The 57,671-nt window shown below is 32.2% G+C and carries 51 protein-coding genes (2 of these 51 cut by a window edge); 16 read left to right on the plus strand and 35 right to left on the minus strand.

Annotated features, from left to right (window positions below; translation table 11 throughout):
• On the minus strand, positions 1-1,319 hold the 5' portion of the coding sequence (putP, locus tag ACF91D_RS01700) for a sodium/proline symporter PutP (RefSeq protein WP_069792271.1). The gene continues 238 nt to the left of window position 1, outside the view; 1,319 of the gene's 1,557 nt are visible here — the first part of the coding sequence; its start codon is at positions 1,317-1,319; its stop codon lies off the left edge, out of view.
• Positions 1,320-1,821: 502 nt separating this feature from the next.
• Between putP and ACF91D_RS01705 the strand changes: the two genes are divergently transcribed.
• Positions 1,822-3,774 carry a fructose-bisphosphatase class III gene (locus tag ACF91D_RS01705; protein ID WP_069792270.1) on the plus strand — a complete coding sequence of 651 codons (1,953 nt, stop codon included), beginning with the start codon at positions 1,822-1,824 and terminating at the stop codon, positions 3,772-3,774.
• A gap of 156 nt (positions 3,775-3,930) precedes the next feature.
• Here ACF91D_RS01705 and ACF91D_RS01710 read toward each other — a convergent pair whose 3' ends face one another.
• Entirely contained in the window at positions 3,931-5,730 is a 1,800-nt protein-coding gene (locus ACF91D_RS01710; protein ID WP_039069535.1) for a cation:proton antiporter, read from the minus strand.
• A 308-nt stretch (positions 5,731-6,038) separates the two neighbouring features.
• Here ACF91D_RS01710 and ACF91D_RS01715 point away from each other — a divergent pair, with 308 nt between their 5' ends.
• Positions 6,039-7,088 carry a YkvI family membrane protein gene (locus ACF91D_RS01715; RefSeq protein ID WP_069792269.1) on the plus strand — a complete coding sequence of 350 codons (1,050 nt, stop codon included), beginning with the start codon at positions 6,039-6,041 and terminating at the stop codon, positions 7,086-7,088.
• Between the two features lie 244 nt (positions 7,089-7,332).
• Positions 7,333-8,748: an anion permease gene (locus ACF91D_RS01720; RefSeq protein ID WP_039069533.1), complete on the plus strand. Its 1,416-nt coding sequence runs from the start codon at positions 7,333-7,335 to the stop codon at positions 8,746-8,748.
• Positions 8,749-9,088: 340 nt separating this feature from the next.
• On the opposite strand, the gene mhqD is transcribed toward ACF91D_RS01720, so the two are convergent.
• The 4 genes from mhqD to ACF91D_RS01740 all read right to left on the minus strand — a co-directional run bounded on the left by mhqD (position 9,089) and on the right by ACF91D_RS01740 (position 12,148).
• Positions 9,089-9,679 (minus strand): methylhydroquinone degradation carboxylesterase MhqD, encoded by a 591-nt coding sequence (gene mhqD / locus ACF91D_RS01725; RefSeq protein ID WP_069792268.1) that lies wholly within the window; start codon positions 9,677-9,679, stop codon positions 9,089-9,091.
• Positions 9,680-9,709: 30 nt separating this feature from the next.
• Complete coding sequence (locus tag ACF91D_RS01730; RefSeq protein ID WP_069792267.1) at positions 9,710-10,609, minus strand: VOC family protein; 900 nt, start codon at positions 10,607-10,609, stop codon at positions 9,710-9,712.
• 81 nt (positions 10,610-10,690) lie between these two features.
• A complete protein-coding gene (gene mhqE / locus ACF91D_RS01735; RefSeq protein ID WP_069792266.1) occupies positions 10,691-11,647 on the minus strand; it encodes a ring-cleaving dioxygenase MhqE in 957 nt (318 codons plus the stop codon).
• Between the two features lie 69 nt (positions 11,648-11,716).
• Positions 11,717-12,148 (minus strand): MarR family winged helix-turn-helix transcriptional regulator, encoded by a 432-nt coding sequence (locus ACF91D_RS01740; protein ID WP_039069529.1) that lies wholly within the window; start codon positions 12,146-12,148, stop codon positions 11,717-11,719.
• A gap of 220 nt (positions 12,149-12,368) precedes the next feature.
• Between ACF91D_RS01740 and aldA the strand changes: the two genes are divergently transcribed.
• Positions 12,369-13,820 (plus strand): aldehyde dehydrogenase, encoded by a 1,452-nt coding sequence (gene aldA / locus ACF91D_RS01745; protein WP_039069528.1) that lies wholly within the window; start codon positions 12,369-12,371, stop codon positions 13,818-13,820.
• 122 nt (positions 13,821-13,942) lie between these two features.
• On the opposite strand, the gene ACF91D_RS01750 is transcribed toward aldA, so the two are convergent.
• Entirely contained in the window at positions 13,943-14,917 is a 975-nt protein-coding gene (locus ACF91D_RS01750; RefSeq protein ID WP_069792265.1) for a metal ABC transporter solute-binding protein, Zn/Mn family, read from the minus strand.
• Between the two features lie 173 nt (positions 14,918-15,090).
• On the opposite strand from ACF91D_RS01750, the gene ACF91D_RS01755 reads away from it, so the two are divergent.
• On the plus strand, positions 15,091-15,369 hold the full coding sequence (locus ACF91D_RS01755; RefSeq protein ID WP_039069526.1) for a GNAT family N-acetyltransferase: 279 nt from the start codon (positions 15,091-15,093) through the stop codon (positions 15,367-15,369).
• Positions 15,370-15,553: 184 nt separating this feature from the next.
• Here ACF91D_RS01755 and ACF91D_RS01760 read toward each other — a convergent pair whose 3' ends face one another.
• The 3 genes from ACF91D_RS01760 to ACF91D_RS01770 form a co-directional block, all read right to left on the minus strand.
• Positions 15,554-17,323, minus strand: coding sequence for an ABC transporter ATP-binding protein (locus ACF91D_RS01760; protein ID WP_327620762.1), 1,770 nt, complete (start codon positions 17,321-17,323; stop codon positions 15,554-15,556).
• On the minus strand, positions 17,316-19,097 hold the full coding sequence (locus tag ACF91D_RS01765) for an ABC transporter ATP-binding protein (RefSeq protein WP_069792263.1): 1,782 nt from the start codon (positions 19,095-19,097) through the stop codon (positions 17,316-17,318). Before ACF91D_RS01765 ends, ACF91D_RS01760 begins: the two co-directional genes overlap by 8 nt.
• A gap of 221 nt (positions 19,098-19,318) precedes the next feature.
• Entirely contained in the window at positions 19,319-19,864 is a 546-nt protein-coding gene (locus ACF91D_RS01770; RefSeq protein ID WP_039069523.1) for a tubby C-terminal domain-like protein, read from the minus strand.
• Positions 19,865-20,041: 177 nt separating this feature from the next.
• Between ACF91D_RS01770 and ACF91D_RS01775 the strand changes: the two genes are divergently transcribed.
• Positions 20,042-20,851, plus strand: a complete 810-nt coding sequence (locus tag ACF91D_RS01775) for a VOC family protein (RefSeq protein WP_069792262.1) — start codon at positions 20,042-20,044, stop codon at positions 20,849-20,851.
• A 107-nt stretch (positions 20,852-20,958) separates the two neighbouring features.
• On the opposite strand, the gene ACF91D_RS01780 is transcribed toward ACF91D_RS01775, so the two are convergent.
• From ACF91D_RS01780 to ACF91D_RS01810, 7 genes are all read right to left on the minus strand, one after another.
• Positions 20,959-21,618 carry an NAD(P)H-dependent oxidoreductase gene (locus ACF91D_RS01780; protein ID WP_069792261.1) on the minus strand — a complete coding sequence of 220 codons (660 nt, stop codon included), beginning with the start codon at positions 21,616-21,618 and terminating at the stop codon, positions 20,959-20,961.
• A gap of 116 nt (positions 21,619-21,734) precedes the next feature.
• Positions 21,735-22,541, minus strand: coding sequence for a Cof-type HAD-IIB family hydrolase (locus ACF91D_RS01785; protein ID WP_039069520.1), 807 nt, complete (start codon positions 22,539-22,541; stop codon positions 21,735-21,737).
• Between the two features lie 301 nt (positions 22,542-22,842).
• Entirely contained in the window at positions 22,843-23,367 is a 525-nt protein-coding gene (locus tag ACF91D_RS01790) for an NAD(P)H-dependent oxidoreductase (protein WP_069792260.1), read from the minus strand.
• Between the two features lie 77 nt (positions 23,368-23,444).
• Positions 23,445-23,630, minus strand: coding sequence for a helix-turn-helix transcriptional regulator (locus ACF91D_RS01795; RefSeq protein WP_039069518.1), 186 nt, complete (start codon positions 23,628-23,630; stop codon positions 23,445-23,447).
• A 14-nt stretch (positions 23,631-23,644) separates the two neighbouring features.
• Entirely contained in the window at positions 23,645-23,971 is a 327-nt protein-coding gene (locus tag ACF91D_RS01800; protein ID WP_069792259.1) for a hypothetical protein, read from the minus strand.
• A gap of 451 nt (positions 23,972-24,422) precedes the next feature.
• Positions 24,423-25,958, minus strand: coding sequence for a sodium:solute symporter family protein (locus ACF91D_RS01805; RefSeq protein WP_119585042.1), 1,536 nt, complete (start codon positions 25,956-25,958; stop codon positions 24,423-24,425).
• Between the two features lie 25 nt (positions 25,959-25,983).
• Positions 25,984-26,865 (minus strand): N-acetylneuraminate lyase, encoded by an 882-nt coding sequence (locus ACF91D_RS01810; RefSeq protein WP_039069514.1) that lies wholly within the window; start codon positions 26,863-26,865, stop codon positions 25,984-25,986.
• A 256-nt stretch (positions 26,866-27,121) separates the two neighbouring features.
• Between ACF91D_RS01810 and ACF91D_RS01815 the strand changes: the two genes are divergently transcribed.
• Entirely contained in the window at positions 27,122-27,997 is an 876-nt protein-coding gene (locus tag ACF91D_RS01815) for an ROK family protein (protein ID WP_039069513.1), read from the plus strand.
• A gap of 185 nt (positions 27,998-28,182) precedes the next feature.
• On the opposite strand, the gene ACF91D_RS01820 is transcribed toward ACF91D_RS01815, so the two are convergent.
• The gene (locus ACF91D_RS01820; protein ID WP_039069512.1) at positions 28,183-28,980 is read right to left on the minus strand and encodes a MurR/RpiR family transcriptional regulator; all 798 of its coding nucleotides are present in this window, start codon (positions 28,978-28,980) and stop codon (positions 28,183-28,185) included.
• 165 nt (positions 28,981-29,145) lie between these two features.
• On the opposite strand from ACF91D_RS01820, the gene ACF91D_RS01825 reads away from it, so the two are divergent.
• A complete protein-coding gene (locus tag ACF91D_RS01825; protein WP_039069511.1) occupies positions 29,146-29,814 on the plus strand; it encodes an N-acetylmannosamine-6-phosphate 2-epimerase in 669 nt (222 codons plus the stop codon).
• Positions 29,815-29,916: 102 nt separating this feature from the next.
• On the opposite strand, the gene srtA is transcribed toward ACF91D_RS01825, so the two are convergent.
• On the minus strand, positions 29,917-30,516 hold the full coding sequence (gene srtA, locus ACF91D_RS01830; RefSeq protein ID WP_039069510.1) for a class A sortase SrtA: 600 nt from the start codon (positions 30,514-30,516) through the stop codon (positions 29,917-29,919).
• 192 nt (positions 30,517-30,708) lie between these two features.
• Between srtA and ACF91D_RS01835 the strand changes: the two genes are divergently transcribed.
• Both ACF91D_RS01835 and ACF91D_RS01840 read left to right on the plus strand, forming a co-directional pair.
• Positions 30,709-31,209, plus strand: a complete 501-nt coding sequence (locus ACF91D_RS01835) for a GNAT family N-acetyltransferase (protein WP_039069509.1) — start codon at positions 30,709-30,711, stop codon at positions 31,207-31,209.
• Between the two features lie 275 nt (positions 31,210-31,484).
• A complete protein-coding gene (locus tag ACF91D_RS01840) occupies positions 31,485-32,654 on the plus strand; it encodes an ArgE/DapE family deacylase (protein ID WP_069792256.1) in 1,170 nt (389 codons plus the stop codon).
• A 140-nt stretch (positions 32,655-32,794) separates the two neighbouring features.
• On the opposite strand, the gene ACF91D_RS01845 is transcribed toward ACF91D_RS01840, so the two are convergent.
• Entirely contained in the window at positions 32,795-33,472 is a 678-nt protein-coding gene (locus tag ACF91D_RS01845) for a haloacid dehalogenase type II (RefSeq protein ID WP_039069507.1), read from the minus strand.
• Between the two features lie 270 nt (positions 33,473-33,742).
• On the opposite strand from ACF91D_RS01845, the gene ACF91D_RS01850 reads away from it, so the two are divergent.
• Positions 33,743-34,006: a hypothetical protein gene (locus ACF91D_RS01850; RefSeq protein ID WP_039069506.1), complete on the plus strand. Its 264-nt coding sequence runs from the start codon at positions 33,743-33,745 to the stop codon at positions 34,004-34,006.
• A gap of 741 nt (positions 34,007-34,747) precedes the next feature.
• Positions 34,748-36,823, plus strand: a complete 2,076-nt coding sequence (locus tag ACF91D_RS01855) for a helix-turn-helix domain-containing protein (RefSeq protein ID WP_069792255.1) — start codon at positions 34,748-34,750, stop codon at positions 36,821-36,823.
• A 137-nt stretch (positions 36,824-36,960) separates the two neighbouring features.
• Here the strand turns inward: ACF91D_RS01855 and ACF91D_RS01860 are convergent, their stop codons facing one another.
• The 7 genes from ACF91D_RS01860 to ACF91D_RS01890 all read right to left on the minus strand — a co-directional run bounded on the left by ACF91D_RS01860 (position 36,961) and on the right by ACF91D_RS01890 (position 45,624).
• Positions 36,961-38,418, minus strand: a complete 1,458-nt coding sequence (locus ACF91D_RS01860) for an ABC transporter ATP-binding protein (RefSeq protein WP_327620763.1) — start codon at positions 38,416-38,418, stop codon at positions 36,961-36,963.
• A gap of 9 nt (positions 38,419-38,427) precedes the next feature.
• Positions 38,428-39,147, minus strand: coding sequence for an energy-coupling factor transporter transmembrane component T (locus ACF91D_RS01865; RefSeq protein ID WP_327620764.1), 720 nt, complete (start codon positions 39,145-39,147; stop codon positions 38,428-38,430).
• A gap of 1 nt (position 39,148) precedes the next feature.
• On the minus strand, positions 39,149-39,733 hold the full coding sequence (locus ACF91D_RS01870; protein ID WP_039069266.1) for an MptD family putative ECF transporter S component: 585 nt from the start codon (positions 39,731-39,733) through the stop codon (positions 39,149-39,151).
• Between the two features lie 520 nt (positions 39,734-40,253).
• Complete coding sequence (locus ACF91D_RS01875; protein ID WP_327620765.1) at positions 40,254-41,978, minus strand: glycosyltransferase; 1,725 nt, start codon at positions 41,976-41,978, stop codon at positions 40,254-40,256.
• A 145-nt stretch (positions 41,979-42,123) separates the two neighbouring features.
• On the minus strand, positions 42,124-43,812 hold the full coding sequence (tarL, locus tag ACF91D_RS01880) for a teichoic acid ribitol-phosphate polymerase TarL (protein ID WP_208181968.1): 1,689 nt from the start codon (positions 43,810-43,812) through the stop codon (positions 42,124-42,126).
• 74 nt (positions 43,813-43,886) lie between these two features.
• Positions 43,887-44,915: an alcohol dehydrogenase catalytic domain-containing protein gene (locus ACF91D_RS01885; protein WP_039069269.1), complete on the minus strand. Its 1,029-nt coding sequence runs from the start codon at positions 44,913-44,915 to the stop codon at positions 43,887-43,889.
• On the minus strand, positions 44,908-45,624 hold the full coding sequence (locus ACF91D_RS01890; protein WP_039069270.1) for a D-ribitol-5-phosphate cytidylyltransferase: 717 nt from the start codon (positions 45,622-45,624) through the stop codon (positions 44,908-44,910). The genes ACF91D_RS01885 and ACF91D_RS01890 overlap by 8 nt, the downstream gene beginning before the upstream one ends.
• A gap of 450 nt (positions 45,625-46,074) precedes the next feature.
• Here ACF91D_RS01890 and ACF91D_RS01895 point away from each other — a divergent pair, with 450 nt between their 5' ends.
• A complete protein-coding gene (locus ACF91D_RS01895; RefSeq protein ID WP_101050014.1) occupies positions 46,075-47,412 on the plus strand; it encodes an aspartate aminotransferase family protein in 1,338 nt (445 codons plus the stop codon).
• A 111-nt stretch (positions 47,413-47,523) separates the two neighbouring features.
• Here the strand turns inward: ACF91D_RS01895 and ACF91D_RS01900 are convergent, their stop codons facing one another.
• From ACF91D_RS01900 to pgsB, 5 genes are read right to left on the minus strand one after another with little or no spacing between them, the layout of a single operon-like run.
• Positions 47,524-49,116, minus strand: coding sequence for a gamma-glutamyltransferase (locus ACF91D_RS01900; protein ID WP_039069272.1), 1,593 nt, complete (start codon positions 49,114-49,116; stop codon positions 47,524-47,526).
• A 2-nt stretch (positions 49,117-49,118) separates the two neighbouring features.
• Positions 49,119-49,277, minus strand: coding sequence for a hypothetical protein (locus tag ACF91D_RS01905; protein WP_172643904.1), 159 nt, complete (start codon positions 49,275-49,277; stop codon positions 49,119-49,121).
• Positions 49,267-50,337: a CapA family protein gene (locus tag ACF91D_RS01910; protein WP_039069273.1), complete on the minus strand. Its 1,071-nt coding sequence runs from the start codon at positions 50,335-50,337 to the stop codon at positions 49,267-49,269. Before ACF91D_RS01910 ends, ACF91D_RS01905 begins: the two co-directional genes overlap by 11 nt.
• Positions 50,338-50,351: 14 nt before the next feature.
• Positions 50,352-50,804: a poly-gamma-glutamate biosynthesis protein PgsC gene (gene pgsC, locus ACF91D_RS01915; protein WP_039069274.1), complete on the minus strand. Its 453-nt coding sequence runs from the start codon at positions 50,802-50,804 to the stop codon at positions 50,352-50,354.
• A 1-nt stretch (position 50,805) separates the two neighbouring features.
• Positions 50,806-51,963 (minus strand): poly-gamma-glutamate synthase PgsB, encoded by a 1,158-nt coding sequence (pgsB, locus tag ACF91D_RS01920; RefSeq protein WP_039069276.1) that lies wholly within the window; start codon positions 51,961-51,963, stop codon positions 50,806-50,808.
• Between the two features lie 418 nt (positions 51,964-52,381).
• Here pgsB and ACF91D_RS01925 point away from each other — a divergent pair, with 418 nt between their 5' ends.
• Positions 52,382-52,699, plus strand: coding sequence for a hypothetical protein (locus ACF91D_RS01925; RefSeq protein WP_069793127.1), 318 nt, complete (start codon positions 52,382-52,384; stop codon positions 52,697-52,699).
• A 179-nt stretch (positions 52,700-52,878) separates the two neighbouring features.
• Positions 52,879-54,036, plus strand: a complete 1,158-nt coding sequence (locus ACF91D_RS01930; RefSeq protein WP_101050018.1) for an ArgE/DapE family deacylase — start codon at positions 52,879-52,881, stop codon at positions 54,034-54,036.
• 129 nt (positions 54,037-54,165) lie between these two features.
• On the opposite strand, the gene ACF91D_RS01935 is transcribed toward ACF91D_RS01930, so the two are convergent.
• Positions 54,166-55,047, minus strand: coding sequence for an AraC family transcriptional regulator (locus ACF91D_RS01935; protein ID WP_039069279.1), 882 nt, complete (start codon positions 55,045-55,047; stop codon positions 54,166-54,168).
• A gap of 103 nt (positions 55,048-55,150) precedes the next feature.
• Between ACF91D_RS01935 and ACF91D_RS01940 the strand changes: the two genes are divergently transcribed.
• On the plus strand, positions 55,151-56,059 hold the full coding sequence (locus ACF91D_RS01940) for a DMT family transporter (RefSeq protein ID WP_039069280.1): 909 nt from the start codon (positions 55,151-55,153) through the stop codon (positions 56,057-56,059).
• A gap of 181 nt (positions 56,060-56,240) precedes the next feature.
• Here the strand turns inward: ACF91D_RS01940 and ACF91D_RS01945 are convergent, their stop codons facing one another.
• Both ACF91D_RS01945 and ACF91D_RS01950 read right to left on the minus strand, forming a co-directional pair.
• The gene (locus ACF91D_RS01945) at positions 56,241-57,215 is read right to left on the minus strand and encodes an alpha/beta hydrolase fold domain-containing protein (RefSeq protein WP_107549595.1); all 975 of its coding nucleotides are present in this window, start codon (positions 57,213-57,215) and stop codon (positions 56,241-56,243) included.
• 119 nt (positions 57,216-57,334) lie between these two features.
• Positions 57,335-57,671: the 3' portion of a GNAT family N-acetyltransferase gene (locus ACF91D_RS01950; RefSeq protein WP_039069282.1), read on the minus strand. Its footprint extends 182 nt past the window's final position; only the last 337 of its 519 coding nucleotides appear in the window; its start codon lies off the right edge, out of view — the gene reads right to left on this strand; the stop codon is at positions 57,335-57,337.

Consider the following 57,671-nt stretch of genomic DNA (forward strand, 5'->3'; position numbering starts at 1 on the left):
GCACCAGTACGACTTAAACCCTTCCAATATAATGACAAGAGCACTAGTGGTCCAAACGCAGCACCAAAACCTGCCCAAGCGTTACCTACAAGATTTAATATCGTATCATTAGGCGACCATGCAATGCATATAGATATAATTGCGACGATTACGACTGATAGACGCCCAACCAATACAAATTCTTTTTGATGTTCTTTAGCGGCTTCTTCACCACGAAATAGTTTATAGAAATCTTCAGTTAATGAACTAGACGTTACTAACAATTGTGAAGAAATTGTGCTCATAATAGCTGCTAAAATTGCAGCGAGTAAAAATCCGCCAACGAGTGGATGGAACAATATTTGTCCCATTAAAATAAATAATGTTTCAGGATCTTTTAATTCAACACCACCGCTATTTACAAAAGTGATACCTACCAGCCCAACACCCACTGCACCAAGTAAGCTAATCGCCATCCAACTTATACCAAAACGTCTTGCTGTCGGTAATTGTTTGATAGATTTGATAGACATAAAACGAACAATTATATGTGGTTGACCAAAATAACCTAACCCCCAAGCAAAGAAAGAAATAATACCTATAAACGTTGTTCCTTTAAATAAGTCTAAATTTGTAGGTTTTAATTCTGCTGCTTGCGATATGGTATCAAGACCACTTAATTGCAACATAGCCACTATCGGGACCATAACCATAGCAATAATCATAACAACCCCTTGGAAAAAATCTGTTAATGATACTGCTAAATAACCTCCGAAGAACGTATATACAATCACTATAACCGCTACTAATAACATACCGAAGTGATAATTTAATCCAAAGGCACTTTCAAATAAAACCCCACCTGAAACCATTCCAGAGTGAGTGTAAAGCGTAAAGAATACAACGATTATACCACCAGCGATAATTTTAATAAGATTTGATTTATCATCTACGCGATTTTTAAAGAAATCTGGTAATGTAATTGCGTCTCCAGCCTTTTCTGTATATACACGCAGTCGAGGTGCCACAACTATATAGTTTATGTATGCTCCAATGGTTAAACCAATGGCTAGCCATGCTGCAGATAATCCAGTCGAATATACTTCTCCAGGTAATCCCATAATCATCCAACCACTCATGTCAGATGCTCCTGCAGACAATGCCGTTACATATGGACCAATATTTCTTCCGCCTAACATATATTCACTTACGTTACTCGTAGATTGTTTAAATCCATAGTATCCTATGCCTAACAAAATAATAAAGTAAACGCTCAACATAATATACGTTTGCCAATTCGGATCTACTTGACTCGATAATGATGTCCCCAATATAAACATGTAACGAACTCCTCCCCTTATAATTTTGTTACATGCATATATTATACAAAAATAATCAGCAAATTAAACAATAAATCACAATTTTTTTGTTGATTTCTATACATAACGACCCAATATAACGCTATAATTACTGTTATTACAATATTTTAACACCTTCAAATTATAATTGCATTTTTACATTTATATGATAAAAATACCTATAGTAACATTCGTAAAAATGTATGTTTATCACAATATTTATATAAATACCGAAAATAATATATTTGAGTAACATAACAGATTTTTAATTCAGATTTTGCTATTTATAGTTCATAATAAAGCACTTTTTGACAATAGATTATACAATTAATCCATATCTTCGAATTTAATTAAAATTCATAATATAATAAGTAGTAGACATAAATTTGTATTTTAATGCTACAATAAGAGACATATAATGGAAGCGTTTTATTGATTTATATTTTATACTTTAGAAATTTATTCAACTGGAGTGACATAAATAATGCATAATTCAACAGACAAGAGTGTAAAAGAAAGATTTTTAGATTTACTTTCTGAACAATTTGATACTAAAGAAGCGCTCGCAACTGAAATCATCAATTTAGAATCTATTTTGGAACTTCCAAAAGGGACAGAGCACTTTGTTAGTGATTTACATGGAGAATTTCATGCTTTCCAACACGTTTTACGAAACGGTTCAGGGAATGTCCGTTCAAAGATTAATGATATTTTCCAAGACACGTTAACACGAAAAGAAATTAATGAGTTTTCTGCTTTGGTTTATTATCCTGAAGAAAAGTTACAGCTCATCAAAAATAGTTTTAGTTCAAAATCAGAATTAAATGAATGGTATATCACGACTATTAATCGTCTCATTAAACTAATTACTTATGCTTCATCAAAATATACACGTACAAAACTACGTAAATCTTTACCAGAAAATTATGTTTTTATTGTGGAAGAGTTATTGTATAAAAGTAATAAATATAATAATAAACACTCATACTATGAAACGTTAATTAAACAAATTATAGAGTTAGAACAATCAGATGATTTAATTATTGGGCTTTCTTTTACTGTGCAACATCTCGTGGTAAATCACTTACATGTCGTGGGCGACATCTATGACCGTGGGCCTGAGCCAGATAAAATTATGGAAACACTCATAGACTACCCTTCTGTAGATATTCAATGGGGTAATCACGATGTACTATGGATTGGAGCCTATGCAGGATCTAAGGTTTGTCTTGCAAACTTATTGCGAATTTGTGCACGTTATGACAATTTGGATATTATTGAGGATGCATATGGCATCAATTTACGTCCTTTATTAACCCTTGCAGACAAATATTATGATGGTTCAAATCCAGCTTTTCGTCCTAAAAATGCTGAAGGATTATCTGAGTTAGAGTTAGAACAAATCACTAAACTTCATCAAGCCATCGCTATCATCCAATTCAAATTAGAAGCACCGATTATCAAACGTCGCCCTACTTTTGAGATGGAAGAACGTCTAGTATTAGAAAAAATTGACTATGATAAAAACGAAGCAACACTTTATGGAAAAACATATCCATTAGAGCACACTTGTTTCCAAACAGTTGATCCTAATGACCCTAATAAATTAACTGATGAAGAAACAGATGTAATCGATAAATTATTATTATCGGTTCAACAATCTGAAAAATTAAAACGGCACATGACTTTCCTTATGCAAAAAGGTAAACTTTATTTACCTTACAATGGTAACTTGCTTATCCATGGTTGTATCCCTGTCGATGAACAAGGTGAAATGGAATCAATGGTTATTGATGGCGTGGAATGTTACGGCAGAGATTTATTAGACCATTTTGAAGAATATGTGCGGATAGCTTTTGACCATAAAGACATTCAAGATGATTTAGCTACAGATTTAGTTTGGTATTTATGGACTGGTAAATACTCTTCTCTATTTGGCAAACGTGCAATGACTACATTCGAACGCTATTTCATTAAAGATAAAACGGCACATAAAGAAACTAAAAATCCTTATTATTATTTGCGCGAAGATGTAGATATGTGTAAAAAAATGTTAAAAGACTTCGGTTTAGATCCTGAACAAGGTCATATCATCAACGGCCATACACCAGTGAAAGAAATTGATGGTGAAAACCCAATTAAAGCTGATGGTAAGATGATTGTTATTGATGGCGGTTTTTCAAAAGCTTACCAATCAACAACAGGTATTGCAGGGTATACCTTACTTTATAATTCATTTGGTATGCAGCTCGTGGCTCATCAACACTTTAATTCTAAAAATCATGTATTACTTAACGGTGCTGACGAACTCTCAATTCGTCGAGTCGTAGATAAAGAGTTACAACGTAAAAAAATTCGTGACACAAACACAGGTCATGAAATTCAAGCTCAGATTGATATCTTAAAAGAATTAATGCATGACCGTTTTGTAAACTAGATACACACACATAAAGACAAATATTTCAAAATAATCCGAGGCATTAATTATGCCTCGGATTTTCTATGAATATAGGTAACAGCTATGAAAAATAAAAAAACTGTCGACAAAGACACATGCTTTGTCGACAATTCAGAAAGAAAACTAGGTTCATTTTTATATATTTTGATGTAAGTAAGCATCTTTTAAATATCCAATTACCCCTTCTTCAGCTTCAGAGATAAACTGATTACTACGCTTAAATGTTACTACATTATTATTATCTATATGATAGAGTACCATGTCATTTTTAGTTAATTGATTTTTTTGTTTCGCTGGGATTTCTAAAATATTGTGTTCACTTATAAAGCGATTAAACCAACGTGATGTGAAATTCCAATCAAAAAGAATATGATTTCTAATAGGACCATCCACGTTACTCCGCTCATGTTCATCGCTAAATGACACTGGCATCATATCCACATGTTTCAAACCAAATTCTGGCACTAACTCATTAAAAGCTAAACTGTTGAATATGAAGGATTGTGTCATCAGTAAACATTTATTATACCTTGTCATATCCGCATATATTCGATCATTACTTGATAATAAGTTGCCATCAAAAACTTCAAATCCCAATTCTTTTGAACGTTGTGTTGTATTACTAAATAGATTAAATGTCATAACTGGTATATTATGACTTCTTAATTTTGCTCCAAGATGAAAAGAAAACTCACTTTCTCCTACTATAATAATACCAGGAGGTTCGGTACTAGATATATGCATAATTTTACTTAACGGTAAAAAGCTAAAGCCATATATTACAACAGTAATAAATACTAAGCCAAAAGTCACTGGCGTTATATATTCTGCCATCGGTGTACCTTTTTCAATAAATAAGCCACCGAAAAATTGTGCTACAGTTAGAACCACAATACCTCTCGGAGCCATCATTGACACCATTGCTCTCTCACGTTTGGATATCTCAGTGTTCACTGTAGACAATAAGATAGAAATTGGTCTTACTAAGACAATCATTATTGCACAGAAAACAAATAGTTTCCAAGACATGACACTTTTTAATACTTCTAAGGTTAATGAAGAAGTAATTAATATAAAGACAGTGGAAATCATTATAGATGATGTATTTTCAATAAAATGATCGGATTCCTTGAAAATTAAATCGTGTCTCTTCATACGAGCCATCATAAGACCAAATATTGTGACTGCTAACAAGCCAGATTCCGGTAAAATCTCATCACATATTGAAAAAATTAATAAAATAAAGATTAATTGTATCGGTGGCATTAAATTTTGCGGTATAAGATCTTTTTTAATTAACCACATAAATAGGTAAGATGCACCAAACCCAATAGCAATTGCAATGAATAAGCTTATAATGAACCTAGCTATTAATTGCAAATCAAATCCTTGTTCTATAATTTGAAAAATATAAAATGCACCTAAAGCAAGCATCGGTCCAATAGGGTCAAGGATAATACTTTCCCATCTTAATATTGAATCTACACGCTTTTTAACTTTAGCTTGTTTTAATAAAGGTTGAATAACAGTCGGCCCTGTGATTAAAAATAACCCGCCTAACACTAACGAAATAGATAGTGAAAAACCAATTATATAATGTAGCGTGACTGCTCCAAGTATCCAAGCAATGATTGCACCTATTGTGATAATACGTATAACCGCTTTAGAAATTCCTTTAATTTCACGAAAATCCAAATTACTACTGCCCTCAAATAGGATAATTGCCACTGCTAATGAAACTAAGGGACTGAATACTGCTTCTCCCAAGCTTTCTTGCGGATTGATTAAACCAAATACTGGACCTACAAGCAATCCGACGATAGCCATAACTACGATAGATGGCCATTTTATTCTATTTGCAAACCATTGGCTAAAAACACCCAATGCCAAAAATATAACAATGAGTAATGTTAAAGGTAAATTTAATAATGACACATGACTCACACTCTCCCGATTCTTTATATTTATTACCCAGTATTTTTATGTAAATTAGCTACTAAATTAAAGCATAAAATAAAGCAATAAGAAGATATATTATCAAAAATTTTATATTAACGCACTAAAAAAGTTTCTCTTTTATTAATTGCTTTAGTTCACTTCCAAAAGTTCACTCTATATACACAATTGTATTCACTATATAAACTTTAGTGTTTAATTTTACTTTATTTTCATATAAAATGATTCATTGTGATACTTTTCTTCAAAATTTTACAATCTAAAATAATGAAAGGATTTCAACTTTTATGACAAACTTGAAAGAAATTATTATTGTAGCTTTTGCATTCGTTGGTGTCGTTGTTGGCGCAGGATTTGCAACTGGTCAAGAAATTTTTCAATTTTTTACAAGTAATGGGAATTTTAGTGTTTATGGTGTGTTTATTACTGGATTAATCATTACAGTTGGCGGTGTCTTTGTACTACATACTGGTTATCGCTTGCGCTCCCATAACCATACTGAACCCATTAAACATTATTTACCGCGTCCTATCGCAACAATATTTGATATTATTTTGACATTATTTTTATTTGCGCTTGCTATGATAATGACAGCTGGTGGGGCATCAACAATTAACGAAAGTACAGGAATGCCCTATGTATTTAGTTCATTGATTTTAGTTCTCGTTATCTTACTAACACTATTTTTAAAATTTGATCGGCTCATTACAGTTTTAGGTATAGTTACGCCATTTTTAGTAATTATTGTTACAATCATTGCTGTTTATTACTTTTCTACAGGACAGTTAAACTTTAATGCCGCGCATCATTACGCGAACAGTGAAGGACGCTCAGATCGATGGTGGTGGTTCGATGCAATTAATTACGGTAGCCTGCAAATTGCCGCCGCTTTTAGCTTTTTATCAGTTATGGGTGGCCGCTTAAAATTTGAGAAATCAACAATTTGGGGAGGTATATTAGGTGGTATTACTATTACCTTCTTACTTTTGATGCTCAACTTAGGTATGATTACTGAATTTACGCAAATTACTGGTGTTGCGCTACCTTCATTATTGTTAGCAAAACAAATTTCTCCAATTATTGGGATTTTTATGTCGGTTGTAATGGTATTGGTTATTTATAATACAGTCGTTGGGCTTATGTACGCTTTCGCATCAAGATTCACTACGCCTTATAGTAAATCTTATTATCGACTTATCATTGTGATGATAACCATTACATTTGCAACAACCTTCATTGGATTTATTGAATTAATAGGTAAAGTATTCCCAGTTATGGGTGTATTTGGTTTTATTCTATTAATCCCAATTTTGGTTAAAGGAATATTACGAAAATAGACACATTTAATTTTGTATGGGGATTTTAAGCTCAATACCATGCTTTAAAACCTTATTTTCTATATTTTAAAAAATTCATCTATTTAAACACCAACTTTACAATATGTATTGTCATAATTATAATTATTATGACAAATTTATAAGAAATTAATAGGATATCAAAATATATGGACACTATAACTTATATTTTCTATTCCTATATTACTTTTTTTATCACAATCATACGTAAAGGAAGATGATTCTAATGCACGAAGGCATTAATTATAAAAAATTTATTTTTCCTATCGCTGCAGGTATCATCATCTGGCTATTTACACCGCTTAGACCAGATGGTTTAGATTCTGCTGCTTGGCACATGTTTGCTATATTTGTAGCCACAATCATTGGTTGTATTACTCAGCCGCTACCGATAGGTGCAATCGCTATGATAGGTTTTACGTTAACTGTGTTAACTAACACGGTTAAAATTGATACTGCTGTAGCTGGATTTGGTAATAGCAGTATTTGGTTAATTGCAATGGCCTTTTTCATTTCTAGAGGTTTTGTGAAAACTGGTTTGGGGCGACGTATTGCATTACAATTTGTTAAACTATTCGGTAAAAAAACGCTTGGTTTAGGGTATTCACTTATCGGTGTAGATTTAATCCTTGCACCTGCCACGCCGAGTAATACTGCTAGAGCAGGTGGTATTATGTTCCCTATTATCAATGCGCTATCCCGTTCATTTGGTTCAAAACCAGAAGACGGTACGCAACGTAAAATGGGTGCTTTTCTTATCTTCACAGAATTTCACGGTAATTTAATTACTGCAGCTATGTTTTTAACTGCTATGGCTGGTAACCCACTTGCACAATCACTTGCAAAACATCAAGGTGTCGACATCACTTGGATGCACTGGTTTTTAGCAGCATTAGTCCCGGGTATTATTTCATTAATACTAGTGCCCCTTATAATTTATAAAATGTATCCACCAGAAATTAAAGAAACACCAAATGCCAAATCATGGGCTGAAAATGAACTCACTGATATGGGCATCATGGCTAAAAGTGAAAAATTCATGATTGCAATCTTCATCATTGCACTTGGACTTTGGGTTCTAGGTAGTACTTTAAATATTAATGCTACTTTAACTGCTTTTATTGCACTATCTCTATTGCTCATTACAGGTGTGCTTACTTGGAATGATATTCTTAAAGAAACTGGTGCTTGGAATACTTTAGTCTGGTTCTCAATCCTAGTAATGATGGCAAATCAACTTAATGAACTCGGCTTTATTCCTTGGTTAAGTGAATCGATATCAGGTAGTTTAGGCGGCTTAAATTGGCCAATCGTTTTAATTATTTTGATACTCTTTTACTTCTATTCACACTATCTATTTGCAAGTTCAACCGCACATGTTAGTGCAATGTACTCAGCCCTACTTGGTGTAGCTATTGCTACGGGCGCACCACCATTATATAGTGCATTAATGTTAGGTTTCTTCGGGAATTTAATGGCTTCTACTACACACTATAGTAGTGGTCCGGCACCAATCCTGTATTCAGCTGGCTACGTTTCGCAAAATCGTTGGTGGACTATGAATGCAATACTCGCCTTCTTCTATTTTGTAATATGGTTAGGCGTTGGATCACTATGGATGAAACTTATTGGCCTTATGTAACAGCTAATCCCCAAGTCATGTTTAGTTATTGTAAACATGACTTGGGGATTTTCAGTTAATTTATTTATTCATCCATATATCTGTCATTATATCAGCAAAAGTTGATTAAAATGTATAACACTATTTTGCCGTTCTAATCCACTCACTATTCCGTTTTATATACCCATGACAATAAGCATTCGACTATTATCCATTTATTAATTCCTTCTTTTTATTCTATTAACTATTCATCAGATATAATAAATAATTTTATAATTCCTAACTCAAATTGAACTCATACAAAATAAGCCACCGAACATCATACTTTACTAATGTATGATGTCGATGGCTTATTATTTTATTAATCTAATAATGATTGTCCTGCTGCTACACCAGCTTGTGTTAGTTCATGACTATTAACCCAAACTTGCTCTACTCGAGCGCCACGACTTTCAAAGATATTAATTACATTTTCACTCGCTTCGACAGGAACAATTGGATCATGCTGCCCCATTGAAAGCAATACATTCATATCACTTAAATCTTTATTATCAACAAGGTCTACTGGATATAATGGCGCATATAATAAAGCTTTTTTAAAAGATGTGTCTGGATGTAAAATCATGCTGATTGCAATATTCGATCCATTTGAAAATCCAACAGGTACTGCTTTTGACAAGTCAAAACTATAACGTTCAGCCGCTTCTTTTAAAAATGAGATTAATCTATCAGTACGGTATTTTAAATCTTCTAAATCGTATTTTCCTTCTCCAAGTCTTTTGAAGAAACGATTCATTCCATTCTCAGAAATTTCACCTCTGAGACTGAGGACATTGTATTTAGGATTAAGTGCTTGAGCTAATGGTAATAAATCATTTTCGTCTCCGCCAGTACCATGTAATAAAATGAATGTCGGCGCGTTAGCTTCACCTTCTCTAAAAATATGTTCCATAAATTTCCATCTCCTTTTTAATTACTAATGTTAAACGCGTATCTGTGGTAATAAACGTAATAATTCATCTCTTCTATCTTCGTATTGTGGTGGTAGCACTAACTGATGACCTAACTGATCAAACGGTTCGTCTATCGTAAACCCAGGGCCTTCTGTTGCAAATTCAAAGATAATACCACCGTGTTCTTTCATGTAAATTGCATTAAAATAGCTACGGTCTTTAACTTCTGTTACGTGATAACCTTTGTTACTCATATATGCTTGCCAATCAAGATGTGCTTGGTTTGTTGGAACTGACCATGCAATGTGATGAACGACGCCAACGCCCCAACGAACGTTTGTGTCAGCAATTTGTTTTTTTACTATAACATGATGACGCCACTCACCTTGTGTTTCAATATGAATATATCCTTCATCTTCGCTCGTTTTAACCAGACCCATATCAGTTGTTAAAGTTTTTACTGTTTCTTGCGGGTTTAAAGATAACAGCGTGACGCCATGAAAACCAATAATGGATTGTTGGTCACTTTGAACTTTATCATCTTCCACCAATGCTAAAGGCAAACCGTGTATATCTTCAAACTCTAACGTTTTAGATTCAAATAATTGCGTAATCATTATTTCTATTTGGTGTGCTTCTAAATACTGTGCCCATTCATCAAGGGAGCCTTTTGGAACTCTGAATGCAATACGTTCTACTTGGCCATTACCGATACGTCCTTTATGTGTATTTGGCCAGTTGAAGAAAGTAATGATTGTACCGTTATCTACTGAATTGTTCGCAAAATATAAATGATAGGTTGAAGGATCATCATAATTTACTGTTTTCTTGATTAGTTTCAAGTTCAATATATCTCTATAAAATTTTATATTCTCTTCAGGATTACCAACAATTGCTGAAATATGGTGGATATGTTGAATTGCTTCCATCTCGATTTCCCCCTAACTTTCTAATTATTTATTTTTACATTTCTTTAGGGATTCTTTGTTATTAATGTTGTCTTTGCTAAACTATCTTTTTGTATCAAATGGACGTATTTCTGATTCAATATACTCACGCTGCTCTTCTAAAAATGGTGGGAGTGCTAAACTTTCACCTAAAGTTTCATATGGCTCGTCATCCATAAACCCTGGTCCATCTGTTGATACTTCTATTAAAATATGACCAATGCGTGCATATAGTGCCTCGAAATAAAATCTATCAACTAAACCTGAATTACCTATACCAGCTGCTTTATATTTTTCTAACCACTGTTCAATTGCTTCATGATCTTTCAATCTAAATGATACGTGGTGCACTTCACCATAGCCTTGTCTTGCTTCAGGACCTTGAGTATCTTGTCTTAAAATAACTTGACCACCATTACCGCCTTCACCAACTTCTAAAATGGCTACGTTTTCTTCTTCAATAATTGCTTTCATACCATAAATTTCTTCTAAAATTTTCTTAAAATCATCAAAGTAACTTACAGTAATTTCAATTGGCCCTAAACCATAAATCGCTTTGTCAGTTGGTACTGGCCCATTTTTCCATGGTTTACCAGGTGCAACGCCTTCATTATCCTCATCAGATACAAGTTGATAACTTTGTCCGTCTTCTTCTTCAAATGGTAATACTTTTGTGCCAAATAATTCTTGTATACCTTCATGTTGCACTCCGAACTCATTAAAACGTTGTTCATAGTATTCAAGAGCCGCGTCATTAGGTACTCTGAATGATGGACGTGTAATGGAGTTTGTACCAGGTGCACCTTTAGGTACATTAGGAAAATCGAAGAATGTCATATCTGTACCTGGAGAACCTTCATCATCCGCAAAAAATGTGTGATAGGTATATATATCGTCTTGGTTAACTGTTTTCTTAACAAGTCTCATGCCTAGAATTTCAGTGAAAAATTTATAGTTTCTTTCAGCGTCATCTGTCATAGCTGTTACGTGGTGAATGCCCAATAATTGATTATTTGTCATAGTAAAACTCCTCTTTATAATTTTACCTCGATTTCGAAGTAATTTAAGTTAAAATTTTAAGCGCTACTACTATTCTATAGGTTGAGCACTTAGTTTTTTTAAAGCTTGTTGCAATACAGTTATTTCATCATCAGTTAATACTGAAAATGTTGATTCTAATGTTGAAGCATGATCAGGAAAAATTTCATCCATCATTGCATAGCCTTTTTCAGTTAATGATGCGTTCGTCACACGTTTATCTTGTTCATCTCGTTGCCTAATGACGCATCCTTTTTCTTCAAGTTTATCCACAACATAGGTAATACTACTACTTGCAATAAGTACTCTATTACCAATACGCTGTATCGGTTGGTCGCCTTTGTTATAAAGTAATTCCATAACTGCAAATTCAGTTACATTTAAACCATGCCTTTGGACATCTTTTCTAACAATCTTCATTAAATGATCTACCGTTCGATTTAAACCAACAAATGAATTTAAAGATTCTTTTGTACGATTCATTGGAATCACCAACTTTCCGAATTTTATTTCGAATTCGAGATAAATTATAACCCCTCTTTCCAAATTAGTCAATGATTTAGTATAAAAAATATACTCTCGATTTCTGAATATTCTTCTTTACGGTATTTACGGTTTATTATTTCTGATTTTCTAACTAACTATGGCTACTTACTATTATATAAAAATAAAGTATGTCGTTTTCAGAAGGAACATAAGTGGTATGCATAGAGTGTGGAGGTGTCAAACATTGAATCAATTATTTATAAACAATGAATTTATAGAAAGTAAATCAACAGACACGATGGACGTTATTAACCCTGCAACTGGAGAAAAGATAGATACGATAACTTTTGCAACTGAGAATGATGTTAATGATGCAGTTGCTAAATCAAAACAAGCGCAATTAGAATGGGAACAAACACCAGAACCTACACGCGCAGATCACGTTAAGTTATTAATTCCCCTACTCGAAGAAAACAAAGATGAACTTGCAACATTATATGTTAAAGAACAAGGTAAAACGCTCGCATCTGCGAAAGGAGAAATAGATAAAGCAATACACTTTATTGATTATATGACAAGCTTAAGCATGAACAATAAAGGTGAAGTTTTACAGAACACTAGAGAGAACGAGACTATCTTACTAACTAAAAAGCCAATTGGTGTTACTGCTGGTATCGTTCCATGGAATGCACCTATTATGGTATTAATGAGAAAAGTCATCCCTGCGATTATCACAGGTTGTTCTGTCGTTATTAAACCGAGTGAAGCGACTTCATTAATCACATTGAAAATTGCAGAACTTATTCGTGCTTCCACAATACCAGCTGGACTTGTCCAAATACTTCCTGGTACAGGTGAAACAGTAGGTACTCAATTAGCACAACATCCTGATATCCAACTCATTTCGCTTACGGGGAGTATGAGAGCTGGCAAATCAGTATACGCTGAAAGTGCCAACACAGTTAAAAAGGTGAATTTAGAACTTGGTGGTAATGCTCCTGTACTAGTAACGCCTAATGCTAACTTAGATAAAGCTGTTGATTATATTGTTACAGCCAGAATCAATAACGCCGGACAAGTATGTACATGTCCTGAACGTATTTTTGTACACGAAGACGTTCACAAAGATTTTATAAATAAATTAAAAGCCAAAATGGAACAATTAACAGTGGGCGATCCATTTGATGAAACCACTGATTACGGCGCGATCATTAATCAACAACAACTTGATAGTATTGATGAAAAAGTACAAAACGCCGTAAAAAATGGCGCTACTTTAATTACGGGTGGACATAAGATAGAACGCTCCGGTTTCTTCTATGAACCGACTATTTTAGATAACGTAAACAGTGAAGATGAAGCATTTAAAAATGAAATTTTCGGACCTGTTTTACCTATCGTAACTTATCAAGATTTTGATACTGCAATTGCTCAAGCCAATGATACAAATGCTGGCTTATCATCCTTTATCTTCTCAGAAAATTTAAAAGAAATTATGTTAGCCACTGAAAAGCTTAAGTTTGGTGAAGTTTATGCAAATTGTGAAGCCGAAGAAGTAGTAAACGGTTTCCACGCAGGTTGGAGAGAATCCGGTATTGGTGGCGCCGATGGTGTACACGGTTTAGAAGAATACTACAACACAACTGTTTCCTATATAAGATATGACTAAAAACATAACACGAGAAACTTTAAAACAATTATCTTTTTTAATAAAATAAACCTATTGCGCAAAATCATATTCTAGTATAGCAAACCCCCTGAGATATTTTCGGTCTCAGGGGGTTGCTAATGTTATTCATTTAATGCTTTATCTAATGATTTTATGTTTTGTTTCATTAAGGATTGATAAGTAATATTGCTCTCTTTACTTTCTTCTTTTGAAAGTGTTGCCATATTGTGAAAGCTTAAGGGTGTTGAATTAGATTCTTTCTGTATTACATCCGTAACTTTAGATGAAATATTTTGTTCATAAAGTACATAAGGTTGTTTAGTCTGTTTGATATTGTTAACAATATTCATCAAGTCTCTTTGACTAGGTTCTTCGTTATTCATACCGCTGACACCTTCTTGTTTAAATCCATAACGATTTGCTAAATAACCAATAGAGTCGTGAGAAATCACTACAGTATCACGCTTTGGATGCTCTGTTATTTTAGTTAGGCTTTGGTTTATGTCATTTAAGTCATCAACGACTTGTTTATAATTGTTCTCATAATAAGTTTTATGTTGAGGGTCTTTTTTCACTAAATCATCTTTGATTGATTTCACCATTTTTTTATTTAGAACTGGATCTAGCCAAACATGTGGGTCTTCACTGCCTTCTTCATGATTATGCCCATCCGCTTCGTGGTCATGGTCATGTCCTTCATGTTCGTGTTCATGATTTACAACTAGATCATCATGCGTAAAGTTAGCCGTTAATGCTAATTTTAAATCCTTATTATTAATAGAACCTGCGATTTTTTTAGCAACTGGATCCATCTCTTTGTTAGAATAGATAAATAAATCACCTTTTGCAATATTGACCATTTCTTTTTGTGTTGGTTCAAAAGTATGCATATCGGCGCCTGGTGGATAGATAGATTCTACATCTACGTATTTACCGCCTATTTGCTCAGTAAAACTTTGAAACGCAAATGCCGTAGTATAAATTTTAAGTTTATTCTTTGAACTGACGTCTTTGTTTTCGCCTTTATTGATATTACCACATGCACTCAACATCACGACAACTACACATGCCATAATGAGTATTATACTTTTCCTCAAAAAACGCCCCTCCAAATCGAAATTATTCCGTTAAAACTATAAACTTATTTTTAGGATATTTCAATGGTTTTTACTTAATCTACTAATATTCTTTTTTATTCACGACTCGTTTTGTTTAATAATCACTAAAATGTGATATTTAATATATATGACTTATAATTAGGAGAGATAGTATGGCTGAAATCAAACAAGGTTCAAACAAGTTTTATATTGGTGACGACGAAAATAACCCACAAGCACAAATCACTTTCCAACCTCAAGGAGATAACCAAATCAATATTGATCACACAGGTGTGCCTGATGAATTAGGCGGTCAGGGCATCGGTTCACAATTAGTAAAATCTGTAGTTGATTATGCACGCGAGAATAACTTAAAAGTTGTCGCTTCTTGTCCATTCGCCAAAAGTGTGATTGAAAAGAATGATGAATACCAAGATGTATACGCAGGTTAAAGTTTAATAACCAATCAATCAAATAGGATTACATGTGATTGATGTGGTATACATTTATGTAATTTATATACAATTAAAAGGTGAAACTAAGTATAAAATTAATGCCTTAGTTTCACCTTTTTTATTATGTTGCTTATTAATTAAATCAATCATAATACGCATTAATATACTTACGAACAAAGCCTTAACCATTTTGAAGTAAATACATATTATGATAAATCCCTTTTTGCGCAATTAGTTGCTCGTGGGTGCCACGTTCGACTATCTCGCCTCGGTTTAACACAAATATCTGGTCTGCATCTTGAATTGTAGATAACCGATGGGCTATCGCTAACGTTGTTCGACCTTTACGCATTTCATTTAATGATTGTTGTATTTGTTCTTCAGTCTCAGAATCAATGTTGGCAGTTGCTTCGTCTAAAATCAAAATTTTAGGATCCGTAGCAATTGTTCTAGCAAATGCAATTAACTGCCTTTGACCACTTGAAAAAGCGCTACCCTTTTCAATTACTTTGTGCTGATATTGTTCAGGTAGTTGCTCAATAAAACGATTAGCATGAACAAATTCTGCTGCTACCTTCACTTGTTCATACGTCATTGTAGGATGATATAATTTTATATTAGACGCTATAGTTCCATAAAAGATAAATGCATCTTGTAATACTAAGCCTATCTTTTCTTTTAATTCTGCTTTGGGTATTGTCTTGATAGAATGTCCGTCTATCTTAATATCTCCTCGTTGATATTCATAAAATCTCATAAACAAGTTGATGATTGAACTTTTACCAGATCCCGTATGACCAACAAGTGCTATCATTTCACCAGGATTTGCAGTAAAATTAATATCTTTGAGTACATCTGTATTACCATCATAACTAAAACTTATATTTTCAAACTCTATTTTGCCGGGTCCTATACAATTTGACGCTATTTCATCTTGTTGTGGTTCATAATTATTATCATCAATTAATGCAAAAACTCTACTTGCTGAGACAAGCGCTTGCTGTAAAATATTTAGATTTTGGCTCACTTGATTAATCGGTTCAAAAAAACGTTCCATGTATTGAATAAATGCAAAAACTACACCCGCTGTCACACCTGTCGTAAAACTAATTACTCCGAAATAACCAAGAATCATTACAATAGCAAAGATTGAGATAGAACTGATAGCTGGTCTTAACAATAAGCTGTCTAGTTTCACAGTTTTTAACATATATTGATAATGCTCATCATTAATTTGATTAAATTCTTTATTTAAGCGTCTTTCTTGATTAAAAGCTTGTATAATTCTCATACCTTCAATTGACTCTGCTAATTTTGAATTCAAATCGGACAAACGCTGCCTTGATTTTGAAAATAAATACGCTGAATACTTACGATAAGTAGACAAAATCACAAAAATAATTGGCAAAAAGACAAGTGCTATCAAAGCTAATTTAACGTCTAGTACAAACATCATGACATAACTAGATATCATCATAAATAATGCCATAATAAAAGTTGAAAACACGCCAACAATCATATCCACGATGGTTTCCGTATCATTTGTTAATCGTGAGACAATACTTCCACTTGGTACTTCATCAAAATATTTCATACCTAATTTTCCTAGTTTATTAAAGGCGTCAATTCTCAATTGTTGTATCACTTTAAAGGCTAAATATTGAAAAAGGTATTGGCTAAAATAAAGTGTTAATGCGCCAATTATTTGTACACCTAAGAAAATAACAATGAGCCAAATCATACTACATCTTGGAAAATTTTGCGGTGTTAAATAATCATCGATAAATATTTTTACCATATAGGGCGTCATCATACTTGCAACAGTTGCTATGATCAATGTTAGGAACGCCAAGGCAATAATCCACTTATAGGGTAATGTATATTTAAACAACCTTATCAACACACTACCTTGATCTTTAGCCGTTAAGTTAGCGTGTTCGTATTCAGTCATCTTCACCATCCCCTTTCGTAAGATTGTCTAAGTCGCGTGACAGTTTGGCTTGTAATGCTTGAGCTTGATATGTTTCATAATACCAGCCTCGTTGTTGCATTAATGATTCATGGTGACCACGCTCAATTATTTTCCCTTCATCCATAACAATAATAAGATCAGCATGTTTCACGGCACTCATACGATGTGCTGTTATAATATTAGTTTTAAACTTTCTCAAATGTTCTAAGTTCTCTAATATTACTTCTTCAGTTTGTGCATCAACAGCAGATAATGAATCATCCAAAATCAATACCTCAGGATCTAACAACAAAGCTCTGGCAATAGAAACACGTTGCTTCTGACCACCTGATAATGATACGCCTCGTTCCCCGACAATTGTTTGATATCCATTAGTAAAATGCATAATATCATCGTGGATATGACTTAATCGACTCACTTCATATATTTGCTCATCCTCTATAGTTTCGTTGCTAAACGCGATATTATTTCTAATCGTGGTAGAAAATAAGAAGTGTTCTTGTGGCACATAACCAAATTGCGTTCTTAATAATTCAACTTTATAATCACTCAATGGATGACCGCCATACGTTATATCTTGAGCATGTTTAGTGTCAAACTCTCTCAACAATAGTCTTATCAATGTACTTTTACCTGAACCTGTTCGCCCAACAATACCTACTGTGGTACCTTGTTCAATTGTAAAATGAATATCATATACACCTTGTTTATCATTACCCGGGAAATTAAATCGATTGATATTAAACTGAATATCGCCTTGAGGACTTTTATCAATTTTATAATGCGTATCGATACCATTAGGTAAGTTTCCAATTTCATCTATACGTTCATAAGAAGCTTTCGCTCTTTGCACAATGTTAAAAAATAATCCCAACGCTAACAACGGCCATACTAACATCCCGAGATACGTCGTAAACGTTATGAGTTGCCCTAAGCTTATCTCATTACGAAAGACCATTTGTGCGCCAAACGCAATAGATAAAAAGTAACTTGTACCAATAACTAGCGTAATTGTCGGGTCAAATAATGCGTCTATTTTAGATACTTTCAGATTTTTATCTACTACATCATCGCTTAAATCTTTAAAGTCTGCTTGGTCACTTGATTCATATCCAAAGGTTTTAGTAACTTTAATACCAGCAACACTTTCTTGTGTCTTATCATTTAATTTACTAAATGCAGCTTGAGCCTTTTTAAATCCTTTACTTAAAAGCGATCCATAAAAACTTGTTAATAACACCATAAATGGTAATGGTATCATAGCAATTAATGTGAGTTTCCAACTTACTGTTATAGCCATCGTTATAACAACAGTGCCCCCTGTTATCAATGAATCAGCAATCATGAGGATTCCAGCACCTGCAGCATTTTGTACAGCTCGGATATCATTTGTAGCATGTGCCATTAAATCTCCTGTACGTCTATTTTGGAAAAATATAGCACTCATATCGGTATACTTTTTGAAAAGATATGTCCTTAATATTTGCCCTAACTTTTGACTCGTTCCGAATATAGACAACCTCCATACATATCTAAGTACATAAGTTAATATGGCAACTACAATTAATATAGCTAAATAAATCATTAATAACTTAGGTGTTAATTTATGTGTCGTCATTTGATCTATCGTACGCCCGATAATCTGTGGTGGCACAATTTCAATTAATGCAATTAACAATAATGTACCTAAACCAATGATATAACTCAGTTTTTGTTGTTTAAAAAACCATCCCAATTTCCAAAATACTTTCATCCCGTCACCCCCAATGATGTTTTTATTCTATATTCTCATATCTTACCACATGAAGATATATGTAAATAGAATGGATATTTTACACAGAAATTCCACTTACTGTTCACTAAAAAACGGAAACATGAAATCTATACAAATGCGTTTGAGTTCATGTTTCCGTTTTCTATTAGTAAAGTTAAGCTAAAAACGTATGATTTATACCGAGTTTGTGCCACTTAAAATTAATTTGAATTTCTTCTTTGTTGTTCTTGAAACTCATAAAAAACTTGGAACAGCATGATAAGCATCGCTGGATTATATGTTTTAGTTTCAATATACAAATCATGTCTCGAGGCTAATTTAAAACGTTCTGATTTAGTTTGCATCAATTTGTAATGACCATCAGAGACAGTAACACTTCTTGAAAAGAATCCAGATTGGAATTTTAATATATCCCCTTTATCACCTTCGAACTGCATAGATGGTTTAAATCCCATCTTAGAGCGAAAAATTCCAATCTTCTCACCGTTCTTTTCTACTTGCCATACTGTTTTAAACGGTGTTTTAATTGCACCACTAATTGTTCTTTCTTGTAAAATTCGAAAAGTATCATGGCCATCTGTGATTTCAAAATTCTGTTTACTATTACCAAACAAAGCCATCGCTTCCTGTCCCGCAGATGTATAAAATAATTGTAATTTAAAAGCTACTTCCTTAGTATCGTCATATATATCGATTATAGACTTTGATGCATTAAAAAAGTTTTCTTTAAAATAATAGTGTTTCATATTTAACAGTCCTATCTATGTATTTACTGACGTAACGTTATATCCATTTTATACAAGATATACACTTTTTGAAAAGTAATATTACGCTAAGCATTTTTCATTGACTAGGTATACTTTTTATACTAAAGTAATACTTGTAATTAATTAAAATACAAGCATTCGATAAGGAGTAGGACAATGTCTTTTCACGATAATCAATCCATTCAAGTTACTAATATTACTTTGAACGTTGCCGATTTAACAAAAATGACCATTTTTTATACACAAATTTTAGGTTTAGCTATCAAATCAGAAACAAATACAGTCGTTACTTTCAATATAGGAAGTAATGGTCACACCTTAACGTTACAGGAAATCAATAATGATAGACGTCCTTCTATTAGGGAATCAGGGCTATTCCATATCGCCTTATTATTACCTAATAGACAAGATTTAGGTAACTTTTTATATCATGCTGCAAGTTTAGGCGTACAAATTGGTGGAGGAGACCATCTAGTTAGTGAAGCGTTGTATTTCGCTGATCCTGAAGGTAATGGTATCGAAATCTATGATGATCGACCTAAAGAAAATTGGCTATGGGAAGATAATAAAGTCAAAATGGATACTCTTGGGGTAGACGTCGATGACCTAGTGGCACAACGTAGTGAGACTGGTTGGCAAGGCATGCCAGATAATGCAAAAATTGGTCATTTACATTTGAAAGCAGTCAACTTGGATGAATCAGAAGATTTCTATATAAATAAACTAGGACTTGAGCACATTTCTGATTTTCCTCAAGCGCTTTTCATGTCTATGAACCACTACCATCATCACATTGCTATCAATACATGGCAATCTAACATCGTACGTCAAGATAATGATAGCAGTCTTGGATTATCAAAAGTGTCAATTTACAAACCAAATGCGGATAGAGAACAATTCGTTGGACCAGAAGGCTTTGAAATTATTATACACAGCAATGAAAACTTAGTAGCAGATAAAAATTAACTTACTTGTAAAAAATAATTATTAAGGTAAAGTTAACATCAAATCAAAAAAGGAAGTGGGACTGTAATTCAATTTCAAAAATTACTATCCCACTTCCTTTTTATCGTTTATTCTAACCATTTAACGACATCAGTTTGCGGCTGACGTACTTTAGCTTTAGGTTCAGCTTCTCTGTATCCAAAAGCTACCATAACTGAAGGTGCAAAGTTTTCAGAATCAACAATGCCTTTTTCTGACAAGTATGCCGTAACAGCGTCTAAATCAAATCCTTCAATTGGACATGAATCTATATTTAGCAATGCTGCACTTGTCATCATATTACCAAGAGCAATATAAGTTTGTTTTCTCGCCCAATCTAGTAAAGATTGTGGTGTATCATTTATATGAAAACTAGTTTGGAAATTATCAAATTTTTGTTCTGTAGCAGGAATACTCTCTTCACTATATTGTTTAATATTTCGTATCATATGTTGTACATATGGTGATTGTGAAGTCACATTTTTACGTGCTAAAATCAAAACAAAATGGCTCGCCGTATCTAGTTGGCCTTGTGCTCCCCAACTGATTTCTTTAAGTTCATCTCTTATTTCACGATTTTGAACCACGACGAATTTCCACGGTTCTAACCCTAATGAACTTGGAGACAACCTTCCTGTCTCTAAGACGGTATTAAAATCACTATCAGAGATTTTTTTATTAGCGTCAAAACGTTTTGTTGCATGCCTAAAATTAAAAGCATTTAGCAGCGTTTGTTGCATTTGGTCCATAACTTTTATACCCTACCTTTCAATTTAAGTACTTTTAAGTATAGTCAAATTTCAAATCTTATTAAAACGATATGTTTATAAATTATGCACTAAGATATGACAGTCTTTATTTGTCATTAATTTAATGGATGAAGTACTTTTTCTTCAATAGTAGTAAGCACACCCTGTTCATCATGAGATGGTGCCACATAATTAGCAACTTTGAATAATGTTTCATCTTCGCTATTTGCCATAACGTAACTATGCTTAGCTAGTTGCAACATGTCTAAATCATTATTGGCATCACCAAAAGCCATCAAATCTTCTTCATTTATTTCCCAATATTTTAAAAGTCGCTGTAAAGCACTGCCTTTAGTCATGCCTGGTATAATTAAATCAATACTATCACGACCACTAGACACTAATTTTAAATTTTCGCTAAATTTGTTACTTAAATCTTCATCTAACGATGGATGAGATTCCCTATTAATATTAAGCGCAATTTTTACATATTCATCCTTTGGTAAATCTTGAAAAGAATCTATTTCTTTTAGTTTACGATAATAGAAATGTGCATCTTTTTTAAATGCATCTGTATTGTCTTTTAAAATATAGGCACTGTTTAGCCCACAAACAATTAAATTATTAATTCCACGGTCAATATTTAAATAGTCAATAATTGCTTGGTAAAAATCTCTGTCAAATGCCTGATAGTCGTATAAAGTATTACCTTCATAAATGACGGCCCCATTTTCAGCTACAAAGAACATGTCACGTTCGCCAAATATTGACTTTAATTTTGCATATTGATTGCCACTTGCTGCTATAAATTTAATATTTTGAGCTTTAAGTTGCTGGAATATCTTATCAAACCTTTGCTCATCATACATTTTATTTGAATCTAAAAACGTACCATCCATATCAACTGCGATTACTTTTATCATATTGTCCCCTCAAATCTTCCAATTTATATGTACGCCCTTTCATTATATCGACAATACTAATTGTTTCAAAGTAAACTTATGAACTCTATAACAATTACTAACATAATTGAGCGTAAATTATTTAAACTATATTTTTGTTTTTCTCTACTTTCTCAAACTAAATTAAGTAAATACTATTCAATATAAGTAATATTTATATAAATTTCTTTTACGTAGCCTCACCTTGAAAAGTTATAGATTTAATTACTGTTAAAAATAAAATTTGAGCCTGTGACATGTTTATATCACAGGCTCACTAATTTTATATTTGTTTGATAAATTCTAAATACGTTTGTGTATTTTCCGCTAATTGACTCGGCGTAACTGTAAATGCACTGTATAATTTATGCGCACCTACATAATTTGCTTTTACAAAACGCGTTGTCGCAATCATTGGGCTGACTAATTCATCAATTGTAAATTGCACGTTACCTTCTGATGTATAAGCTTCAGGCACGCTTCCGATAGATATCGCTAATCCAATTTGCTTTCCTTTCAGCGCATTTCCTTGTGAGCCATATGCCCAGCCATGAGTAAATACTTCGTCTAAATATTGTTTTAATAATGGCGGACAACTGTACCAATACAATGGGTATTGAAAAATAATATGGTCGTGTGCTTCAAGCAATTTTTGTTCCTTTTCAATATCAATTTGACCGTGTGGGTATTCTGGGTAGATTTCGTGGACGGTTACCAATTCCTCATGTTGAGATAATTCATCTCTCCAAGCTTTATTAACAGTTGAATTATTAATATCTGGGTGTGCAACAATAACCAATGTAGACATAAAGTTCATTCCTCGTTTCATTACTAATTTAATAGCTTTATATTAAACTTCCCTTGTTCAAAAATAAACTGATATGCCTAAGAAAATAATTCATCCACTGTAACATTAAACTGTTTGGCTAATTTAAATGCTAACGTTAAAGAGGGGTCATATTTATCATTTTCAATCGCATTTATGGTTTGTCTTGAAACATTTAAATTTTTACTTAACGTTTCCTGTGATAAACCATTCTGCTTTCTATAAGCCTTTATTTTATTTTTCATTTGATCAACCTTTTTTAAGTGTATTTCTTTTTGGTCGTAAAATAGTTAAATACTAACAAAAATAAACCTATTAATATAAATATAATTTCAGGATAAGTTGATGTTAAAGCGCCCTCAACATCAAACCAACCAAAAACTCTTAATATTAATAAAAATAGCAATGCATATATAAGCCAAATAAAACTCTTGGCCAAAATCTCTATAAACATTTTACTTTGTCTTTCATCATACCGTGATTGTGATTTATTTTTATCTAAAGTTTCAGCTGGCAAAAATTTATTTGTAATGCAAGTCCAAAAGCAAGAAAATAGCAACACTCCTATGAACAACATAATATTCATAATTCCATCTCCTAAATGTAAAAAGTTTTTAACATAATTAATATAGAATAGCCTTTACCAAATGTCAAACTTCTTTTACATTCTACTATGATTTCATTTTTATTTATTAAAATAGATTCTCTTCCCTATAACAAACTAAAAGCCGAGACATTATGTCCCAGCAAAATTATTTTTTCTTATTCTTTTTTTCATAATATGGTATTAAAAATATTACAAAAATTGCGCAAAGAATGGCTACAATTGAACCTAAAGGCATAAATGCCCTTCCTTATATTTGAGTAATTTATAACTAATTATTACACTAAGTACTGTTACTATAATATCATTACCAATATAACTAATTCTACAAACCAAAGTATTAAATGATAAAACAGACAACCTTAAAAAACATATAAAGAGCCTGAATTATTTATCCAGCCTCTTTACTTAATAGTCCATTTATGACATTAAACTACTTTTCTTTTTTATCATGAACTTTCGCAATATAATTGGTATTTTCTTTAATATCAAAAATTGTTAAGCCTTTAATGTCTTTTTGTTCACCAGGTATAATAATACTAATAATGTAAGAACAGATAAATGCAACACCAAATGAAATAATAGATACAAAGAATGGTGAGTTGCCACCGCCCATACCATTAAAGATATAAGCAAAAATAATTCCTAATATCAATCCTGCTATAACACCAAAAGTATTTGTTCTTCTTGTAAAAATCCCTACAGCAAACACACCTGCTAATGGTACGCCTACAAGTCCTGTAATTAATAAGAATAAATCCCATAGATCATTTGAATCAGAAGCTATCAAATAAATAGACATACCAAATCCAAATAGCCCAGAAATTATAATCATCCATCTTGCTGTTCTTACCTCATCTTTTTCCGCGCCTTTACCAAAGAATCTATGTTTGATATCGACCGATAGACAAGCTGATATTGAGTTTAAACTCGATGAAATAGTAGACTGAGCTGCAGCAAATATCGCTGCAATTAATAGCCCTGCAATAAATGGTGGCATTTCAGTAAGGATAAAATACGGAACGATTGAAGATGTATTAAATCCTTCGGGTAGCGAACTTTCGTGATTATAGAAAGAATATAACATCGTCCCCATACCATAAAATAGAGGAGCTGATATTAATGCTAATGCACCATTCATCCATAATGATTTTTTCGTTTCTTTCATGGACTCAGATGCCTGATAACGTTGTACAACATCCTGACTCGCTGTGTATTGATGTAAATTATTGAAAATATTACCTAGAAAAATAATTGGAATAGCCGCCGCTGCAGTGTTAAGTTTCCAATTATCTACGCTGATGACCTTTTTATGTTCAAGAGCATCGGATACAACCGTTCCCATGCCACCTTGAATATGCACGACACCTAAGATAATAATAGCTGCTGCGCCACCTAGTAAAATGACCCCTTGGATAAAATCGCTCCATACAACGCCTTCAAAACCACCTAAAAATGTATATAATATACATAAAATACCTACTAAACTTGCAACGACATACGGATTCATATCCGATACTGCTGTAATTGCAAGTGTCGGTAAATAAATAACAATTGCTACTCTCCCTAAATGAAAGAACACAAAAAGTAATGACCCAATAACACGGACACTAGGTCCAAATCTCGCTTCTAAATATTCATATGCCGATGTCACTTTTAACTTTTTGAAGAATGGTACATAAAAATAAATGAGTAATGGAATAATAGCGACAATTGCTATATTACCTGCTATATATGACCAGTCCGTCAAAAACGCCTTTTCAGGTGTCGACATAAAAGTAATTGCACTTAATGTTGTAGCATAAATAGAAAAGCCTACTGCCCAAGACGGTAATCTACCACTTGCAGTAAAAAAACTATCTGTATTTTGACTCGCGCGTTTCGTAAAATAAGCCCCAATTAATAACATAACGACAAGGTAAGCAATGACTGCTACCCAGTTCCAAGCACCAAACCCTACTTGCTGCATTTACTTCAACCCCTAACGTGATGTCTTATAAGTTATAGTCTTTGATTAACTTTGCTAATTTACTTCTGTTCGTTTCATTAAATGGTTTAAACGGGCGCTTCGGTAAACCACCATCTATACCACGTGTCGCTAAAATTTCTTTTAATGTAGAATATATCCCCATAGATAGTACTGTCTCTATAATGTCATTTGTCTCGTGTTGAATTTGATAAGCCTCATCAATCGACCCGTTTTGTGCTTTATCAAATATTTGTCTTGCACGTTTACCATTTACGTTATACGTAGAACCGATAGCTCCATCTACACCTGAAATTGCAGCTTGTACAAGCATTTCATCAAATCCAGAAAGTATTAATTTATCAGGAAAAGCTTTACGTATACGTTCTAATAAGAAGAAGTTGGGAGCAGTATACTTAACACCAATTACTTTTTCATGATTAAAGAGTTCAGCAAATTGTTCAATAGAAATATTGACACCTGTAAGGTCAGGAATCGCATAAATAATCAAGTTATTTTGTGTTGCTTCAATTAGTTCAAAATAATAGTCTTTGATTTCCTCGAAAGTAAATGGATAATAAAATGGTGTGACTGCAGAAATAGCATCATAACCTAATTCTGTTGCGTATTTCCCTAATTCAATTGCTTCATTTAAATCTAAAGATCCTACTTGTGCAATCAATGTTACTTCGTCATTAACCGCTTCTTTTGCAACTTTAAATACTTGCTTCTTTTGCTCTTTGCTTAGTAAAAAGTTTTCCCCTGAACTGCCGTTCACGTATAAACCGTCTAAGCCCTCAGTTTCAATTGCATTTTTAGCAATTTGTTGCAGTCCTTCTTCTTTCACTTCACCATGTTCATCAAATGGTACTAATAATGCTGCATACAAGCCTTTAAAATTCTCTTTCATAAATTTCCCTCCAACTTATGTTTATATATTTTGATTAACCCTTAAAGTCCCTCTTGCTGTAAGTTAAAGCTAAAAATCTTTTCTATTTACAGTTCAAATTGTAAACGCTACCATTAACAGTATCAATAGTATTTTGAAAATATTCATCACTTATATTAAATTTCGATGAAAATATTTTTCATAGTTATTATAACTACACTTTTAAATTAAAAAATGATACATATTAATGTAAATACTACGAATGGAGGTATGAATAATGACTAATTATAAAATAGCAATTGATATCGGAGGTACTGATATTAAAGCGGCTGTATTAGATGAAAATTTAAAGTTCATAAATTATCAAAGAATACCTACTCCAAATAACATCAATGAATTCATTGCTGATGCAATCTTTGAACTTGTGTCTCATTTTAAAGAGATTTATAGAATACATCCTTTGCAAGTAGGCATTTCTAGTGCTGGTGTTATCAATGAAAAGAAAGGAACTGTGGTATATGCTGGCCCTACAATTCCAAACTTTATTGGTACAAACTTTCATCAGTTACTTTCACCACTAAATGCAGAAGTAAAAGTGTTTAATGATGTAAATGCAGCATTACTAGGAGAGCTTACTTTACATGATTATGATGCAGATAATATTTTTTGTCTGACATTGGGGACAGGTATAGGAGGAGCTTTTTACAATAGAGTTGGAGGCTTATACAACGGCAATCGTAATAGAGCAAACGAAATCGGTTATTTATTATATAAACCAAAAGACAGATTAACTTTTGAACAACGTGCTTCAACTAATGCATTGAAATTTCTAATGAAAACACATGCGTTACCCTACTCAGATGATGTGCCCAAACTCTTTGAATTGGCTGAGCAAGAAGATGCGTTGGCAATCTCCATTCTCGATCGCTGGAGTACGCATGTCGCGGAAGGAATTGCACAAATTCAAATCGTATATGATCCAGGATTAATTTTAATTGGTGGCGGTATATCTTCTCAAGGCGAAAAATTACTAAAATATATCATACCTAAAATCGAAGAATATTTACCACCAAATTATGGTCACGCAACAATACAAACAACTAAAACCAAAAACCATGCTTCATTATATGGTGCTGTATCAAGGTTTTTATAATAGTTGACATAAATTTTATTGTGGAAGCGAAACAAAACTAAATTTCATTATAAAATGAACTTATCGTTTCGCCTCCATTATTTTTATCAATACTCGTATATACAAATGCAATATCAACAGATTTGTATGTTGATATTGCATTAATTACTTTACGGTATATTTAATAAATTCACGTAACGTTGAAGCTATTCGTTTAATACGACTTTTTTGGTATGCTGATAGACATTATGCATATAGTCATCATCTAATAGTAAATAGCTGACAATATCAATTAAGAAAAGTGTCGCTATTTGTGTATTAATAAACCTTGTATCATTAATTCTAGATTGATCTGTGGTTATTAATACTAAATCTGCACTTTGCGTTAATGCACTGCCCTCGTAATTTGTAATAGCGACAACAAATGCGCCACGTTCATGAGCAACCTCGGCTGCCGCAATAAGTTCAGTAGTTTCTCCACTATTTGAAATAGCTACAAATGTATCTGAAGCTGTTAATAGTGATGCAAAAATTTTCATTTGGTGTGCATCTGTAGATACATTGCCTTTTAACCCCATACGCATCATACGATAATAAAATTCAGTTGCAGACAAGCCAGAACTTCCTAGTCCAGCATAAATAATTTGTCTACTACGCATAATTTGATTTACCAAATTTTGAATTTTTTCATCAGAGATAAACTCCCCTGTCTGTTGAATAATATCTTGATGGTATTTATGAATACGTTGAATAAGCGGACTATTTTCTATAACGTTGTCCGTCATTTCTTGTTGTAAATTAAACTTTAAGTCTTGAAAGTTATCATAATCCAACTTATTACTAAAGCGTGTAATAGTAGCTGGTGATGTACCTATAGCATGCGCCAATGAATTAATCGTCGAAAAAGTATCATCAAATTGATTGTTTTGAATATATTCAACAATTTGCTTATCTGTTTTGGTAAATAAGTGACGATAGCGTTGCACACGATTTTCAAATTTCATTAGAATCCTCCCCTTTCAGATATAGACATACACTCAGTAAAAATGAAAATATTTTTCATAAAGATTAAATGTATTGATTATTATTTTCTCAATGTTATATTAAAATTACAAATCTAATGGAGTTTAATGATTTATTAAATTTATCAAAGTTATGGAGTGTATATTATGTTACCACAAGGATTAATTGTGTCATGCCAAGCATTACCTGATGAACCGCTTCACTCGTCATTTATCATGTCAAAAATGGCGTTAGCAGCGTACGAAGGCGGAGCTGTTGGTATCAGAGCAAATTCTAAAGAAGATATTATTGCGATTAAGCAAGAGGTCGATTTACCAGTAATTGGTATCGTCAAAAGGGACTATGATCATTCCGATGTTTTTATTACTGCTACTAGCAAAGAAATCGATGAATTAATTGAAAGTCAATGTGAAGTCATTGCTTTAGATGCTACAAAGCAAACACGTCCTAAAGAATCATTACAATCTCTTGTATCCTATGTCCGAGAAAAAGCGCCTCATATTGAACTTATGGCAGACATTTCAACTCTAGATGAAGCAATTAACGCTGATAAACTCGGTTTTGATTACATTGGCACGACATTACATGGTTATACGTCATATACTAAAGGTCATCTTTTATATGAAAATAACTTCCAATTTCTTAAAGATGTATTAACACATATCGATTCTAAAGTCATAGCTGAAGGCAATGTCATCACTCCTGATATGTTTAAAACCGTCACTGAATTAGGTGTACATTGTACTGTTGTTGGTGGCGCTATTACCCGCCCTAAAGACATTACCAAACGATTCATTGACGTTTTAAACACATAAAATTAAAGTGGTCGAGTCATCCAAGAGGAATGTCTCGACCACAAATATGATATAAACAATTATTAAGTTAATAATATCAAAGAATCAGTTACTTGGTTTCTATTACACCGCTTCAGCAATAAATATTTTACGGTCTTCCCATTGATTCGTTTGTTCATTATAGTTGTCACACGTTATTAATGTAAGTTGTTGTTTCTGTGATTGATGTTCTTCAAGCACTTCTACCTCTTCTGGTTTCACGTCAAAAATTTCAACAATTTTATACTCATTTTTTTTATTTCCTGTTGTAAAATACACTTTACTCCCTACTTTTGCATCTGGTAAGTTTGAGAATTGATAATCTGAGCTACCTGTATAGGTATGGCCAGCAATCGCGATGTTTTGATCTTTTAATGATTCATCAGCTTCAGCAAAGCTGACACCTCTATTGAGTTGTTCAGGTGTAGCAGGCCCTGGATAGACCGGCGTTTTAATATCTGCCTCTGGTACGGCTAAATATCCGGCCATTTTTGTTTTATCTTTGGGGATTTCAACTTCTTGATTTTTATTGTCTAAAGTATCTTTATTATAATTTTCTATCTTTGTTTCATTATCTTTTTTAGTCAAATAATCATCAATATGTGGTTTAGCGAAAAGGTAAACCGCAACTAAAATAAGTAATACTCCCGCCACAGTAATCAGACGATTAACCCATTTCTTCATCCTTTTGTTTCTCCTTTTGAACAATTTCACAATTAAAAATTCACATCAAGTATAGCACAATGCATTAATTATATTCATTAATGACATTAATTTATATCTCTTTGTTAATTTTCATGACAAAAAATTGCACCTTTTTAAAAATAAGTGTTAAATAAGTCTAAGACATTATATAAACGATTGTGGGGAATTTTCATGATAAGACAAGCAGTTAAATCAGATTTACCAAATATTTTAGACATCTACAATGATGCTATTTTAAATACTACAGCCGTGTACACCTATAACCCGCAAACACTTGAATCGCGAGAGGCTTGGTTTGAAAATAAATTAAAGAATAACGAGCCTATTTTTGTTTATGTGGAACGTGATGAAGCCGTTGCCTTTGCAACTTATGGTTCTTTTAGAGACTGGCCAGCTTACCAATATTCTATAGAACATTCAATTTATGTAAGTAAGCATCACAGAGGAAAAGGTATCGCTTCAAAATTATTACTAGAAATCATCCATCATGCACAAAAAAGCGGCTATAAAACATTAGTTGCTGGTATAGATGCGACAAATGATTATAGTATTTATTTACATAAAAAATTTAACTTCACGCATTCTGGTACGATTCAACAAGTAGGTTATAAATTCGATAAGTGGCTAGATCTTGCATTTTATCAGTTAGATTTAAATAATTTTGACAAGTAATATTTATTTTAAAGCATGTTTTTCAAAAATCAATATACTTCTGTTTAACACATATAACTTGGAATGGTACAAAAATCTAAGCTATCTAAAAAGATTTCGTCAATACATCTTGGCAAAAATGACAAGGGCTGATAAAGATAAAAGGTTAACCTGAGTTGAAGCTTATACATAAGCCACACTAACTTGTTCTATTATCAAATTGAAAATGTGTTTTGCAATTTAAACTTAGTGGTATTAACTATAATGTATTGATTAATTTTGAAGGAAGTGTTTACATGGCAGTATTTTCAAAAGATGAACGTGTAAAAATATTATCAGACATTATTGAAATTCAATCTGTGAATGAAAAAGAACTCGATGTTGCCCATTATTTACAACAACTTTTTAAAAAGTATGATATCCATACAGAAATTTTAAAATTAGATGGTGAATCTTCACGCGCTAACCTTGTTGCAGAAATTGGTAGCGGAAAACCAGTAATCGGCGTTTCTGGACATATGGATGTCGTCACAACTGGTGATAGCGATAAATGGCACTATGATCCTTTCAAATTAACTGAAGACAATCAAGGAAGATTACACGGGCGTGGTTCAGCAGATATGAAATCTGGACTTGTGGCTTTAGCAATCAGTTTAATTGAAATTAAAGAAGCAGGGCTATTGAAACAAGGTTCGATTCGCTTTATGGCTACAGCTGGCGAAGAAGTTACTAGTAATGGTGCTGCTCTACTACATGAAAAAGGCTATATGGATGATATAGACGCATTATTAATTGCTGAACCATCCCAAGATGGCATTGTCTATACACACAAAGGTACAATGGATATTCAAGTTACTTCTAAAGGTAAATCCGCACATAGTTCTATGCCAGAACTAGGCTTTAATGCGATTAATCCTTTAGTTGATTTCATACATGACTTAAATGCAGAATATAACAAAGTAGATGTAAGTAGTGAGCTATTAGGTACGCCTACGATGAATTCAACTATTATAAACGGTGGAGACCAAGTTAACTCTATTCCTGAATATGCTGAATCGCTATTTAATATGCGTACAATTCCACAATTCGATAACAAAAAATTCGAAGATTTATTCAATCGTATCAAAGAGAAAATTGAAAAAGAAAGTAATGGGGATATTACTGTAAATCCATACGTTAACCGTGACCCTGTATACACTACAGGTGATAACTCATTTTTAAAATTAGCTAAATCTCTAGGCGATGAATACTTCAATAGAAATTTAGAAGTAACCTCTTCTACTGCTACAACTGATGCTTCTTATTTAATGAAAGACAAAGAGGAAGACTTCTCATTTGTAATGTATGGGCCAGGTGAAACAGGACAAGCACACCAAGTGGATGAATATGTTTATAAAGATGTATACCTTTCATTTATTGACCTCTACGTTCAACTATTAACACAGTATCTAAATCAATCTAAATAAGTTTGAACCCATGTTTATTAAATATAGGGCAGTATTAGTATGAAAATTACTTAGCCTTGTTGGGGGCGGGAAAACGAATCAAAATTTTGATTGAGTCTTCTCGCCCCCTATTTAAAAATATTTATTTAACTACTTATGTCCTATCTTTTATTCATTTCTAACCACTTAACCATTTCATTTAGATTATTCACTGTCATAGTTGGTGATTGTCCATTATAGTCAAAATATGATTTACTGCGATTTACCCATACTGTATCAAACCCAAAGTTAGCTGCTCCAGAAACGTCCCATGCATTTGAAGAAACGAATAAAATATCCTCACGCGTCATTTGATAATATTTCAATATTAAGGCATAGCTAGCAGGACTCGGTTTGTATTGCTTTATTTCATTTACACTAATAACAGTATCTATATACTTATTAATTTCAGAATTATCGACTAAAGGCATTAACATATTATCATTAGCATTTGATAATACACCAATTTCTAAGTTTTTCGCATTCAACTCCGAAAGTACTTTTGGAATTTCTTTAAAATAATCCAAATCTAAAAATGCATCAAATAGTTGATTTACATCTTCTCTATTGTATTGAATTTCATGAACATCTAATACATAGCGTAGAGATTCTTTAGTCAATTCATCAAAAGGAATATACCTTTGCATTACTTGTCTTAAAAACATATGCTCTAACTGAGTTTTACGCCAAAGTTGCGAAATGGACTTTGCTTCTACTTCATTGAATTGGTCCATATCGTTTTTTAGTGATTCCATATCAAATATTGTACCGTACACATCAAAAATAATAGCTTTATACATATACAACCTCCCTTTCTTGAGAAAAATCAGACTTACTTACTCTTTAGCACGTTTAGACTACATTGAAACAGTTTTAACTTAATTTCAATTAATATTTAATAATTAATTTTACTTTTTACATTTATTTTATAAATTTTCGTGTATTCTAAAGCCAAAATGTAAAGTAATAAATTTTTACTGCCATTTATAAATTATCTGTAAAATTACACTTGAATGAGATTAACTCCTTATAAATGGGATATAGAAAAGTAAGGGAGGAGGCTGGTTGTGATGCGAAAAATATTTTTAGTTGATTTGTTAAACCTATTTTTTATTGCCATAGGTTACATGCTGTTAATCACGTTAGTTTTATTTTCATTTGATTTATTTGAGATTGAAACGACCGGTTCACTATTTTTAAATACACTAAGTAGTGCCACAGTTGTTAGTCTGTTTAACAACGAAATATTTAATGGTTTATTCACGCTATTTTTCTTTATCTCTGTATTAATATTTCTCTATAAAGCAATAGATCTTTATAAACAAAACAGATAGATTACCTTGACTAATATGTCCACTAATAATAAGTGACGACAGCATCCAATTATATTCAAAGATTTTCGATTCACGTACTATTTAATTTTATATTGTAAGGTTTTGTTTTTGGTTATATAATATTAATATAGAATGTTATATATCATAGAATAGTAATGTGCCGTTTATCATCATAGTTATATTCCATTCCCAGAATTAGACTTCATGCACCCATTTTAATATATGATATATCACAACATTCTACTCAAGTAGCTTATTGACTACTTGAAAAAATAAGATCTAAAGTTACTTTCAGGCAGTAACTTTAGGTCTTATTCATGTTTTGACTTCTTATAAAATCCCCTACATCATTTATTGCTTTATCTCGTAACTTCATTTTGTTCTTTTTTAATACTAATTATCTAGAATAACTACGAAATCCAAACCTCTTTCAACAAATCAACCCTTTTCATCCTCTTTGTTATCACTTTGCTCTTTATAAAATATTTGATTTGATCACTTTTATAAACTTTGTTCTGTGTTATTCATTATTTTCCCATTAAAATCTTTTATTTTTTTATTATCTCACTGATATTTTATTAATAAATATATCCTTAAACGCTTTTCACAATGACATTTTATTAATTCAAGTATTCATTTTATTAATTTTGTTAGTTGATTGCCTTTTTTAAAGTATAGAGTTGTACAATAGGCTTACTACTATAAGGAGCAAGCCTCATATCTAGATAAAGGTGATATTTTTTGATTAGTACGCTATCTATTAGGAACCACTATACATCTGAATTAGCAAGGTGTATCAATGAAGTTATAATACTCCTCCCATTAAACAAGCCTTGCAAAATTAACTTAAATGGAACAACCATTACAGTCACTGACGGCATAATTGTTAATAATGCAGATTTATTTCAAATTTTAGATGTTCAAGAGCTGTTAGAGTTGAAAATTCCTTTACCACTTTTTATTGAAAAAGATATCAATATTTCAAAATCATATTTCGATTTTAATCGTATTCATTTTGTAGAGCAATTTAGAAACCTAGTTCTAGAAGCTATCCATCAGCCTATTCAAGATGAGTTCAGTATGAATATGTATATTTCTGGCATTATCGAGTTCTTATTAAGGGAAGCTCGTGTCGTGTTAAAGAGCATCTATATCCCTTGTTTAAATACTAAACACCCCTTAGTAGCACGTATTACTAAATATATTCATGACAACGTTTGTAACACTTTGAATACAAAACATTTATCTCAAACATTTTATATTTCACAATCGTATATATCGATACTATTTGCTAGTAATATCAATATGAATTTTAAACGTTACACAACTTCATTAAGAATTGCCTTATCCCTTTATGATCTAATTCAAGACAATATAAGCATCTATGAAGTAGCTATTAAATACCAATTTTTAAATGTAACAACTTATTCTAAACATTTTAAATATTACATCCAAATACCACCTAAAAAGTATATTTACTTGTTTAAAAAAGGTTATTATAAATCACCATATAAAGTGGCCGTAAATAATGTAACTTCAGCAGATTATTTAGATAAATACCAAGAAGCAACTATACATACAAATAACTCTGATTATTCGTTAAATCTCTCAAAACTGTCGTTTAATAATTGTTTTAAATCCATGACTGTGCTCATTCAATTAGATGACATATATGCCTTACATCATTTTTATGAATATCATATGGTACGCAATGAAGCTAAGACAACATTTTCAAAAATAAACTTTTGTATATTAGATACACATATGAAGCAATTAAATGCACTGAGTGCACAACACTTCTTAAATACGATCAAACAGTTATTACTTAAAGGACACCATTTGACTATTAAAATAACTAATTTAACTTTATGTCAAACTCAAAACTTTTCGGTTGGCAAATTACTAGCTGAACTAGAAAATGATTGGAATCAGATTACATTACAGTTTGATTTTTCTTATAATACTTTTAATGATCTTTCGAATTTTATTGAAAAAATTCGTCACAAGTATCCACTTATTAAAATCGGAATGACGATTGACACTATAATTAAAAGTAAAAATACTTTATCGCAAATGATACATAACATCACTTCAATTAAAGTAGATTTTCACTATATTAATTTAGATTTAAATCTCTTTTGTAGACTAATTGCTGATAAAGTAGCTCAGTCGTCAAAAAAACATAACTTAAAACAAGTATTTTTAATATTTATTAGCCAATTAGGTAATGAGCACGCAAAAAAATTAATTTTAACCAATTTAACTCATAAATCTTTACAAGATTACTACAATACACCTAGCCAACACACACATATATTATTAACGCGATTTTTGGTTGAGTTAAATCAGAAAATCTGTGGTTTTGGTTTTCCATACTATACCGACGATAATGATAGAATTATGCTGTTTAATAAATTTCATTGTCCAATGCCCATTGTCCATATATATAGCTTTTTAAAAGTTTTTTTCAAACAACAAGTTGCCTTACTACCTCACGCAATTATATGTAAAACAAATAGGCGTTATCATATTTTATTATTTAGTAACATGCAAAAAACATCATTTGTCGTTAAAATAAATCATCATTTCATCAAATCATTTCCAGTGTTTTCGAGGCTTTTAAATAAAGATCATGGAATAATCACAAATTTGATACCTTCAAATATAGATCAAAAATTTTTCGGATTGAGCTATATCGAGCAAATCAATAACGCTAATTACCCTTTATCGAAATTAAGTTTACATTACTATAAAGAACCTTTGATTTATAAACTTTCTCAATCATCGATTCAATATATTATGATCGCTATAAACTAACAACAAAATCGGGGTAAAAACAAATGGTTAAGTTTGTTTTTACCCCGATTTTCAATTGCAATATTTAATTTTGTTTATTAAAACATCTGAAACAACGATGCTACTTTACCATTAATTTATTGTTTGGTTATAATCGTTTAAATTTCAAAAAAGTTTTGTAAATCGTCTAAATGTTCATTATCCATTTGATATTGGTCTTTAACACAACCATTTTCAAGGTGTAATACTTCATCTGCACATGACATCAATAACTCATAATCATGTGTAATAAGTAATATCGTATACCCTTGGCTAGCTAAACGATTAAGAATATGACTCATGTCACGCATACGTTGACCATCTAATCCGCTAGAGGGCTCATCAAAAATAAGCACCTCCCGTTTAGTCTCTATAGCACTAGCAATACCTAAGCGTTGCTTTTCTCCTCCCGAAAGTGACAATGGGTGCCTATCAATATGCTCTGATATCCCATACTGTTGTAAACGCGATTGTATCGATGCATCATCTAGTTGGTTATGATTTAAACGTAGTTCATCAGCAACACTTTCAGCAAATAATTGATTATTCACATCTTGAAAAACCATATATATATGATTTAACCTTTGATTGCGTTTTAATGTTCTCCCATCTAATTCAACGTGTCCCTTAAATTTACGTTCTACGCCAGTTAGACAGCGCGCAAACGTCGATTTTCCAGAACCATTGCGACCTATAATTGCTGTTACTTTGCCTTTGGTGAGTTCGACTTTAGGAATGTTAAGTGCATATGGTTGCTTGGCTTTATAGTTAAACATAAAATTTTGCAACGCTATCTTTTCTTCTATATTGGTATAATTTGAAGTTTTAGGCTTCATATGATTTAAATGTATCGCTCTTAATCCTAAATATCTTAAAGTATCACTTGATAATGCATTGAAAGTGATATTGTCGTATACCGTACTAATCTCTCCTTGTTTCATAACTACAAAGCGATCGACAACATCTACCAAATAATGCAAACGATGTTCAGCAATTATAATTGTTTTACCTTCATTCTTCCACCTTTTCAACAACTGACGTAATTTAGTAATTGTAGCAAAGTCTAAATTAGATGAAGGCTCATCTAAAATGATAATATCGTGTCCGCTTACTTGTATTGCTGTACAAGCGATAAGTTGCTTCTCTCCACCTGACAAGTCAAATATATTTCTATCTAATAAATGGTTCATTTTCAATACTTCAACGCTACGGTTAATATTAACTTCTATATGTTGCGGGTCAACACCATAGTTTTCCGGTTCAAATGCTAATTCACTCGTTGTATTCAAACAAAAGAATTGTGAACGAGGATTTTGAAAAACCGAGCCACTTATCTTGGAAATCTCATAAATGGATTGCTGACGTATATCCTCTCCATTGATATGCACATTCCCTTCAATATTACCTTGATATAAATGTGGTATAGTGCCATTTAAAATTCGTGTCACTGTAGTTTTGCCACTGCCTGAAGCACCCGTTAAACAAATAACCTCACCACTATCAATAGTAAGATTAATATTATTTAACACTTTTTTTCCATTTTCATAATTAAACGACATATCTTCAATTCGAATCATTTTTCAACCTCACACTATATAATAGGTTACACATAAAATCAGCGCCATACTAATAAAAAACCAATCTAGCCAACGCATTTTTAGCGATACTATAGATGTTCGTTTATATGTTAAATTCAAACCACGTGTAATTGACGCAACGGTCAATTCGTTCCCAATTTTAACGACACTATTTAATAATGGGACAACACGATATTCGAAGTATTGTAATGGCTTTTTAAATGCCAAGCGTAATGAAATTCCCCTCATCTTCATCGCATCTTTAATGGATGCTGACTCTGTCTTGATAGTGGGAACAAATCTGAACATTACAGCTATGGGAATCGTAATCTTCCTTGGTATTTTCAGACGTTCTAAACCTGCAATAAGCACTTCAACTTGAGTGGTCTTAAAAAGATAATACCCCATTACGAGTGATGGCAAGAAACGTGTAATGATACCTGCAGGTACAAAAATGAGTAAAGTAGTTAGCTGATTATGATCTAATGTAACGAATGCTTCGCCATACCACGCACTAATTGTAACAATGATGCTTATCCATCCAATTAGATGTTTATCAATAAGTAGAAGTAGAACAGAAGGTATTAACATTACAAGTAACCGCAAGAAAATTTCATTTCCCGTTACACCACCAGTTAATGAAATAAGTGAAATAATTATCATGAGACCAAGCTTTACTCTAGGGTCTAAATTAAATATATAATTTTGATTTATTATGCCGCTCTTCATATTAAATCATACCTGCACGTTTAAAATGTTTCTTCAATATGGCTTTAGCGATGTAAGCCCCTATCAACGCTCCAATAATTGTTGTAACGATTATGATTGGAATCATCTCTATTGAAAATAATGCAGCTACTGTAGATTCATAACCTGAACCATATTTCTCCTGTATAAAGGTTAGATACGATTGTCTCATAAAATAAAATGGTAATAGATTGCCTATTGGCCAAAACGAGAAAATAATATAACCTATGCTATTTAATTTCCAATCTTTATAATGGCCCAACGCCATAATAACATCTGCTAATATAATAATTGGTACACTTAAAATCAACGCCATCCATGGATGACCCATAATTGCTAATATTAAGCTTACTATAATACCACAAAGGGATAGTGGACCAAATTTTTGTGTTTTCGTAATAAGCAACATAATCGGTATGCCGCCAACCAAGCCAATCATAGCAGGAAGTAATAACATAAATATTGGTATAATGCCTAAAATACCTGGTGGTGCTATAAATATAAAGTATATTGCCGTGAAGAGACCTATATTTATTAAATCTTTCACATCTATTTTGCTTTTTTTCATCAGTAACTCCCTCTTCACATAAAACTAAATTGGAATGACACAAAAACTTGTTTTTAAATAACGCTTCTCACAATTCCATACCGTAACTAGAAAAAGAATACAAGAGCTAGCTCATTTCTCATGCCCAAATATGAGTATAAGATGTTAATTATGCAACTCACCCTATGTTTTATATTCCAATTAAAAATACATTTATTTCAAAGATACTATAATTGAAAACTATTATCAATGACATCGGTTTATAACACTCTAATAGCTTATAAAGTAAATAGTATGGTATTGAATTATCTATGCCACATCATACATGTAGGTAGGAGTTAATATAACTTTCGTTTCCAAGTCATCACTTATCTATATTAAAAGGCTCTTTGACAAAGAACTTGTTAACATTAAGGGGCAGGACACAAATCAAACTTGAAAATTGATTTTGTATTCCCACCCCAAAGGTGATTTACTATAATCTAAACACTTAGTATCTAAGCATTCATTTTTGTATCATATCTTACTTATTATATACTGCTTAATATCTCAAATTAAAATATGGCGATTCCAAACTGAAATTCTTTTTAAGATTTTTAACTTTAATCTTATCATTAAATATTATATTATAAGTCATTCTCTCTTTAGACTGAAGAGAGGTCAGATAGCCATACGTAAATGTATCTGATAATAATAAAGTTGTTAGCCCTTCCGACAAGATATAGTTAAATTCTAAACAACGCAGTTGGATCGTTTTACTATCTTTTATCGTAACTTCAATCATATCGCTTAATTTATTTTGTGTTACATAAAATGATAAGTTATCAAAATCTTTTGTGAAGTACGGTGTAAAACGATAATACTTATCATTTAGTGAAGCGATCGTGCTCGTCTCTTTTCCATACGGATACGTTAAGCGTTTACTACCAATACGTTTTTCAACACTCATATTATCTACGCGCATTTCTAAAAACGTATCCCAAACTTTTTCTTTAGTTAAGTATGGCATAATATCCTTCATAGAAGCATTAAATTTAAAACGTGTTTGATCATTAATAGCTAAAGGTATATAAATCAATTCTTTTTTATTACGTGATACTAACTTTAGTTGTATCATAGAAGCTACATGGTTAGGATTGATGATTGAACTTAAAAATTCTAATTCCAATTCAAAGCCTTGTTCATTAAAGTTAAACTGCGTCATTCTGATATCTGGTTTCATCAATTTATTGAATATAAAGTATGGTTCTTCATAGTCAAATTGAATTTGCAATACACCTTGTTGCGCACTAAAATTATAAAATTGGCCATTATTAAAGCTTTCTTCAACAATTTGATAATGTTTCATATCTTTTTTGCGTGCGTAATATAACAATGGTTTCAATGAATCTCTCACGATATTATCTACTTCGGTAGGTACTTTTTGTATAAAGTCGCCTAGCGCATCCATCCAAGCTTCCTTTTTATCATCTGCTATTTTAAGTGAAAAATTATTTGTTCTTGAAAATGAAAAATGGCGATCTAAAAAATAACCTAATATTTCATGTCTGTTGTCTAAAGGGCTATTCAGAATTTCTTCTGTAATTAATCCCATAACTTTATAAAAATCTTTAGGCGACACATATGCCGAGCTCATATGTTCCCCTTCTCGCTTAGTCGCATAGTAGTATGGTTTATCTGCCAATATGGCGATTTTCTTTGCGTTAACGTATGCTTTCATTGTAAACAGTTGATCCTCTGCACTACGTAAATCTTCTGGGAACTCAATGTGATTATCAAGTAGTAATGATGTACGATAAAATTTAGTGGGACTTAATGTATAAATAATGCGTGAATTAGCTAAGGTAACATCATCGTTGGTTTCTTTAAACATAGATTTAGGAACACCACGACCATTTACACCTTCCATTTTAACTAGAACCACATCAGCTTGATTCTCTTCAACAAATTCTGATACATCTTTCAATGTATCTGGATGAATATAATCGTCTGAATCTACAAAGAATACATACTCTCCTTGAGCCATATTTAGAGCTGTATTTCTCGGTTTTCCAGGACCACCCGAATTAGCTTCAAGTTGCTTTATAGTTAAATTTAATTTATTTTTATAAGACGCTACTACATCCAAAGTATTATCTGTAGAACAATCATCGATCAATAGAACTTCAAAATCTTTCTGATCATATTTTTGCTCCTGTAAACTGTTCAATAGTTCTCCTATATACTTTTCAGAATTGTAACTTGGTACTATGATTGAAAATTTCATTAATATATCCACCTTATAAAAATGAGCTGAAATACTAATAACATAGTTAGCTCAATGATACCTAATCTATGAATAGATTCGTTATCTTACCTTTAGTTTGTTAGTTATTGTTTCAGCTCATCATAATTTTTGTTTTCAGTTTTTCTTAGCTTCCAAATACGTTTCTTACTAAACGTTCAGCCGAACGACCATCTTGATATTTAAAATGTTTATTTAAGAATGGTTCCACTTTGTCTACTTCAAAATCTTCGTTATCTAATGCTGTGATTAAATCATTAAATGACTCTACAATTTTCCCTGGCACAAACGTTTCATATGGCTCATAAAAATCACGTGATGTAATATAATCCTCAAGGTCAAATGCGTAAAAAATCATCGGGCGTTTAAACACCGCAAATTCATAAACAAGTGATGAATAATCACTAATTAAAATATCTGTAACAAATAAAATATCATTAACTTCTCTAAAATCAGAAACATCCACAAAGTATTGCTCATATTCTCTAGGAATATTTAGTCTATTCTTCACAAATGGATGCATTTTAAATAAAACTACTGCATTATTTTCACGACAATATCGTGCGAATCTAGCAAAATCAATTTTAAAGAATGGATAATGTGCCGTATGATGTCCATTACCTCTAAATGTAGGTGCAAATAATATCACTTTCTTATCTTTAATGATTTGTAGTGCCGCCTCCATTTCGGCTGTAACTTGTTGTTCATATCCCTCGTCAAATAAGATATCTGTTCTAGGGACACCAGTCGGAATTATATTTTGTTCTTTAATACCAAAGGCTTCACCATAAAATGGAATATCTGTTTCTGAAGAAACAAAGGCCTTAGTATAATTTCTATGGTTTACAGAATTAAAGAATGGACCACCTTTTTTTCCAGCTCGGCTATAACCAACTGTTTTAAAAGCGCCAACCGCATGCCATACTTGAATAATTTCCTGACTTTTTCTGAACTTCACTGTATAGAGCAATGGATGAAAATCATCAACAAATATATAATCTGCTTTGCCTAATAAATATGGAAATTTAAATTTATCGATAAAATTACGACGTGCCGAAATATTAGATTTAAACAATGCATGAATTTTATATTTTTCGTCTAAATTTTGGCGTAACATCTCGTTGTAAACATATTCAAAGTTCCCTGACATTTCAGCTCTTGAATCTGATGTGAACAGGACGGTATTCCCCTTTTTCAAATGGAAAAATTTTGTCGTGTTAAATATCAATTGAAAGACAAAATTACGCACATTATACGAATAACGATTATACTTTAATTTCAAATCTGCAATCTTTTGTTTAAGAGGATTTAACTTAGGTGTTGGAGCTTTAAACAAGATATCTAGTACGAACTCATTAACTTCACTGGATATCATCGGCCTTACAATATACTCTGTTTTATTAGAGCTTCCACCTTTTTTAAATGTGTACATAAAATGTTCTAATAGCAAATTATTTTTACCATTTTGAGTAGCTTCCTCATGGTATTGTTCTAGCTCTTCTTCCTCTAACGTATACTGACTTGGATTTAGCAACGATGGGTTGATATTTGCTATATAATCAAAGTCGTCTTTATAAACAATTAAATATTCACCTGAAGGTAGATAATTTCCATCATCCAATATAGCCACATTAAAGCGTGCTACGAATTGATTGCCATTAATTTTCACATCGTTTGCTTTCAATTCTTTGGTCTCAGTTAAATTACGAAGAACAAAACGCTTCTTGTTCAATTCGATATCCTCAACATGACCTGAAATAAATAATTGAATACGTTCCCAATAAATATTATCAATTATTATTTTAGATTTACTCAATTTAAAAACCCTCTCTTTATCCTGTTCATAATATCATTTTAAAATATTATTACTGATTGCTTATTTTTAAAAGTTTACATCGTCCATTTAATAACAGTCTTACCCCACGAAGTAGATAAATCTTTTTCAAATGCATTGACTGCGTCATTAATAGTCTTAACATCAAATTCATTACCTTTTAATAGTGCTAGTTTTTCCACAACATCTGGATGATCTTTATAGAATTTCGCAATATCCTTAAAATCTTGCGCGCCACTTCTACTACTTCCAAACATTGTTAAACCTTTTTCTAATACTAATCTTGTGTTAACTTCAACAGGATATTCACTTACACCCAGTAAGCTAACTGTACCTTCAGGTGAAATCAAATCGATGATTTGGTTTACTGCTGATTGGCTGCCTTTCCCACCTACACATTCAAAAGCATGATCAAAAGCAACACCTTCAGGCACTTCATGTATATGGTATATTTCATCTGCGAAAGAAAAGTGACTTAATTTGTAATCTGTTTTTCCAAAGATATAAATTGCCGCATTAGGGTAGAGTTTATTTAATAAAATTGCAGTAATATACCCTAAATTGCCATCGCCCCAAATACCAAAGCTATTTTTATTTGCATTTGACTTACGCTCAAACCTTTGAATTGCATGCCAACTCACGCTTACCAATTCAGAGTATGCAATTGTACTTAAATCTTCTATACTTTCGTCGATTTCTACGACACGATCATGATCCATAAAAACATAATCTTGCATAAAACCATCATATCCACTAGATCTAAATTTACTACTAGGTAAATAGTTTTCTGCTATGACCGCATCTGTTTCTACGGGTGTATTCGGTACCATAATAACTCTTGTACCAGTCTTAAATATACCTTTGTTATCATAAACAACTTCACCAACACCTTCATGAACTAGAGACATCGGTAATTTTTTCTTAAGTACCTGTTCATTTCTACTACCCGTATAATATCTTTGGTCTGCCGCACAAATTGATAAATATAATGGTCTTACAACAACTTTATCACTTTTAATATTTTCATTATTGTATGTTACTTCAAATTGTCTAGGCGCTACCAATTGATAAACTTGGTTAATCACTCAACATCCCACCTTTGATGATAGAGTTCGCTACTTTAAGATCATAAGGTGTCGTAATTTTAATGTTGTATAGTTCTCCCATCACTAATTTCACTTTTTTATTAGCTACCACAAGAATTTTACATGCATCTGTCATTATTTCTTTATCTTCAAAAGATAATGCGTTATAGCTATTTCTCAATAAATTCACATTAAATGATTGCGGTGTTTGTCCTTGGTACATTTCACTTCTGACTGGGATAGACTGTATTTGTTCTCCATCATTCGACGTGATAATTGTATCAGTTGCAGGTATTACAGTATCGACAGCGCCATGTGCTAATACACTTTCTATATTTTCTTTAATGATTCGATGCGTTAAAAACGGTCTAACCGCATCATGTGTAACGATTACATCTTTATCAGTGATAGGATGTGTTTGTTCAGCTTCATTTATAATATTCATAATTGTTTCGTTACGATCTGAACCACCTTGTACCACTTCAATTCTATCATCATTAATTTGATGTTTACGCAATGTATCCTTTGTATGCGAAATCCACTTTTGTGGCGTCGCGATAAATATTTTATCAAATTCATTCGTAAGCAAGAATTTTTCAACTGTATGAATTAATATAGGTTTACCATCTAGATCTAAAAATTGTTTTGGCAGTGGTACGTTACCCATTCTAGAACCAATACCGCCTGCTAATATACCAGCATATATCATATATTTCCCTCCTATATATCTTAAATCTTATAATTTACTTTTTAATTTTAACTTTAAATAGATTTAAATTTTCCCAATTTGATAAATAGTTTAAAGATTTACCTTTTTATGATATAGATATAGATATTATTTCTTAAGCACAATATACCAATTTTCATCATTCATTTCTACTTATAACTGTTTTTTAATTTTAATTTGTATAAGATTAACTCGTTTAATATATATTGTTTTCCAATTCTAGTTAAAACAAATTAAAATTGGGTTATATGTTTAATATAAGCGTTATTTTACACTTAAAAGGCGTTATTCAACTTTAATCTTTCAGAATATATTTACAATTCTAAATTTTCTTAGTATATTCGACATATTAGCTATTATTAACGTAACAGTTCATCATGACTTTATACATATCGATACATATTACGTTATATTATGGGAGGCGGATTAATTATGAACAAATCAGAACAACTTATTAATGAAGATAGTAAATACTTTGCCAAGCCAGGAAGAATTAAGTATTATCCATTAGCTATTTCACACGGCTATGGCGCAACGCTAGTAGACGTTGAAGGTAAAACCTATATTGACCTGCTATCTAGTGCAAGTTCTCAAAATGTCGGTCATGCGCCTAAACAGGTCACTGATGCTATCAAAGCACAAGTTGATCAATTCATACATTACACGCCTGCATACATGTATCATGAACCTTTAGTTAAATTAGCTAAAAAAATATGTGAAATTGCGCCAGGTTCATATGAAAAACGTGTACTTTTCGGACTTTCAGGGTCAGATGCAAATGATGGTATCGTCAAATTAGCTCGTGCTTATACAGGAAGACCATATATTATTAGTTTTATCAATGCTTATCATGGTTCTACATATGGATCACTTTCTATGTCCGCTATCAGTTTAAATATGCGTAAACATTATGGTCCAATGCTACCGGGTTTCTATCACATTCCTTTTCCAGATAATTATCGAGGTATGTTTGAGCATCAAAACCCAAATACAATTGAAGAATACCTTGCGCCTCTAAAAGAAATGTTTGAAAAGTACGTGCCGGCCGACGAAGTAGCCTGTATTATGATTGAAACTATCCAAGGAGACGGCGGTCTTCTTGAACCCGTAGATGGATACTTTGAGGCTTTACAAGATTTATGCCAGACGCACGGTATATTATTAGCTGTAGACGATATACAACAAGGTTTAGGTAGAACTGGATATTGGAGTTCCGTATCGCATTATAATATTGAACCTGACCTTATTACATTTGGTAAGTCACTAGCAGGTGGTCTACCAATGTCCGCTATCGTTGGGCGTTCAGAAATCATGGACTATCTAGATGCTCCTGCTCATTTATTTACTACTGGTGCCAATCCAGTGAGTTGTGAAGCCGCGTTAGCTACAATTTCTATGATTGAAGATCAAAACTTATTACAAGCTAGTACTGATAAAGGTCATTACGTTCGCAAACGCCTAAACCAATGGCCTGAAAAATATAAATCCGTCGGTAATGTCAGAGGAAAAGGTCTGTCTATAGGCATCGATATTGTGTCAGATAAAATAAAAAAAGTACGCGACCCTGAAGCAGCTTTAAAGATTTGTAATTGCTGTTATGACAATGGAGTCGTTATCATCGCTGTTGCTGGTAATGTACTTCGTTTCCAGCCGCCTTTAGTCATAACTTATGATCAGTTAGATACAGCATTAAATGTGTTAGAAGCTGCAATCCAAGACTTTGAAACAGGAAAATTAGATAACTATGATATAGCGGGGCAAGGTTGGTAATACAAATTGCTTAAATATTTAGTAAAAAAACGGGTAGATATCTCTAACTGATATCTATCCGTTTTCTTTTGTTATTGATTCTATATAGAATTTCTACATACCCCTTTATTACTACCTATTACCGACATCGTGACCAATTTCAACAGTTTTATCATTCTTATTATAAAGTGCGGCTTGAACACTACCAAAGTTCGGATCATTACGTTTTTCTTCAATCTCAAAACCTAAACTTTTGAATATATCTATATCTTGTTGGCTTGTAGCATTTTCATAAAAAATTTCTCCCCCATCATTATAAAAACGTGGTTTATCTATCGATTCTTGTAGGGTACCATCGCCTCTTAAATAATCTACTAACACTTCGTTTAGTGTAGTTGGTATCTTGTTACCACCTGGTGTTCCTATCCCCATATAATAATCTGGGCCTACAACAATACTTGGTGCAGTAAATGATCTTGGCTCTTTATGTTTATCGCCATAGTTTGGACTTGCCGGATCTGATGAAAAGTTGTCTAATGAGTTATTCATATAGAATCCCTCTTTCATAAATTTACCGGAACCAAAGAAACTGGCTAAAGTATTGGTAGTGCTTGTTAACTTACCGTCTTTATCTATGACTACAAAATGCGTAGTACTCGTATTGTCCACATTATTTGTATTGAAATTACTATTGAAATTAACTTCATTCAATTTTCCTAATATATATTCTTGGGATAAGTATTCATCGTAGTCTTCATCTTGACCGTTAATAATATCCCTATTTCTATACATTAACGCCCTAGACTTTAACATGCCTGTAATATAATCTAATCGATTATCAGGTGTTGTATCATTACCAGTTGCTTCATCAATTTCTAAACCTTGAAGCATCAGCGTGCCACCTAATGGATTAGATGCAGAATAAACTTTATTATTTAAGTAATCCGTGCTTACTGGTTCCTTTTTCTCTGTTTTATAACTAGTGAAATCTTTTTCACTAATTTCTTCATCTACTTGTTTAGAAACACTTTTACCAACTTTCTCATAAAAGTATTCCGGGCCATGGTCTCTAATACCTTTAATTGTTTTAGCTAAAGCTGGTTGTTTTACGACGTCACCTTCCCTTTTTGTCTGACCGCTATCAAAGAAAGGAGAATCTCTTTCAATATCTGAACCATAAAGTTTCAGACTGCGTTCTAGCTCTGAATCTACTTCAAAACCATCTTCAGCTAATGGTATAACGTAGTCTAATATTTTTTCCTCTTCCATTTTGCCCCCTTCATTATGTGCATCGTGTAAGCCACGTACAAAACCAGGTGTACCTATCTCGTCTTTTTGTTCAAAGTCAAAAGATGAAATGTCTTTGTATTGCCATTGCTTGGGCGCAACGTTTTCTTGTCCATCATAAGCTAACATTGCACCACCGCCGCCTAATCCTGATGAATGAGGCTCTGTTATTGCAAGTGCGTAAGAAACACCTACAGATGCGTCTATCGCGTTACCTCCGTCTTTCAATATTTTTTCTCCAACCTTCGTTGCGATTGGATTGTTTGAAGCAACACCGTAATTTTTGTCGGAAAGATCTTGGGCATGATCTGCTATTTTATTCTCATATAATTCATCTTTATTATAGTTATCCTTTTTAGTTATCATAAAAAAGCCAAAAGATATGAGGATCGTAAGGAGTAATATTACGATGAGCGTTTTTTTATTATAAATACTCATACTTAAGCTCCTTTAGAAAGATATTGGTGATGAGAAGTTTTCAGTTCATTTTGTTCATATTGATCTAATCCTTCGTTCGCTCTCGCGAAAACTATTAATAGTAAAACAATCAATACCACAGAAATAACTGTTATACTTACCCAATGTTCTTTAATGTTCATAAACATACCCTCCATTCTCTTTTTTGAAATTTATGTCTTTACCTTCAATATTATTAAGTAATTTAATTTCTTCTACTTTGTTTGGATTGGATTTGGTGATTTGTCCACCTTGTGATTTAATTGGTGTCACTGTGAACTGAGACTGGCCACCATTCCAATTCTGTTGTACCGCTAAGCCTTGTTTGTTTTTTGATAAAAAATCTTCTGATGTTACATTACCTAGACTGTAAAAAATACTAGTATCTTTATATTTTTCTATTTCTTGTACTACCGAGTTATGACCAATTATCACATCAGCACCGGCATCAACTAATGAATGTGCGTATTCTCTTTGCCGAGTTGTCACCGATCGTTCATCTGTGATACCCCAATCAACGTTAACAACTACATAATCATTGTTTTCTTTAAGCTTTTTGATTAAGGGGATGTAAATATTTGGTTCTAAACTTACTGAAGTCGTATTTTTTAATGTATCTGTATAGTCTGACTCAACATCAGTGAATGATACATTAGCTATTTTTTTATCTTTTACCGTTTGTTGAACTGTTTTACTATTGATAGCGTTGGAGCCATTTCCAGTTAAATAATTATAGCCTGACTGAGCTTCTACCGATTTCATTAAATCTCTTGCAGTCACATTATCTGTAACTTGGTTGATAAGATTTAAACTTTTTATATTCAAATCTCTTAAAAACATTATATTTTCTAAATTTTTATTAATATTTGTTTTTCTATCATCTGAGAATTTCGATACTTGTAAACTTGCAGTAGAATAATCACTCCCCTTTAAGATTGGTTTAATCGCACCAAAAGCTTCGTTAATATTATTTTTTCTAATGTGGTTGTTTAATTCGACATTTCCTAAATATGTCATTCTTATATCACCTTGACCTTTATCCATAGCTTTAACAGGTTCAATTTTTTGTGATGTCATGACAAATACTAAAAGTACAATAGCGATGATTAAAATAATGCTAGTGTAAATTGTATTTCTTTTCTTATGCCGTTTAGTCCACTTGAGTATGCGTTCTTCTATTGAAAATCTTTTAGAATTCTTCATATATATGCTCCTTACTAATTGATAAAGCTATAAAAGAATAAAATGACATAAGTGATACATGTTAAAAGCATACAAGTTGATAAAGTAATAATGACACCTTGCTTTTGGATCGTGTTTGCTATAATGCCTGGTATAACCACTCCTATGCCTGACATTTCGACCATCTCAAAAGGCGTCAACGGATATATTAAATCAAAAATAAATTTTAAAACCATTCCAGTCAAGATCATGGCTGCAAACTTTCTTCGGCCATATAAGATAACAATCCGACTTACACCATGGTTCACGATAAAGTATGTAATACAGCTAATAATGAGTACGGATAATAGCATAATCGGTTGATCAAAAATTAAAGCTAAATACCCAGGTACTACTAATCCAGCTGGACTAATACCAAACTTTTCAGCGAAAATTAAGCTTAATACAATGCCCACAAATAATGAAAAATATAACTCTGAACCTATCATATTATTTGATCCCTTCTATATACTGCGCTATTTGTTTACCTGGTCCATGGATATTACCAACACAAAATATCAATGCGTTTTGAGACTCTTGGTATAACGCTTGCTCTATTTCTTTAATATCTCTACCTTCAAAATTTAAGTACTTTTTATCGGGTTGACCTTTCATTACTTCAGTAACCATTTGAGTACTCTTACCAGTACAAATCAACGTATCAAAATCAACTTCAGTAATGAAATCCTCTGCAAACTGTCTTGTCCTATCGACCCTATCAGAACGGCAATTCAAGATAATGACAATTTTCTTATATGGATAGTTATAGCTTTCGACTTTATTTAATATTGCCTTAGTTGATTTTGGTTCGTTAGCAGCGAATGCATTGACATAAACATTAGTTGAATGATTAGCATCAAAGTATTTAACTTCAACCGCACCAACATCTGGTGGGGCATTTAACATACCTTTTAATGCGATTTCTCTATCGATACCAAGTGCTTCTGCAACACCCATTGCAATGGCTACATTATCAGGGAACACAATATAACCAAATTTTCTTAAGTACGATTCTGGCACTTCTTCTTTATCTACAACGATAAGTTTCGTCTTACGCTTTTTTGCAACTTTAGCAAAAAAATCTGTATAGTCATCTTTCATAACAACGAGGTGCCCTCTATAAGGAATAGTTGCTGTAAAAGCTTCCGCCACTTCGTCTAACGTTGGCCCAAGAACATCCATATGATCTTCCATTACGTTCACGATAACACCTATATTGGCTTTAACTAGTTCTTTTTGGAAAGTAATTTGATAATCGGGATTCACAGCCATACATTCATTAACTAAAGCGTTGGCTTTTTGTTTCACAACTTTCCTAATAATATCGCGTTGCTCTCCTATATTTGCTCCTTGTGGTTTTCTATAAACTGGATACTCTCTAGGTGTAAACCAATACATCATACGCGCGTCAGTACCTGTGGTTTTGCCAATAACCCGATAGTTGTCCTCACGTAAAGTACTGTAAATCAATCTAGTTATAGTAGATTTACCTCTAATACCATTTATATTGATACGTACAGGAATCTTCTCTAATCTGTTAGAATGCCTTTTCTTTTCAACAATACCTAACCAAAGAATAACCCCGATACAAATTATGATTAGTAGCAAATTTTATCCCTCTTTTCAACAACCTATTTAATTTTATGTATTCAAAATAGCGTAGAATATCAATATTATTTAGATGACATGTCTTATCTACCTCTATCTTTTGATAATGACATGCTATCATGTAGTTATTGATTTAGTTTAAACAGTTTGAATTATCTATTAATAATTTGTAAATCTATGTTTACAATTCATCTGTAAAAAAATTAAATATATTCAAAAACCCTTATGTGAAAGTAATTGGTTAGACTTTATATATGTTTTATTTTTATAAGAAGAATTTTAATATTTTTTAATTACCTAAGAACTTTTTCCTAAAATAAATAAATATATTATTTACCTCAATTTTACATGGCATTAAAATTTAAATGTTATCTTATATGTGTAAGGGACAACGGATACAAATTTTAGGAGGTAGTTTATGAGTAAGTCAGTTAAATTGGTGGTTTCAATATATCTTGCTGTTGTAGCAATTATTTGCTGTGCTTATCTGGTTATGCTTTTAGTAGGGAGTTTTCAAGGTAATGATATGAGAGGCGCCGTATTAGATTCTGATAATACTAAGAACATTGAAAATGTAGACTATATCAACAACAGTTCCCAATCTTCTGAATTAAAAACTACTGAATCTAGTGACATACCTCAAGGTTCACAATCTAGTAATAATTATAAATTAAATAATGTATCTTCATTGAAAGATAATCAGCATCATACATGGTCTTTAGAACAAAGTTTATAAAGAGCCATGTATGATTTTTTATAATTAATGGCTCTATTTCCCTATTAATTATGCAACAAATGCTTATCCTTCAAATTTTCTTTACATTTTATCTAGCCCTTTTAATTACAATTCTTCAATTTTATTAGCTATACTTAAATTGTCTGAATTTTATATTTATTGAAAAGGGGTTTTTATTTATGAGTAAATTTACAGAAAGTGAAAAGATTCAAATATTGGAGGATTTAGTAACAATTAAATCCGTAAATGATCATGAAATCCAAGTTTGCGAATATTTAAATGATTTACTATCACAACATGGTATTGACTCAAAAATAATTAAAATCAGTGATACAAGAGCCAATTTAGTTGCTGAAATTGGAACAGAGGGTCCCGTTTTAGGTATTTCAGGTCATATGGATGTAGTATCTGAGGGAGATATTAATAAATGGACATATGATCCATTTAAATTGACTGAAGTAGATGGCAAACTATATGGACGCGGATCGGCCGATATGAAATCTGGATTAGCTGCTTTAGTATTAAGCATGATTGATATCCATGATCAAAACTTATTAGAATATGGACGGATTAGACTATTAGCAACTGCAGGAGAAGAAATTGTCGGTGAAGGAGCTAAAACATTCCAACAAGAAGGATATATGAAAGATGTAGAGGCACTTGTTATTGCAGAGCCCTCACAAGATAGGATTATCTATGCGCATAAGGGTTCTATGGACATCCGTGTCATTTCAAGAGGGAAAGCTGCTCACAGCTCTATGCCACAACTAGGATTTAATGCAATCTCACCTTTAGTTAAATTTGTATATAAAGCTGACGAAGGATTTTCTAAATTTGATAAAAATAATAATTTACTAGGTAACCCAATTATGAACGCCACAATTTTTCATGGCGGCAATCAAGTAAACTCTATACCTGAACATGCTGAATCTGAGTTCAATATCCGCACTATTCCAGAACATGACAATGACCAATTCATAACTTATTTTAATGAAATTTTAAAACAAGTTGAAACCGATAATACAGACATAGAAATTGATACGTATATGTCTAGACCTCCTGTTTACACAACAGGTAAAAATAGCTTGATAACACTAGCTCACGATTTAGGTTTGAAATATTTAAATACAGACTTACCTTCTGAAGCATCACCAGGAGTTACAGATGCTTCTGACTTATTAGTTGATAAAGATGAAGATTTTTCATTTATCATGTATGGTCCAGGTTTAGTAAGTCAGGCACATCAAGTAGATGAATATGTTGAGAAAAATAGCTACCTCACGTTCATTGATTTATACACAGAATTTTTCCCTACCTACTTAAAAAATCTAAAATAAAAATTATTTGTGCTACTGGTCACGATATGACTATTTATATACTAGAAAATTAACATTAATACGGATAATAAGGGTGAGATAGAATTCAACTATTGATTTCTATCTCGCCCTTATTAATGTTGCTTTGTCCTATGATTGTAATTGAAACTTTTGATATTGTTTTGGAGTCATGCCATAAGTATTCTTAAATAATTTTATAAAATAACTCGTGGTAGAAAAACCACAGCGCATGGCAATGTCAGTGATAGTGTATTTTGCTTTATCGTTTAACTTATAGATGCTAGCCTCAAGTCTCGTTTTTTGTATATATTCAAATGGCGTTTGTTTAGTTGCCCTTTTAAATAACTTTATCGTTTCCGCTTCACTCATATGGACCACATCGCTGAGTTGTTGTAACGTTATTTTGTTTGAGTAATGCTCATGTATATATTCAATGATTTGTTTAACACGGTTATCAAAATTGTACGTTAAATCATCTATATATGCCGACATGTGGTGTAATAACCATTTAATCGCGTTATAAAATTGTATCGTAACTTCAAGTTGATATAAGTTTTCATGCTTTTCATAAATTGTACCTGTATATTCTATTATTTTTAAAAGTTCTCGTTGTTGCTTATGACTATATGACAAATAAATATACGGAACTTGCTTGGTTAACTCAATAATATAATTTACATACTTATATTCAATAAAATTAGTAACATCAGGTTGCTCAATATTCCAACAATAAAAGTTACTACTTTGAGCCATATCGTGTATATCATGGACAGTATCAGCGTTTATAAATATACCATCTCTCTCCTTCAATACTATAATATTATCCCCAATGTTCACTTTTATTTTTCCATTAATAACATAGACAAATTGTAGAGCATGATGCCAATGTAAAGGTATATGACCTAATAATGTTTGACTTAGAGTTGTGTGGAGAATGACATGCTTCCATTGATAATCTGGGTATTGTATATATTCTTCTCTATTATTTCCTATAATTATTTCATTATCCATATAACATCACCTCAATATATTAATACTTTTAATTCATTTTAATGTATTATAGCAAATTGATTTCGTTTATAGTTTAATATATTAATAATTATTAGGTGATAAAATGAAAATACAAAAACGTATGATAGGCATTATTTTAGCAATTGTAGGAGCTTCTTTTTGGGGACTGGGAGGAACGGTATCCGATTATCTATTTAGATATAGGCATATTGATATTAACTGGTATGTTACTGCTAGACTAATACTTAGTGGTATAATACTTATGATTATTTTTAAAATTTTAAACCCCCATCGCTCTATTTTTATTATCTTCACTAAATTTACAAGTACGCTACAGCTATTGATATTTTCGATTTTTGGCATGTTACTTGTGCAATACTCTTATATGGCGTCAATCGATGAAGGCAACGCAGCAATAGCTACTTTATTACAATATATTGCGCCTGTTTATATTATTTTCTGGTATGTCGCGCGTCGCAAAGCAACTTTTAAGTTTTTTGATGTATTAGCTATTACACTAACACTTACGGGCACATTTCTACTCTTAACAAATGGTTCCTTAGATCGTCTTGTAGTACCAACTTCAAGCATCACTTGGGGCGTCATTTCTGGACTCGCACTTGCCTTTTACACAATATACGCAACTAAGTTATTAGTTAATTTTTCCTCAATATTAGTGGTAGGATGGGCGATGTTGATTTCAGGAATATTAATGAATTTCAAAGCACCATTATGGCAATTTGATATTTCACAAATAACTTTCAGTACACTTAGTTACTTGTCTTTTGGTATTATAGGAGGTACTGCAATTGCTTTCTTTTTCTTTATAAAAAGTTTGCAGTATTTATCAGCAAAGGAAACCACTTTGTTCGGTACGATAGAACCAGTAATGGCTATCGTAGCTAGCGCATTTTGGTTAAAAGTAACGTTCCTCCCTTTCCAATTGGTAGGCATTGTATTAATTATTTTATTAATCTTAATGCTTTCTTTAAAAAAAGATCATGCCAACTAAAATTAATATATTATTAACTATATGATTTATTCTAATAATCAATTAAAAAGAAGTGAGTTAACTTGTCTAAATGAAGTATTAGACTGTTAGCTCACTTCTTTATTATATTTTATACACATTTTAGAGCTTTCAAGCTTTATCATACTATTATTAAATTAAAATACGTCTATTAATTATAGTGCTAATATTTCTTAATAATCTGCTTTAATTTTGTTATTACTTGTGCTCTTTCAGGAATTGGAAACACTGGATAAATATGGAACAAATTATACCCAGGTATAAAATCATGTGCTATATTTTGTTTATTCAACATATTCGAGAGTTTAAGTGCATCTGGGTATAACGTTTCCTTAGTGCCAATGACTAATGTAATATGTCCAAGTCCTCCTAAATCTCCAAACATAGGAGAAATACGCCAATCTGTTAATGGTAAGTCTCCAGACCATAATTCTAAGAAAAACTTACTCCCTTCTCTAGCTAACATTGGATCGTTTTTCTCATAAACTACAGACTCAGGGTTAGATAATGTTCCATCAAGTACAGGTGATATCATAATAATATTACTTGGTTGAGGTAGTTCTTGCATTTTAATATATTGCGCAAATGATAAAGCAATTTGTCCACCAGCTGAATCTCCCATTACTATAATTTGATGAGGGTCTTCTACCTCTCTCACAATGTTTTCATATATTTCTTTCAATAATGTAAATGTCTCTTTATAAGTAGCATGTGGCACTTTTGGGTAAATAGGTAAAACAATTTTAGCGCTCAATTCACTTGCAAGCGTATCGATATAATCAAAATGATATTTCAATGGATCTTGGAACCAAGCACCACCATGGATATATAATACGACTTGTTGTTGTCTATCGATTTGATCATTTACCGTATAAACTGTAGACTGCTGGACTGTTGTCGCTTGTATCTTATGTTTAAAATGGTAGTCTGTGCCATCATATAGCCCATTTGTTTGTTCTTTTACAGCATCTAAACTTTTTTGTGCATTTTCAACATTTTCAAATGGACTTTTCGCATTAGTGATTCTTAACATTAATTCATGTAAAAAACTTTTATAACTTCGTTTTTCTCTTACTTTTACGTATAGATATGAAGCGGCAATTGTCACACTTGATAGTGCAGCTATTTTTTTAATCACAATTTTTCCTCCTTGCCTATTACTATTACATATATTTTATAACAAACCCAGTAATAATTTTAACAAAAGGAACTATATCATTAGCTAACTATGATATTTTTAAAAATTAATAATCAGACTTACAATATATTTTCAGTCTCAGCTTCATAGACTTCATCCAACATCATAGACATATACAATTCATCAAAATAATGACCATCCATATAAACAGAACTATGTTTAATTCCTTCGATTTTAAAACCTATCTTTTCATAAAAATTTACAGCAGGTTTATTGATAGTAATAACTGTTAATTCCAATCTTCTAAGACCTTTTCGCTTAGCCCATTTAAAAGTTTCATCAAACATTTGCGTCGCTAAACCTTGTTGTTGTAAATCATTAACTAATCCAGTAATTATATAGCCAATATGTCTCACTTTAGCTAATGTACTAATATGTACTGATAAATAACCTAAA

It is taken from the genome of Staphylococcus sp. 231237_7MaSpsaltlick, assembly GCF_043107035.1.

Bases quoted from the DNA above. Each gene is read 5' to 3' on its own strand.
- ACF91D_RS01705 (WP_069792270.1), top strand. From the start codon at position 1,822: ATGCATAATTCAACAGACAAGAGTGTAAAAGAAAGATTTTTAGATTTA.
- ACF91D_RS01715 (WP_069792269.1), top strand. From the start codon at position 6,039: ATGACAAACTTGAAAGAAATTATTATTGTAGCTTTTGCATTCGTTGGT.
- ACF91D_RS01720 (WP_039069533.1), top strand. From the start codon at position 7,333: ATGCACGAAGGCATTAATTATAAAAAATTTATTTTTCCTATCGCTGCA.
- mhqD (WP_069792268.1), bottom strand. From the start codon at position 9,679: ATGGAACATATTTTTAGAGAAGGTGAAGCTAACGCGCCGACATTCATT.
- ACF91D_RS01730 (WP_069792267.1), bottom strand. From the start codon at position 10,609: ATGGAAGCAATTCAACATATCCACCATATTTCAGCAATTGTTGGTAAT.
- mhqE (WP_069792266.1), bottom strand. From the start codon at position 11,647: ATGACAAATAATCAATTATTGGGCATTCACCACGTAACAGCTATGACA.
- ACF91D_RS01740 (WP_039069529.1), bottom strand. From the start codon at position 12,148: ATGAATCGTACAAAAGAATCTTTAAATTCATTTGTTGGTTTAAATCGA.
- aldA (WP_039069528.1), top strand. From the start codon at position 12,369: ATGCATAGAGTGTGGAGGTGTCAAACATTGAATCAATTATTTATAAAC.
- ACF91D_RS01755 (WP_039069526.1), top strand. From the start codon at position 15,091: ATGGCTGAAATCAAACAAGGTTCAAACAAGTTTTATATTGGTGACGAC.
- ACF91D_RS01760 (WP_327620762.1), bottom strand. From the start codon at position 17,323: ATGACTGAATACGAACACGCTAACTTAACGGCTAAAGATCAAGGTAGT.
- ACF91D_RS01765 (WP_069792263.1), bottom strand. From the start codon at position 19,097: ATGAAAGTATTTTGGAAATTGGGATGGTTTTTTAAACAACAAAAACTG.
- ACF91D_RS01770 (WP_039069523.1), bottom strand. From the start codon at position 19,864: ATGAAACACTATTATTTTAAAGAAAACTTTTTTAATGCATCAAAGTCT.
- ACF91D_RS01775 (WP_069792262.1), top strand. From the start codon at position 20,042: ATGTCTTTTCACGATAATCAATCCATTCAAGTTACTAATATTACTTTG.
- ACF91D_RS01780 (WP_069792261.1), bottom strand. From the start codon at position 21,618: ATGGACCAAATGCAACAAACGCTGCTAAATGCTTTTAATTTTAGGCAT.
- ACF91D_RS01785 (WP_039069520.1), bottom strand. From the start codon at position 22,541: ATGATAAAAGTAATCGCAGTTGATATGGATGGTACGTTTTTAGATTCA.
- ACF91D_RS01790 (WP_069792260.1), bottom strand. From the start codon at position 23,367: ATGTCTACATTGGTTATTGTTGCACACCCAGATATTAATAATTCAACT.
- ACF91D_RS01795 (WP_039069518.1), bottom strand. From the start codon at position 23,630: ATGAAAAATAAAATAAAGGCTTATAGAAAGCAGAATGGTTTATCACAG.
- ACF91D_RS01800 (WP_069792259.1), bottom strand. From the start codon at position 23,971: ATGAATATTATGTTGTTCATAGGAGTGTTGCTATTTTCTTGCTTTTGG.
- ACF91D_RS01805 (WP_119585042.1), bottom strand. From the start codon at position 25,958: ATGCAGCAAGTAGGGTTTGGTGCTTGGAACTGGGTAGCAGTCATTGCT.
- ACF91D_RS01810 (WP_039069514.1), bottom strand. From the start codon at position 26,865: ATGAAAGAGAATTTTAAAGGCTTGTATGCAGCATTATTAGTACCATTT.
- ACF91D_RS01815 (WP_039069513.1), top strand. From the start codon at position 27,122: ATGACTAATTATAAAATAGCAATTGATATCGGAGGTACTGATATTAAA.
- ACF91D_RS01820 (WP_039069512.1), bottom strand. From the start codon at position 28,980: ATGAAATTTGAAAATCGTGTGCAACGCTATCGTCACTTATTTACCAAA.
- ACF91D_RS01825 (WP_039069511.1), top strand. From the start codon at position 29,146: ATGTTACCACAAGGATTAATTGTGTCATGCCAAGCATTACCTGATGAA.
- srtA (WP_039069510.1), bottom strand. From the start codon at position 30,516: ATGAAGAAATGGGTTAATCGTCTGATTACTGTGGCGGGAGTATTACTT.
- ACF91D_RS01835 (WP_039069509.1), top strand. From the start codon at position 30,709: ATGATAAGACAAGCAGTTAAATCAGATTTACCAAATATTTTAGACATC.
- ACF91D_RS01840 (WP_069792256.1), top strand. From the start codon at position 31,485: ATGGCAGTATTTTCAAAAGATGAACGTGTAAAAATATTATCAGACATT.
- ACF91D_RS01845 (WP_039069507.1), bottom strand. From the start codon at position 33,472: ATGTATAAAGCTATTATTTTTGATGTGTACGGTACAATATTTGATATG.
- ACF91D_RS01850 (WP_039069506.1), top strand. From the start codon at position 33,743: ATGCGAAAAATATTTTTAGTTGATTTGTTAAACCTATTTTTTATTGCC.
- ACF91D_RS01860 (WP_327620763.1), bottom strand. From the start codon at position 38,418: ATGATTCGAATTGAAGATATGTCGTTTAATTATGAAAATGGAAAAAAA.
- ACF91D_RS01865 (WP_327620764.1), bottom strand. From the start codon at position 39,147: ATGAAGAGCGGCATAATAAATCAAAATTATATATTTAATTTAGACCCT.
- ACF91D_RS01870 (WP_039069266.1), bottom strand. From the start codon at position 39,733: ATGAAAAAAAGCAAAATAGATGTGAAAGATTTAATAAATATAGGTCTC.
- ACF91D_RS01875 (WP_327620765.1), bottom strand. From the start codon at position 41,978: ATGAAATTTTCAATCATAGTACCAAGTTACAATTCTGAAAAGTATATA.
- ACF91D_RS01890 (WP_039069270.1), bottom strand. From the start codon at position 45,624: ATGATATATGCTGGTATATTAGCAGGCGGTATTGGTTCTAGAATGGGT.
- ACF91D_RS01895 (WP_101050014.1), top strand. From the start codon at position 46,075: ATGAACAAATCAGAACAACTTATTAATGAAGATAGTAAATACTTTGCC.
- ACF91D_RS01900 (WP_039069272.1), bottom strand. From the start codon at position 49,116: ATGAGTATTTATAATAAAAAAACGCTCATCGTAATATTACTCCTTACG.
- ACF91D_RS01905 (WP_172643904.1), bottom strand. From the start codon at position 49,277: ATGAACATTAAAGAACATTGGGTAAGTATAACAGTTATTTCTGTGGTA.
- ACF91D_RS01910 (WP_039069273.1), bottom strand. From the start codon at position 50,337: ATGAAGAATTCTAAAAGATTTTCAATAGAAGAACGCATACTCAAGTGG.
- pgsC (WP_039069274.1), bottom strand. From the start codon at position 50,804: ATGATAGGTTCAGAGTTATATTTTTCATTATTTGTGGGCATTGTATTA.
- ACF91D_RS01925 (WP_069793127.1), top strand. From the start codon at position 52,382: ATGAGTAAGTCAGTTAAATTGGTGGTTTCAATATATCTTGCTGTTGTA.
- ACF91D_RS01930 (WP_101050018.1), top strand. From the start codon at position 52,879: ATGAGTAAATTTACAGAAAGTGAAAAGATTCAAATATTGGAGGATTTA.
- ACF91D_RS01935 (WP_039069279.1), bottom strand. From the start codon at position 55,047: ATGGATAATGAAATAATTATAGGAAATAATAGAGAAGAATATATACAA.
- ACF91D_RS01940 (WP_039069280.1), top strand. From the start codon at position 55,151: ATGAAAATACAAAAACGTATGATAGGCATTATTTTAGCAATTGTAGGA.